Raw genomic sequence first — 56,179 nt, 5'->3', positions numbered from 1 at the left:
CGGGTAGTTCGCCGGGATCGGGAAGAACGTTTCCATTTCTTCCGATGCCATCGCGGCGAGGTTGCCGCCCCATTCGTTCGCGTCGAGCAGGATCTCGTTCGACAGGATGTCGAGCTTCTTCTGCACTTCGCCCTGGACGTTCTCGCTGCCGGCGGTGCCGAGCGCTTCGCCGAGCGCGCCCTTCGACACGTTGTAGCTGATCGCCTTGCACGCGCGTGCGACGACTTCGATCAGCAGGCGCAGGTCGGCGGGGAGGTTGTTGGTCTCACGTTGCTGTTCGATCAGGAACTTCGACAGCGTGGTGCGGCGGGCAATGGACATGACAGACTCCGAAAGGCCAAAGAATCCTTGAATGGCCGCAATTTTACCCGTCGCGCCTCCCGCGCCGCCGGCTTTTTTCGTCCGGTTACATCGCCGGGCGGGCGAGCCGCCCCGGTTTCCCGCGGCGCAGGCGGGCGCGGCGCGTATCGCCGCGGCGGCAAGTTGCGCGGTCGGACCCCGTCATTACGCTCGATTCCTGCCGCGCCCGTGCAATAAAAAAGCCGGCGCCGCGTCAGGCGGCACCGGCTTCATCGCATGAATGCGACGCGGGCGACGGCGTTACGCGAGCGCCTTCTCGACGATCTCGCGCACGTCGCGCGACTTCGCGCCGGCCGCGACCTGCTCGAGCGCGTCGCGCATCCGGTCGCGCAGCGCCGGCGTGAAGCGCCGCCACAGTTCGAGCGAGCGCGCGAGGCGTGCGGCGACCTGCGGGTTGATCGCGTCGAGCGCGAGCACCTGCTCGGCCCAGAACGCGTAGCCCGACCCGTCCGCCGCGTGGAATTGCGCGGGGTTGGCTGCACAGAAGCTGAAGATCAGCGAGCGTGCGCGGTTCGGGTTCTTCAGGTTGAACGCCGGATGCGCGAGCAGCCTGCGCACCTTCGCGAGCGTCGGCTGCGCGGCCGTACCGCGTTGCGCCGCCTGCATCGCGAACCACTTGTCGATCACGAGCGCTTCCTTCTCGAAACGACGGTAGAAGTCGGCGAGCGCCTGCTCGGCCGGCTCGTTCGCGCCCGCGGCGGCGGCAGAGAGCAGCGCGCCGAGCGCGGCCGCGCGATCGGTCATGTTGTTCGCCGCGTCGTATTGCGCGGTCGCGAGGCGCACGGCATCGGCCGGCTCGTCGAGTTCGGCGAGATATGCGAGCGCGAGGTTCTTCAGCGCACGGCGGCCCGAGGCCTCCGGCGTCGGTTCGTAGGCGCCGGGCGTCTGGTGCTGTTCGTACGCGGCGAGCCATTCGGCGCGCAGCGCGGTCGCGAGCTGGCGGCGCACGAACTGGCGCGCACGATGCACGGCGGCCGGATCGGCTTCGGCCATCTGGTCGGCGAGATAGGTTTCCGACGGCAGCGTCAGCGCGAGTTCGCGGAACGCGGGTGACAGGCTTTCATCGGTCAGCACGCGGCGGAACGCGGCGACGAAGTTCTCGCCGAGCGTGAGCGGTTCGTTCGCGGCGGCGCGCGAGGCGAGCGTCAGCAGCGCGCGCGTCGCGAGGCGCTGGCCGGCCTCCCAGCGGTTGAACGGATCGCTGTCGTGCGCGAGCAGGAACGCGAGATCGTCGTCGCTGTAGTCGTACTCGACGATCACCGGCGACGAGAAATTGCGCAGCAGCGACGGCAGCGGCGCTTCCGGCACGTCGACGAACGTGAAGGTCTGCTCGGTGTCGGTGAAGTCGAGCACGCGCGTCGTGCCCGATGCGGCGGCTTCGCCGTCGAGACGCAGCGGCAGGTCGCGGCCGTCGCGGCCGATCAGGCCGATCGCGAACGGAATCAGCAGCGGCCCCTGCTGCGTGTCGCGCGCGGCCGGCGACGCGTCGCCGTAGCCCTGCGCGAGCGTGACCGTATAGCGGCGCGCGGCCGCGTCGTACGCGGTGCGCACCGACACGCGCGGCGTGCCGGCCTGGCTGTACCAGCGCTCGAACTGCGCGAGGTCGCGCCCGTTCGCGTCGGCCATTGCGTGACGGAAGTCGTCGCAGGTCACGGCCTGCCCGTCGTGACGCTTGAAGTACAGGTCCATCCCCTTGCGGAAGCCGTCGCGGCCGAACAGCGTCTGGTACATCCGCACGACTTCCGAGCCTTTCTCGTAGACGGTCATCGTGTAGAAGTTGTTGATCTCGACATAGCTTTCCGGGCGCACCGGGTGCGCCATCGGGCCCGCATCCTCGGCGAACTGCAACTGGCGCAGCACGCGCACGTCCTCGATGCGCTTGACCGCGCGGGCCGCCGATTCGACGTCGTCGCCCGCGGCCATGTCGGCCGAGAACTCCTGGTCGCGGAACACCGTCAGGCCTTCCTTCAGGCTCAGCTGGAACCAGTCACGGCAGGTGACGCGGTTGCCGGTCCAGTTGTGGAAATATTCGTGGCCGACCACCGATTCGATGTTCGCGAAATCGGTGTCGGTCGCGGTCTCGGGGTTCGCCAGCACGTACTTCGTGTTGAAGATGTTGAGCCCCTTGTTCTCCATCGCGCCCATGTTGAAGTCGCCGACCGCGACGATCATGAAACGGTCGAGATCGAGCTCGAGGCCGAAGCGCTTTTCGTCCCAGCGGATCGAGTGGATCAGCGAATCCATCGCGTGGCGCGTCTTGTCGAGATCGGCCGGCTCGACCCAGACCTGCAACAGCTTTTCCTTGCCCGAGCCGGTCGTGATCGTCTCCTCGATCGCGACGAGCTTGCCGGCGACCAGCGCGAACAGGTAGCTCGGCTTGCGGAACGGGTCTTCCCACTTCGCGAAGTGGCGGCCGTCGGGCAGGTCGCCCGAGTCGACGAGATTGCCGTTCGACAGCAGCACCGGGTACGCGGCCTTGTCGGCACGCAGCGTGACGATGTACGAAGCCATCACGTCGGGGCGGTCGAGGAAATAGGTGATGCGGCGAAAGCCTTCGGCTTCGCACTGCGTGAAGAAGTTGCCGCTCGACACGTAGAGGCCCGACAGCGTCGTATTCTGGTCGGGTGCGCACGCGCTTTCGAGCGTCAGCTCGAACGTGTCGGGCACGTTCTCGACCGTCAGCCCGTGCTCGTGCGCGCGCACGGCGCCGTGCGGCGCGCCGTCCAGCCAGGCGCCGACGAATTCGAGCGCTTCGCCCATCAGCTCCAGGTGCGGCGCGGGCGCGGCGTCCGGATTGCGGCGCACGCGCATCGTATTCCTGACGATCGTGCGGGCCGGCGCGAGATCGAATTCGAGTGCGACGGAATCGATGAGGAAGGCCGGCGGCGTGTAGTCGGCGCGGCGGATCACGGTGGAAGAGGCGTTGTCGGACATGGTCGTCGAGATCGGTGGAGTGGGGGACGGGCCCGCAAGACGGGCCTGGCGAACCGGGCCATTGTACAAAGGCTTGCGGCTGCGTGCCGGGCGAACTTTTTACCGTTTTCGGCAGTCCGCGTATTATCGGCATCCCGTTACGGTTCGCGCGGTGCGACGAACGGGTGACGGATCGACGAGGATCAACATGAAACGCGAATGGATTTTTCGCGGTGCGGGCTGGGCGGCGGCGCTGTGCGTGGCGCTGCTGACGGGCTGCACCAGCTATGTGACGACCCAGGTCACGGCCTTCTCCGACTGGAGCGGCAGCGACGCGACACGCACCTATGCGTTCACGCGCACCGATGCGCAGAAGAACAGCATCGAGCAGTCGACCTACGAGCCGATCGTCGCGAACGAGTTGTCCGCCTATGCGTTCCGGCAGGTGCCGCCGTCGCAGGCACGCTATCTTGTCGGGCTGACCTATTCAGTCGGCAGCGATCTCGTGACGGTGCCGCAGCCCGTCTACTACGATCCCTGGTTCGTCGGGCCGGGGCCATACTGGCGGCGCGGGCCGTGGGGTCCGTGGGGCCCCTGGGGGCCGATGCCGGCCGGCTATGTCGCACAGACGTACCAGGTGTTCGACTACACGCTCGGCATCCGTATCACCGAGCGCGCGACGGGCAAGGAGGTGTACAACGTGTCCGCGCGCACGACCGGCGACAACGGCACGCTGCTGTACGCGATGCCGTTCCTCGCGCGCAGCGCGCTCGCCGATTTCCCGCTGTCGAACGGTGCGGTCCGCTCGGTCCGGCTGCCGGTCGACAAGCGCGGCGGGCCGGCGGCGCCGGCCGCCAACGAGCGCGCGGTGCCGGCTGCGCCGACTTCGGGCGCGGCCGTCGTGAAGTAACGCAGTCGCCATCACGGCGCGGCTGCCCGGCCGCGCCGGCCTTTCCCTTCCGTCAGACCCCGACGCCCAGCAGCGCCAGCGCGCCGAGCACGACGAACAGCACGGCCGCGATCCCGTGCACCAGCTTGGTCGGCAGGCGGTGCGCGAAGCGGTCGCCGAGCAGGATCGCAGGCACGTTCGCGAGCATCATCCCGAACGTCGTGCCGGCCACGACGCCGATGTAATCCTCGAAGCGCGCGGCCAGCGCGACGGTCGCGATCTGCGTCTTGTCGCCCATTTCCGCGAGGAAGAACGCGACGAGCGTCGCACCGAACACGCCGAGCCGCGAACGGGTGGCGTTCGCTTCGTCGGCGTCGAGCTTGTCGGGCACGAGGATCCACAGCCCCATCGCGATGAACGAGAACGCGAGCGCCCAGCGCATGATCGACGGCGTGACGAGCGCGCCGAGCCATTCGCCGAGTGCGCCGGCGAAACCGTGGTTCACGAGCGTCGCGACGAGCACGCCGAGAATGATCGGCACCGGCTTGCGATAGCGCGCGGCCAGGACGAGGGAAAGCAGTTGGGTCTTGTCGCCGATTTCAGCGAGGGCGACGGCGCCGGTGGAGATCAGGAAGGCTTGGGACACGAATGGGGTTCCACGGGCCGATGTTGTGCGTGCGAGCGACGATCCACCGCGCGCCGGGCCCTGATGCGGCGCACTGTGAACCATCGGTCTCGCCAGGCCAACGTGGCTGCGTCCGCCATGGCCGAACGGCCAAGTCTGTTGACGGACGCCTCCGTCACGATGCGCGCCGGGGGCGCGGGACATCGAGCGGAGCGGCTACTCCCCAATGAGCGGCGAATTCTAGCACGGCGCATTGCGTGCCGGAAAGCGGTCGGGCAGGGTGTCGGGGCCCGATCGGCGTGCGGCTGCCCGACGGGCGCGGCGGCGAATGTGCCGCGCCTGCCGGGGCTGCGTTCCGACGGAGCGTTGCCGTGACGGTCAAGCGGCGGCCGGGCGGCGGGCGGCGCCGCGTTCGTGCACGAGTTCGCCGGCTGCATAGGTGCGGTACACCGCGCGGTCGTCGCCGAGCAGTGCGAACGCGAACAGCAGTTCCTCGAGCGAATCGGCGCGCTTCGTGCGGCGCGCGAGCAGCGGCGTGGCCTGCGGGTCGAGCACGACGAAGTCGGCTTCGGTGCGCGGCCGGAGCGTGCCGACCGTGTCGGCGAGGTCGAGCGCCTGCGCGGCGCCGGCCGTCGCGAGCCAGAACATCCGCGTCGCGGTCAGGTGGTGGCCCGACAGCCGCGCGACCTTGTGCGCCTCGTTCATCGTCTGCAGCATCGAGAACGACGTGCCGCCGCCGACGTCGGTCGCGAGCGTGACCGGCACATCGTGTTCGCCGGCCTTGTCGAAGTCGAACAGCCCGCTGCCGAGGAAGAAGTTCGACGTCGGGCAGTGCGCGACGACGGTGCGCGTCTCGGCCATCCGGCGGCGGTCCTCGTCGTCGAGGTGGATGCAGTGGCCGTACACCGCGCGCGGACGCAGCAGCCCGTAGCGGTCGTAGATGTCGAGATAGCTGCGATGGCCGGGGAACAGCTCGGCCACCCATTTCACCTCGTCGACGTTTTCCGCGACGTGGCTCTGCACGAACACGTCCGGATGGCGGCGTGCGAGCTCGCCGCACGCCTCGAGCTGCGCCTCGGTCGACGTCGGCGCGAAGCGCGGCGTGAGCGCATACATCTGGCGGCCCTTGCCATGCCAGCGGTCGATCAGCTCGGCGCTGTCGTCGTAACCCGATTGCGCGGTGTCGCGCAGGAACTCGGGGCAGTTGCGGTCCATCAGCACCTTGCCCGCGATCATCCGCAGGTCGCGCGCGTCGCTCGCCGCGAACAGCGCATCGGCCGACTGCTTGTGCACCGTGCAGTAGACGAGCGCGCTCGTCGTGCCGCACGCGAGCAGTTCGTCGACGAAGAAATCGGCGACTTCGCGCGCATGCTCGGGATCGCCGAACTGGCGCTCGGTCGGGAACGTGTACTTGTCGAGCCACGGCAGCAGGCCCGGCGCCGGCGACGCGATCATGTCCGTCTGCGGGTAGTGGATGTGCGTGTCGATGAAGCCGGGCACGATCAGCTTGTCGCGCAGGTCGTGGACGACCGCGTCGCGCGCGAGCGTCGCCGCGAGTTGCACATACGGGCCGGCCGCGACGACCTTGCCGTCGGCGACGATCAGGAGGCCGTCGGTCTCGTAGTTCGCGGCCTGGCTCGATTGCGCCGGGTCGCCGTTGAAGGTCAGCAGCTGGGAATGGAAAGCGGTTTGCGTCATGACGAATGGTCCTGCATCAAGGTAAGGCGAACAGAAGAAAGCGATCGACGCCGCACGGGGGCGGGACGGTGCTTCGCGAGCGGCGGCGGCACGCGGCGTGCGGCACGGCCGGAGGCGATTGCGCGGGCGAAGGTGGCGGCCGAAGCCGCCAGCCAGTGGTCGCCGGCGGACCTCGCAGCCGCTGTGCTCGCGACCGATGCGGCGGCGAACGGAACGGCACGTCGCGACGGCAGGCACGAGCGGGCGACGACCGGCTGCGCCGTCGCCACGCGCGCACGCCCGCGACCGGCCCGGCGCGAGGCCGAGCCGCTGGTCGCGAGGCGGATGCCGTTGCCGTGTCTCATCTGTCTAGCGCTCCTCGATGCGGGCCGTCACGCGGCCTGCCAGTAAGCGTCGAGGCGCGCGTACAGTGCGTCGCGCTGCGCCGGTTCGATGAACGACGCCTCGAAGCCGTTGCGGATCACCGCATGGACTTCGGCATCCGTGAGTTGCAGCCCTTCGGCCGTCGCGAAGTAGTTTTCGTTGACGTAGCCGCCGAAATAGGCCGGATCGTCGGAGTTGATCGTCACCGCGACGCCGCGATCGAGCAGCGCCTTCAGCGTGTGCTTCGCCATGTCGTCGAACACGCACAGCTTCAGGTTCGACAGCGGGCAGACGGTCAGCGCGGTGCGCGTTTTCGCGAGGCGTTCGACGAGTGCCGAATCCTCGATGCTGCGCACGCCGTGGTCGATCCGGTCGACCTTCAGCACGTCGAGCGCTTCGTAGATGTAGGCGGGCGGGCCTTCCTCGCCCGCGTGCGCGACGAGCTTCAGCCCGAGTGCGCGCGCCTTCTCGAACACGCGCGCGAACTTGGTCGGCGGATGGCCGAGTTCGGACGAGTCGAGGCCCACGCCGATCAGCCGGTGACGATAGCGTTCGAACAGCGGCAACGCGGCTTCGAACGTCGCGAGCGCGTCTTCTTCGGACAGGTGGCGCAGGAAGCACAGGATCAGCTTGCTCGACAGCCCGCGCTGTTCGGCATCGGCGAGTGCGCGCTCGATGCCCGCGACGACCGTCTCGATCGGCACGCCGCGCTCGGTGTGCGTCTGCGGATCGAAGAACAGCTCGGTGTGGACGACGTTGTCGGCGAGCGCTCGTTCGCAGTACGCGGCCGTCATGTCGTAGAAATCCTGCTCGGTCAGCAACACGCTCGCGCCGGCGTAATAGATGTCGAGGAACGACTGCAGGTCGGTGAACGCGTATGCGGCGCGCAGCGCGTCGATCGAGTCGTACGCGAGCTTCACGCCGTTGCGCTGCGCGAGCGCGAAAATCAGTTCGGGCTCGAGCGAGCCTTCGATGTGGATGTGCAACTCCGCTTTCGGTGCGCGGGCAATCTTGTCCTTGAATGTCGGGGTCATGGCGTCGTTCTTGGTCGGTCAGTAGGTAGGGGAAGCCTGCGCGGACGCATTCGCCTCGACGGCCTGCAGCAATTGCGCAGCCACCGAGATCGCGATCACTTCGGGCGCCTTGTCAATGATGCCTTCGACACCGATCGGGCAGCGCATCCGCGCGACCTGGGCCGGGTCGATGCCGATCGCCGCGAGGCGATGATCGAACTGCGCGCGTTTCGCGTGCGAGCCGGTCATCCCGAAGTACGCATAGTCGCCGCGCCGCAGGATGCGCTCGGCCAGCACGAAATCGAGTGCGTGGTCGTGCGTCATCACGACGAAGTAGGATTGCGACGGCGCTGCGTCGACCGCATCGGCCGGGGCAGCGGCCGCATCGATCGAGAGGTTGCCGATGCCGGCGAGCGCGTCGGCCGGCGGGAACACCGCATCGGGCCCGTCGATCCAGCGCACCTGGCATGGCAGCGTCGCCAGCACCTTCACGAGCGCGGTGCCGATGTGCCCGGCACCGAACAGCACGACGGGGAACGCATACGGCGCGATCGTTTCGGTCATCAGCGACACGCCGCCGGTTTCCCACAGCAGGCAGTCGGCGCGCGCGGCTTCCGATTCGGGCTCGCTCAACAGCGGCGCGCCCGGCGAGGGGCCGAATGATACGCTACGCACGGTCGCGGCGCCGGCCGCGACGCGCTTCGCGAGTGACATGATCCAGCCGAGATCGCCGACGTCGAGCCGCTCGAACGCGAGCACCACGGCGCCGCCGCAGCACTGGCCGAGGCTCGGGCCGAGCGCAAGCCGCTCGAGCCGGCGTGCGTGCGGCACGTGCGCGCCGTCCTTCAGCAGATGCCGCGCGATCTCGATCGCCTTCCATTCCAGATGACCGCCGCCGATCGTATGGCGGGCCGTGTCGCGCGTGACGAGCATCTTGGTGCCGGCTTCGCGCGGCGCGGAGCCGTCGGTATGCGCGACCGTCACGAGCACGGCCGCTTCGCCGTGCGCGAGCAGTTGCTGCAGATCGCCGAGCCAGGCTTCCATCAGCACACCCCGTGCGGAACGACGCGGCACGACACGCGGCGCGGGCCGGCGGGCGTGGCGATGGCGACGACGGACGGGAGCAGGGCAGGCCGGCCGCACGGCTGATGCAGTGCGGCGGCAGCGCGCCGACGACGCGCGCGAACGGCGCCGCCGGACACGCGGACGCCATGAGCGTGACGGATGCGGATGGTTTGCGTTGTCATGATGAATCCAGTCGACATTGCGGATCGGGCGCGCGTTACGCAGGGAGCGGTGAGACCGCCTGGCCTCGCGCACGTAGATCGCCATCCAGTCCCGAAGATAGCACCGCCACGCGGCGCGAACATGGCCGGGCGGTGATCCGGGCTATCAGGCGGCGATCATGTCGATCATAGGCCCGCCGCGCGGGATCGGGGGACCGATGCATGCACATCGGGCCGAAACGCGTGCGTGGCGGGGCGTGGGCGCGACGCTCGCGCGACGCGTGTTCGCCCGGCGATCGGGGCGGCGGCGGAGTAGGTGTTTACACGCGGCCGGCCGGATTGGGGCGGCGAAAGCGCCGGATGGAGACCTCGGCGTGCGGCCCGATCGATCGAGCCGCACTTGCCGGTGGCCGGCAAGGCGGCCGGCCGGTCAGCCCGCGAGCTTGCGGCGATGTCGCCAGAGGCTCGCGGCGACCGCGACCAGGATCACGGCGAAGCCGATCAGCGCCCAGCCGGGCAGCAGGATGCCGAAGATCGGCGGGTAGACGGTCTCGCACAGCCCGGCGACCTTGAACATGCCGGGGAACCACTGCGCGGGCGGCAGGCTGTCGACGATGGGCTGCAGCGTGTCGAAGCCGCAGCTGAAGCCCGGATTCATCTGGATCGACAGGTGTCGCGCGGCCGTGCCGACGCCGCCGGCCGCCGCGATCGCGATCAGCAGCTCGAGTACCCAGACGCCGCGCCAGTTGCGGATCCCGGCCGCGAGGAACGCGAAGATCCCGATCGCGCAGAAGAAGTAGCGCTGGATGATGCACAGCGGGCACGGATCTTCGTTCTTCACGTACTGCAGGTACAGCGCGCCGGCCAGCAGGGCGATGCATGCCCATCCGAGCAGCATCAGCAGGCGGCGTTCACGGCGTAAAGCAAGCGTGTAGTCGTTCATGTCGGCGGGGTTCCTCGTCGGTCGGTCCGGAAAACAATCGCGCGATTTTAGCGCGAACGGTCTGGCACGAAACTGACAGCGCGCGTGCGGCACCCTGCCGCACTGCGCGCACTGCCCGCCGGCGATCGGCCGGCGCGGTCAGCGGATCGTGTTCAGCACGGCTTCGACCGCCTGGCCGATCGCGAGCAGTGCGTCGTCGCGATGCGGTGCCGCCGCGAGCATCAGGCCGACCGGCGCCGCGTCGCGCGGATGGCACGGCAGCGACAGGCCGCACGCGTCGAGGAAGTTGAACGCGCTCGGGTTGCGCAGGATCAGCGCATTGGTGCGCGTGAACGCGTCGTCGTCCGTTTCGAGGTCGGCGATGCGCGGCGGCACGACCGGCACCGTCGGCGCGACGAGCGCATCGAAGCGCGCCCAGACCGTGTGCGCGGCTTCGTCGAGCATCGCGGCGCGCGCGGCGAGCAGGTCGAGATAGTCGGCCGCGCTCGCGGGTTCGCCCTTCAGGATCCGCGTCAGCACGCGCGGGTCGTACTGGTCGCGATGCCGGGCGAGCAGCGGGCGGTGCCATGCATACGCCTCGATCGGCGAGAAGCCGAAGCGGTTGATCTCAGGCAGCCGGTCGAGCGCAGGGAAGCGCACTTCGGTGACGATCGCGCCGGCGGCTTCGAGATGCTTGAGCGCGGTGTCGAGCGCGGCCGCGACGTCGGCGTCGATGCCGTCCGTCACGTAGTTCGTCAGCACGCCGAGCCGCACGCCTTCGAGCGGCCGGGCGGCCGGCACGTGCGGCTCGAGGCCCGCGAGCATCCGGTCGACGAGCGCGCAGCACGCGACCGTCAGGCCGATCGGGCCGAACGAGTCGAGCGTCGTCGACAGCGGCACGCCGCCTTGCGTCGGGATCCGGCTCGCGGTCGGCTTGAAGCCCGTCAGCCCGCACAGCGCGGCCGGAATGCGGATCGAGCCGCCGGTATCGGTGCCGAGCGCGACGGCGGCCATCCCGTCGGCGACGGACGCGGCCGCCCCCGACGACGAACCGCCGGAAATCCGCGCGTCGCCCGGCACGTCGCGATGGTACGGCGAGCGCGGATTGCCGAAGTGCGGATTCAGTCCGAGCCCCGAGAATGCGAACTCGCTCATGTTGGTGCGGCCGACCAGCACCGCGCCCGCCCGCTTGAGCCGCGCGACGGCGACCGCATCGGTGCGCGCGGGCGGCGCGCCGTCGAGCACGCGCGACCCCGCGCGCGTCACCTGGCCCGCGACGTCGAACAGGTCCTTCACCGATACCGGGATGCCCGCGAGCGGCGACAGCACGGTGCCCGCGGCGCGCAGCCGGTCGTGCGCGTCGGCGGCCGCGCGCGCGTTGTCGGCGTCGACTTCGGTGAAGACGACGGCGCCCTGGCCCGACGGATCGGCGATTCGGTCGAGTGCGGTGTCGACGAGTGCGCGGCTCGTGGTGCGGCCGGCCGCGAGGTCGGCGGCGAGCTGGGCGAGCGGGGGGAACGGCGTGAAAGTGGTCATGGGCGGCTCAGGGGCGAAGATGTTGGAGAAGCGCGGAGCGGAACGAATCGATATGGCTTTCGACGGCCGCGCGCGCACCGGCGGCGTCGCGCGCGGACAGCCGCTCGAACAGCTCGCGATGCTCGTGCTGGACGTCGGCGAGGTGGTGCGGTTCGGACAGCGTGACGAACCAGAAGCGCAGCGAGCGCTCGTGCAGCGCGCGCAGGATTTCGGCGAGGACTGCGTTGCGTGCGGCCGCGGCGATCGCCTGGTGAAACGCGCGGTCGAGTTCCATCATCCCCTCGACGTCGTGGGTGTCGACGCAGGCCTGTCCGTCGTCGAGCAGCGCGGCCATGCGCGCGAGATCGTCCGGCGTCGCATGGCGCGCGGCGAGTTCCGCGCAGTGCGCTTCGTTAATGCGCCGCACGTCGATCACCGCGACGATGTCGTCGAGCGACAGCGGCTGCACCATCAAGCCCTTGCGCGGCATCACGGACAGCAGTCCTTCGAGCACGAGCCGATGCACGGCCTGATGCACCGGCGTGCGGCCGATCCCCGTGCGCGCGACGAGGTCGGCTTCGTTGAGCGCGGCACCGGGCTTCAGGCGCATCGTGATGATGTCGCGCTGGATCAGCGCGTAGGCGCGGTCGGCGAGGCTGGCCGCCGGCGCAGCGGGCCGGTCGCGGGTGACGTCGGTCAGGGTACTCATGCGAGGTGCGGCGCGGCGGCCGGACGGGGCACGATCATGGCGCGGGCGATCGGGAACGTGGACGATGCGTGGATATTATTGTGATATATCACTGGTGTCCAGAGCGGGCGGCGGGACACCGACGATGCTTGCATCGACTTGCAACAATGGCGACAGGATGTTGCAGGTTTGCCGCGCGATCGTGCACTGAAGCATAATGAATCCTCGTCTACCCATACGCGTGAGCGACGTACCAGACCATCGTCATGAGCGAAAACACGCCTTCCCCGGCCGGTCTGCCCGGCACCTCTTCCGCTTCTTCCGATTCCCTCCGTCCCGATCCGGCGAAAGCGCCCGATGCGCCGGCTGCGCAAGCCGCCGCCGCGCAGAACGTCGCCGCCGACGGCGCGTCGCCGGTCACGGCCGCGTCCGAGCCCGGTGCGCCCGGCGCGGCGGCTGCAGCCGCGGTCGATGGCGTCGCCGCGCCGCCGAAGCCCGGTGCGCCGCCGCCCGGTTTCGGCGCGCAGCCCGATTTCGATACGCCGCGGCCGCCGCCCGCAAGCGCGCAGAACGCACCGCCGGCCTACCTGAAGCAGAGCGACACGCCATGGTCGGTGTTCGGCCGGATCGTCGCGGCGCGGGCGCGCCGGCTGTTCGACCGCGCCGGCCAGCGCATCACGCAACGCACGCTGCGCATCGGCGTGTCGGCGCGGATCTTCCATCCGGAACCCGGCGCGAAAGGGCTGCGCGGCAAGACGCTGCAGTATCTCGAGGAATCGATCGCCCACTGGGTGATGTCGCGCGACGTGCTCGTGTTCATGATTCCGACCGTCGGCCACCAGGGCATGATCCATCCGAGCAACATCCGCCTGCGCGACTACGCGAAGCATCTCGACGGCCTGCTGCTGCAGGGCGGAGCCGATGTGTCTCCGCAAACCTACGCGGCCTCGGATGTGCGCCCCGAATGGCCGGGCGATCGCGTGCGCGACATGTACGAACTCGAGCTGCTGCATGAATTCGTCGAGTCCGGCAAACCCGTGCTCGGCGTGTGTCGCGGCTGCCAGTTGATCAACGTCGCGTTCGGCGGCTCGCTGTACCAGGACATCGCGACCGATGTGCCGACCGCGCATGCGCACGTGAGCGAGCACTATGACCAGCATCGTCACGCGATCCGCTTCCCGGATTCGTCGACGCTGGCGAGCATGTTCCCAGGGCGCAGCGAAGCGATCGTCAACTCGATCCATCACCAGGCGATTCGCGATCTCGGCCGCGACCTGAACATCGAGGCCGTATCGGCTGGCGACGGAATCATCGAGGGCATTCGCCACCGTCGCTCGCCGTTCGTCGTCGGCGTGCAATGGCACCCGGAGTTCCACCGCGCGGGCGGCTCGGAACTGCTCGACTGCACGCCGCTGCTCGATGCGTTCCTGCGCGCGGCGCGTGAAACGCGCCTGTAGCAAACCGCGTTTTTCCGCGTCGCACGAAGGCCGGCCGCATCCCGATAAATTCGAGATGCGGCCGTTTCGTTTTGGACGATAATCGCGACTCTCGATTCGTTCGCCGGAGTCTGACGTTGGTTTTCCGAAATTTCTCCCCTGCACGCTGTGCCACGTGGATCGTTGCGCTGGCGGCCTGTGCGCAAGCGAGCGCGGCCTGGTCTGCCGACGCGACCGCACCCGCCGCCGGTACGCGTCCGGCGGTGACGAGCCTGAGCGGCGGTGCCGCGTCGACGGACGCCGCCGCGCAAGGCAACGTCGCCGAACTGACGCAGATGCTGCACGACGGACGGATCGTCGAGATGCGCACCACGTACAACGGCAGCTACGGCGCGAGCCTGCTGTTCGATCCGCGCGAGATGACGTACTACGTCGCGCTGTTCCAGGACAAGAATCTGTGGCGCGTGATCCGCTCGCAGGAGAAGAGCCGCGCGGAGATGGTCTACGCGAACTTCGTCCAGCAGACCGTGCAGCTTGCCGATATCGAGCTCCGCCGTACCGAGCTGCAGGCGCAGAAGGCGTTTCTCGAACGCGTGATCGCGCTGCAGTCGAATCGTGCGCAGCAGCTGCAGGCGGACCTGAGCGTCGCGCGCAGCCAGCAAGCCGAAGTCGCGCAGCGCCAGAAGTCGGCGCAGGAGCAGACACAGGCGCTGCAGGTCGAGAAGCGCGCTGCGCAGTTGCAATTGCGCGATCTGCAGGAGCAGGTGCGGCGACTCGAGCAGCAGACCGAGACGGGGCTGCCCGCGCACAAGTAACGATTCGTCAGCAGGATGGCAGAGACGAGCGAAACCCGGCGAAGCGATCTTCGCCGGGTTTTTTATTGGGCGGTTGTCGTCGGGACATCGTCAGCGCGCGAACGCGCCGGGCGTGTCGGTCAATCGGCGGTGGGACAGTTGCGACGTCCAGTCGAAACCGGTGGCGCTCGCGTGCGTCGTGCGGGCGGGTTCGGCGCCGCGCAGCGCGTTTGCCATCGCGATCAGCGTGAGCGGATCGTCGAGCGTGCCCGTCGCGAGCGGCGGCGGGGCGCGCCGCTCGTGTGCCGCGACGGTGGCTGCGGTGTGCCGCAGCGGCGAATGGGCGGTGAGCCGCGTGACGGCCGGCGTTCGGGCCGGCGTCATTGCCGGCTGACGACTGCCGGCCCGATGCGGCGATGCCGCGGCGGTGCGTTGCGTGCCGGACGTCGCAGGCGGCGGAAGCGGCGCCGGACGACCGGCGACGCGGTGTGCGGCCGGCTGCGATCCGGCCGCTTTCGTGACAGGTGTCGCCGCCGTGCGCGGCGGCGCGGCGCGCGTCGATGGGCCGGGCTGAACGGTGGCGACGCGCACGGTGTCGGTGACCGTGGTCGCGCGATCGGGCACGGTGCTCGCCGCGTGAATCTCATGTGCGGACCTGGAACCCGTGGGCGGTTCATGCGCGGCGATCAGCCAGCCGATGATGCCGAGTGCGCCGATGCTCCAGCAGGTTGCGTACATCGCGCGGCGGTCCTGCGGGGGGGCGGCAGTACGCCGGAAGCGCCAGCCCGCGACGGCGGGCGGTCCGGCCGAAGCGGGTGCGGACGTCACCACAGGCAACGGCTGCCAGTGGCACACGCTGTGCGGCCGGTCGACGTCGATGCAGGACGTCGTCAGTGTCGCGAGGCAGTTCTTGCTGGGCCGCGCACCGGGCGCGCCGCGAAAATTCCATTCGCGGCCGAACGGCGGGACGTGGTCGAGCGGGGCGACGCGAGGGCGGGCGAGCGCGCCTTCGACGGGGACGAGGGGCGATGGGGTCATGAGGGCAGTGCGCCGTGCGACACGGGCAACCGTGCCGGCGCGGCGCGGAAGTGTCGTCGCAAATCGTGACATTGTGGTCAGCCGGCGAAGGCAGGTCGATCGGATCAATCTGATTCTTGTGCCCGATTCAGGACGACTCGTACTAGGCGGGTACCGCGACGGCAACGACAGCGGCGCTACAAGGCAAATGTCGGCTTCGCGTGGCATCATTCGCGGACCATGCCGGTGCACGCGTCGTCGTGCGATGCGCCGCCGGCGGGCAGCGATGCCTGCGCGCGCCGGCCAGGCGCGACGCGCATCGCCGGGTCCATGCGGCGCGCATGCGCGCCATCCGAGTTGAGCGAGAAAAACATGTCCACAGCGTCACACGCCATCGTGCAGGAATCGAAAGTCCGCACCGTGTTCCGGGTCGTCAGCGGCAACTTCCTGGAAATGTACGACTTCATGGTCTACGGGTATTACGCGGCGGCGATCGCGAAAACCTACTTCCCGAGCGGCAACGCGTTCGCGTCGCTGATGCTGTCGCTGTCGGTGTTCGGCGCGGGCTTCCTGATGCGGCCGGTCGGCGCAATCGTGCTCGGCGCGTACATCGATCATCACGGCCGCCGCAAGGGGCTGATCCTGACGCTCGGGCTGATGGCGATCGGCACGCTCGCGGTGGCCGCGATACCGGGCTACGCGACGATCGGCGTGCTCGCGCCGGTGCTGGTGCTGCTCGGCCGCCTGCTGCAGGGCTTCTCGGCCGGCGTCGAACTCGGCGGCGTGTCGGTCTACCTGTCGGAGATCGCGACGAAGGGGCACAAGGGGTTCTATACGTCGTGGCAGTCGGGCAGCCAGCAGGTGGCCGTCGTGTTTGCCGCGCTCGTCGGCGTGTTGCTGAACCGCGCGCTGCCAGCCGAGGAGATGAGCGCATGGGGCTGGCGCATCCCGTTCCTGATCGGTTGCCTGATCGTGCCGTTCCTGTTCCTGATTCGCCGTTCGCTGAAGGAAACCGACGAATTTCTCGCGAAGCGTCATCGCCCGACGATGGGCGAGATCATGCGTTCGATGCTCGACAACTGGGGTGTCGTGGTCGCCGGCATGGGGATGGTGATCATGACGACGGTGTCGTTCTACATGATCACTGCGTATACGCCGACGTTCGGCAAGGAAGTGCTGCACCTGTCGTCGCTCGACGCGCTGGTCGTGACAGTCTGCGTCGGCATCTCGAACCTCGTGTGGCTGCCGCTGTCCGGTGCGCTGTCCGACCGCATCGGCCGCCGCCCGGTGCTGATCGCGTTCACCGTGCTGACGCTGTTGACGGCTTACCCGGCCGTGCTGTGGCTCGTCGGCGATCCGTCGTTCCTGCGGCTGCTCGCGGTCGAGCTGTGGCTGTCGTTCCTCTACGCGTCGTACAACGGCGCGATGGTCGTCGCGCTGACCGAAGTGATGCCGGCGGACGTGCGGACGGCCGGCTTCTCGCTCGCGTACAGCCTGGCGACGACGATCGGCGGTTTCACGCCCGCGATCTCGACGCTGCTGATCCACCAGACGGGCAACAAGGCGGCACCGGGGCTGTGGCTGAGCGTCGCCGCGATCTGCGGGCTGATCGCCACGCTCGTGCTGTATCGCACGTCCGAGGCGCGCAACCAGTACAAGGCGGCCTGACGGGCGCCTGTCCGTCGCGCTGCATGGGCTGCGGATCGCATTGAAAAAGGGAGCGCACTGCGCTCCCTTTTTTCGTCTGCGTTCAGGCGTCGCGCAGCTTGCCGGCAACCTTGGCCGCCACGTCGAGCCATTCGCCTGGCGCGGGCTGGCGGGCGATCCGCGCCTGCGGATACCACGGGCAGTCGTCGCCGGTGAACCAGCGCCAGTCGGACGCGAACGGCAGCATGACCCATAGCGGCTTGCCGAGCGCACCCGCGAGGTGCGCGACGGCCGTGTCGATCGTGACGACGCCGTCGAGCCGCTCGATCAGCGCGGCCGTATCGGCAAAGTCGTTCAGCCGGCCGTCTAGACGATGCACGCGCGGATGCGCGTCGACGCGTGCGCGTTCGTCGTCGTCGAGGGCCGGCTGCAGCACGATCCAGTCGATGTCCGGCAGCGCGAGCAGCGGCGCGAGCGCGTCGAACGGCATCGAGCGGTTTTCCTGCGCCTGCCGGCGCCCCGACCATGCCAGCCCGAACTTGCGCTTCGACTGCCCGCCGAGCGAGCCGCGAAAGCGCCGGCGGGCGCTGTCGGGCGCGTCGAGGTAGCGCGAGCCGCCGACGATGTCGTCCGGTTGCAGCCCGAGCAGGAACGGCAGGCTCATCATCGTGCACGCGACATCCGCCGCGGGCGGCCTGGCAGCACCCTGTGCGACGAGCGTCACGCGCCAGCGCGATGCGGCCGGCGCCAGCAGCGCCACGAGTTCCGGCTGGACTTCGAGCACGACGTGCGCGCAGCGCGCGCGGGCAAGCGGCACGAAGCGGACGAACTGCAGCGTGTCGCCGAACCCCTGTTCCGCGCGGATCAGCAGCGTGCGCGCCGCAATCGGCTCGCCTTGCCAGCGCGGCAGTGTGCCGAGCGGCGTGGCGCCCGGCGTGTCGTGGCGCGCTTCGTACGCGGGCAGGCCGCGCGTGAAATCGCCGAGCGTCAGCAGCGTGACCGCGCGGTGCAGGCGTGCGAGCGTGAGATCGGGCGCGACGCGCAGCGCCTGGTCGAATGCGCGCAGCGCCATCTCGTGGGCGCGGAGCGCGTGGTGCGCGTTGCCGAGATTCAGCCACGCGAGGCCGAACGACGGATCGAGACCGACGGCGCGCTCGTAGTAGGGCAGCGCATCGCGGTGGCGCGCCTGCGCGCACAGCGCGTTGGCGAGCCCGAACAGCGCGAGCGGAAACGGCGGGTGCAGCGCGAGGGCGGCTTCGAACGCGGCTGCCGCTTCGGCATGCCGGCCGACCGCATCGAACGTGTTGCCGAGATTGAAATGCGCGGCGACGAAACGCGGTTGCGCGGCGATCGCGGCCTGGAAGTGCACGATCGCGTCGTCGGCACGGCCCATCGCGTTCAGCGCCATCGCGAGGTTGTTGTGCGCGCCCGCATGCCCGGGGCGCAGTTCGAGCGCACGACCGAAAGCGGCGAGCGCGTCGTCGTGGCGACCGAGCGCGTTCAGCGCGTTGCCGAGATTGTTGTGGATCGATGCGTCTTCGGGCGTGAGCCGCAGCGCGCGGCCGAACGCATCGATCGCATCGTCGTGACGCTGCAGTGCCGCATACGCGTTGCCGAGGTTGTAGTGCGCGAGCGGAAATTCGGGCGCGAGCGTCAGCGCGTTGCGAAAGCGGTCGATCGCTTCGTCGAGCCGGCCGAGCGCCTTCAGCGCGTTGCCGAGATTGAGCTGCAGCGCGGCATCGTCCGGACGCAGCGCGACCGCGCGGCCGACGAGATCGGCCGCTTCGGCGTGCTGGCCCTGCTGGTGCCGCAGCACGCCGAACAGGTGCAGCGCGTCGGCGTCGGCGGGGTTGGAGGCGAGCGCGTTGCGATAGCCGTGCTCGGCCTCGGCGAGGCGGCCCGCGCGGTGTGCGGCGTACGCCCGGTCGAATGCGGAATCCATGACGCTAAAACTGACGGAAAGCCGGCATTTTCCCACACCGCGCGATGGTGCCGCGAGTTTGCCGGTCGGCATATGGCCCCGTCACGCGGAGCGGCGTATCCTTGCAGGATCGCGTGTCATCGAGGTTCTCATGGCTGACACCTTGCCCGATATCCCGCCCGTGCTGATCGTCGGCGCGGGGCCGACCGGTCTTGCCGCGGCGATGAGCCTCGCGCGAGCCCGCGTGCCGGTGCGCATCATCGATCGCCTCGCGGCGCCCGCGCCGTATTCGCGCGCGATCGGCATCCAGGCGCGCACGCTCGAACTGCTGGAGCAGCATCGCGCGGTCGAGCCGTTTCTCGCGCTCGGTCATCGCGCGCACGCAGCCGCGCTGCATGCCGACGGCCGCGTGATCGCGCGGCTCGATTTCGATCCGCTGCAAACGCGCTATCCGTATCTGTTGTTTCTCGACCAGAGCGTCACCGAGCGTTTGATGGCCGAGCATCTGGCGCAGTTCGGCGTGACGGTCGAGCGCGGCGCGGTACTGACCGCGTGCGACGCGGGCGGCACGTCGCTCGACGTATCGATCCGCTGCGCGGACGGCCGCGACGAGTCGTTCGCGCCGTCGTACCTGATCGCGGCAGACGGCGCGCACAGCACGGTCAGGCATCTGCTCGGCCTGGGCTTTGCCGGGCAGGCGTTCGAGCAGACGTTCCTGCTTGCCGATTTCGCGGCGATACCCGACTGGCCGGACGAAGAGATCCACCTGTTTACGTCGCCCGAAGGCATGGCCGGCCTGTTTCCGATGGGCGGCGGCCGTTACCGGCTCGTGGCCGACCGTCCGCCCGGCAGCGACGCGTCGTCCGATGCGCCGCCGCCGACGCTCGCGGAGTGCGATGCGATCGTGCATCAACGTGCCGGCGTGTCGATCTCGCCGAGCGATCTGGCGTGGTCGTCCTATTTTCACCTGCACAGCCGGATGGTCGACCGGTTGCGTCACGGCCGCGTGTTCTTCGCGGGCGACGCCGCGCACGTCCACAGCCCGGCCGGCGCGCAGGGCATGAACACCGGCATCCAGGAAGCGTTCAATCTCGGCTGGAAGCTTGCGCGCGTGCTTGCCGCCGGCACACCCGAGCGGCTGCTCGACACGTATCACGCGGAACGTCATCCGATCGAGCGCGACGTGTTGCGGCAGACCGGTTTCGTCACGCAGATGGTCGAAGCCGAGCGCGGCGCGATGAAGCTGCTGCGCGATCATGTCGTGCCGCTATTGGCGTCGTTCGGGCCGATGCGCGACGCGGTGCGGCGCACGGTCAGCGAGCTTGGCGTGCAGTACCGGAAGAGTCCGCTCACGCTCGAGCGCGTGCTCGACGGCGGGCCGCGCGCAGGCGAGCGGGCGCCCGATGCGCTCGTGCATGTGCTCGACGGGCCGCTCGGACGGGCGCCGGGAACGGCGCGGCTCTACGATATTCACGATCCGGCGAGCTTCACGCTGCTGTTGCTGGAGGAGCCGGTGGATGCCGATACCGGCGAGGTGCCGCCGATGCCGGCCGATGCACAGGCGATCGTGCAGGGGCTCGAACGGATCATGCCGGAGGCGGTGCGCGTGTGGCGCGTCGCCGATGCCGCAGGCAACGGGGCCGCCGGGCTGGCGCAGGAATACGGCCGCTCGCGGCCGTCGTTCTACCTGTTGCGGCCCGACGGTTATGTCGCCGCGCGCGGGCGCACGCCAACCGACGCGAACGCGCTGCTACGCCACTGCGAAACCTGGTTCGCGGGCACGGCGCGCGCCGCGTAGCGGCGCGCTCAGGCGCTCGCGACGGCGGGCACGAGCGATGCGCGGTGCGCGGCGATCGCGTCGCGCACGACCGGTGCCGCGCGTTGCGCGCCTTCGCCCGACGGATCGTCGAGCGCGGCGAGCAACGCGCGGCGCATCCGCGGTTCCCAGAAGCGCCGGATATGATCGGCGATGCCGGCCAGCGCTTCGTCGCGATCGGGCATCGATTCGAAGAATGCGCCGATCTGGTTGGCCATGTCGATCAGGTGTTCGTGGTCCATCGCTGCCTCACTTGCCTGTCGTCACGGTGTCGGGCGTGGCCGCGCGGCGCTCGAGCAGGTCGATCTGCTCCGCGTTGAAGCGCGCGTACGCACGCTGCCAGTCGGACGGCTGCGCGACCGGCATCACCTGCACGGCCGTCACCTTGTATTCCGGGCAGTTCGTCGCCCAGTCGGAGCTGTCGGTCGTGATCACGTTCGCGCCCGATTCGGGGAAGTGGAACGTCGTGTACACGACACCCGGCTGCATGCGCTTCGTCACGAGCGCGCGCAGCACCGTGTGCCCGGCGCGCGATTCGATGCCGACCCAGTCGTCGCTCCGGATCCCGCGATCCTGCGCGTCGTGCGGATGGATCTCGAGGCGGTCCTCCTCGTGCCACCGGACGTTTTCGGTCCGGCGCGTCTGCGCGCCGACGTTGTATTGCGACAGGATGCGGCCCGTCGTCAGGATCAGCGGGTAGCGCTGCGTGACCTTTTCCGGCGTCGGAATGAACTTGGTGATCACGAATCGGCCCTTGCCGCGCACGAACGCGTCGATGTGCATGGTCGGCGTACCTTCCGGCGCGTGTTCGTTGCAGGGCCACTGGATGCTGCCGAGTGCGTCGAGCTTCTCGTACGACACGCCCGAGAAGGTCGGTGTGAGCCGCGCGATCTCGTCCATGATTTCCGACGGATGCGTGTAGTGCATGTCGTAGCCGAGCGCCTGCGACAGCAGCAGCGTCACTTCCCAGTCCGCGTAGCCCGCGAGCGGCGGCATCACCTTGCGCACGCGCGAGATGCGGCGCTCGGCGTTCGTGAACGTGCCGTCCTTCTCGAGGAACGTCGAGCCCGGCAGCAGCACGTGTGCGTACTTTGCGGTCTCGTTCAGGAAGATGTCCTGCACGACGATGCATTCCATCGCCGACAGCGCGGCCGCGACGTGCTGCGTGTTCGGGTCCGACTGGACGATGTCCTCGCCCTGGCAGTAGAGCCCCTTGAAGCTGCCGTCGAGCGCGGCATCGAACATGTTCGGGATGCGCAGCCCCGGCTCCGGCTGCAGCGTGGCCGACCACGCCTGTTCGAACTGCGTGCGCACGACCTCGTCGCTGATGTGCCGGTAGCCGGGCAGTTCGTGCGGGAACGAGCCCATGTCGCACGAACCCTGCACGTTGTTCTGGCCGCGCAGCGGATTGACGCCGACGCCTTCGCGGCCGATGTTGCCGGTCGCCATCGCGAGGTTCGCGATGCCCATTACCGTCGTCGAGCCCTGCGCGTGTTCGGTGACGCCCAGCCCGTAATAGATCGCGGCATTGCCGCCCGTCGCGTAGAGGCGCGCGGCTTCGCGCACGCGCTCGGCCGGCACGCCCGTCACGTCGGCGGTGGCTTCCGGTGAATTTTCGTCGCGCGACACGAATTCGCGCCATTGCTCGAACGCGCGCGTGTCGCAGCGCTCGGCGACGAATGCATCGGCAACGAGCCCTTCGGTGACGATCACGTGCGCGAGCGCGTTGACGATCGCGACGTTGGTGCCGGGGCGCAGCTGCAGGTGATGCGTGGCCTTCACGTGCGGGCCGTCGACGACGTCGATGCGGCGCGGGTCGATCACGATCAGCTTCGCGCCTTCGCGCACGCGGCGCTTCATCCGCGAGCCGAACACCGGGTGGCCGTCGGTCGGGTTCGCGCCCATCACGACGATCACGTCGGCCTGGCCGACCGATGCGAACGTCTGCGTGCCGGCCGATTCGCCGAGCGTCGTCTTCAGGCCATAGCCGGTCGGCGAATGGCATACGCGTGCGCAGGTATCGACGTTGTTGTTGCCGAACGCGGCGCGAACGAGCTTCTGCACGAGATAGGTTTCCTCGTTCGTGCAGCGCGACGACGTGATGCCGCCGATCGAATCGCGGCCGTACTTCTGCTGCAGCTTGCGGAATTGCGTCGCCGCGTACGTGAGTGCTTCGTCCCAGCTCACCTCGCGCCACGGATCGGTGATCTTCTCGCGGATCATCGGCTTCGTGATGCGGTCCTTGTGCGTCGCGTAGCCCCATGCGAAACGTCCCTTCACGCACGCGTGGCCTTCGTTCGCGAGGCCGTTCTTGTGCGGCGTCATGCGCACGACCTGCGTGCCCTTCATCTCGGCCTTGAACGAGCAGCCGACGCCGCAGTACGCGCAGGTCGTGACGACCGAGTGTTCGGCCTGCCCGAGCTGCACGACGGTCTTTTCCTGCAGCGTGGCCGTCGGGCATGCGGCGACGCACGCGCCGCACGACACGCATTCCGACGCCATGAACGATTCGCTTTCGCCCGCGGCGACGCGCGATTCGAAACCGCGCGCGGCGATCGTCAGCGCGAACGTGCCCTGTGTTTCCTCGCATGCGCGCACGCAGCGGTTGCAGACGATGCACTTCGACGGGTCGTACGTGAAGTACGGGTTCGATTCGTCCTTGCGGTCTTTCAGGTGATTCGCGCCGTCGAAGCCGTAGCGCACTTCACGCAGCCCGACCACGCCCGCCATGTCCTGCAGCTCGCAGTCGCCGTTGGCGGGGCAGGTGAGGCAGTCGAGCGGATGGTCGGAGATGTACAGCTCCATCACGTTGCGGCGCAGCGACTGCAGCCGGTCCGACTGCGTGCGCACTTTCATGCCGGCTTCGGCCGGCGTCGTGCACGACGCCGGATAACCGCGCCGGCCTTCGATCTCGACGAGGCACAGCCGGCACGAGCCGAACGGTTCGAGCGAATCGGTTGCGCAGAGCTTCGGGACGTTGACGCCGGCCTCGATCGCCGCGCGCATCACCGACGTGCCGGCCGGGACCGTCACCGGCTGGCCGTCGATTTCGAGCGTGACGTCGGTATCGGCATGCCGGTGCGGCGTGCCGTAATCGGTATCGTCGAACGGGTCGCGCTCGCGCGCCTGCGCGGCGCTCTTGCACGCGCATTGGCCCGAGCCGCAGCCGCCTTGGCGGACGTTGTTCGTGTCGAGGGACATGCAGGGCTCCTTCTGGGTCAGGCCGCAGCCTTGACCGGACCCGACGCGGCATCCTGGCCGGCAGCGAGCCCGAAATCTTCGGGGAAATGGTCGAGTGCGGACAGCACCGGGTACGGCGTCATCCCGCCCATCGCGCACAGCGAGCCGGCCAGCATCGTGTCGCACAGGTCGCGCAGCAGCGTGACCTGGCGCTCCGACGTGTCGCCGTCGCGGATCCGTGCGATCGTCTCGACGCCGCGCGTCGAACCGATCCGGCACGGCGTGCATTTGCCGCACGATTCGATCGCGCAGAACTTCATCGCGTATTCGGCCAGCTCGGCGAGGTTCGACGTGTCGTCGTGCAGCACGATGCCGCCGTGGCCCACGACCGCGCCGATCGCCGTATACGCTTCGTAGTCGAGCGGCACGTCCCACTGATGGTCGGGCAGGTAGGTGCCGAGCGGGCCGCCGACCTGCGCGGCGCGCGCCGGCCGGCCGCTGGCCGTGCCGCCGCCGAAGTCGAACAGCAGTTCGCGCAGCGTGACGCCGAATGCGAGCTCGACGAGGCCGCCCTGGCGGATGTTGCCCGCGAGCTGGAACGGTAGCGTGCCGCGCGAGCGACCCATCCCGTAGTCGCGATAGAACGCCGCGCCGCGCGCGAAGATCACGGGCGCCGTCGCGAGCGTGATCACGTTGTTGATGACGGTCGGCTGGCCGAACAGGCCGGCGAGCGCGGGCAGCGGCGGCTTCGCGCGCACGACGCCGCGTTTGCCCTCGAGCGATTCGAGCAGCGCCGTTTCCTCGCCGCACACGTACGAGCCCGCGCCTTTCGCGACGTGCAGCTCGAACGCGTGCGCGGAGCCGAGTACGCGGTCGCCGAGCCAGCCGGCTTCGCGGGCGCGGCCGATCGCGGCTTCGAGCGTGGCAATCGCGTGCGGGTATTCGCTGCGCACGTAGATGTAGCCGATCGTCGCGCCCGTCGCGATGCCCGCGATGATCATCCCTTCGATCAGGCAGTACGGATCGCATTCCATGAGCAGGCGGTCGGAGAACGTGCCCGAATCGCCTTCGTCCGCGTTGCAGACGACGTACTTCTGCGCGGCGCGCGCGTTGCGCACGGTGCGCCACTTGATGCCGGCCGGGAACGCCGCGCCGCCGCGGCCGCGCAGCCCCGATTCGAGCAGCGTCTCGCACGCGGCATCGCCATCGAGCGCGAGCGCGTTCTTCAGGCCCGCGAGGCCTTCGTGTTGCAGGTAGTCGTCGATCGACAGCGGATCGGTCAGGCCGATGCGTGCGAACGTGAGGCGCTGCTGGCGCGCGAGATAGGGCAGCGCATCGACGAGGCCGACCGCGCTCGGGTGCGTGCCGCCGTCCAGCCAGTTGGCGTCGAACAGCGACGGCACGTCGGCGGCCGACAGGTTCGCGTAGCCGACGCGGCCCGCGGCCGTGCCGACCTCGACGAGCGGCTCCAGCCACAGCAGCCCGCGCGAGCCGTTGCGGACCAGTTCGATCGCGACGCCGCGCCGTTCGGCTTCCGCGACGATCGCAGCCGCGAGCGCGTCGGCGCCGAGCGCCAGCGCGGACGAATCGCGCGGAACGTAGATGCGGGTCGTCATGCGGCCTCCGGCGTGCGGGCGACAGCGTCGGCGAGCAGCGCGTCGAATTTCTCCGGCGTGACCTTCGCGTGCAGCACGCCGTTGACCGTCAGCGACGGCGACTGCGCACACAGGCCGAGGCAGTACACCGATTCGAGCGCGACGGCGTCCGGCGCGTGCGCAGCCGCGGCCTCGCCGTGCGCCGCGTCGAACCGGCAGCCCGTGCGTGCTTCCGCGTGTGCGGCGAGCGTTTCGCAGCCCATGCTGCGGCATGCTTCGGCGCGGCACATCTGGATCGTCACGCGCGCGGGCGGCGCGGTGCGGAAGTGATGGTAGTAGGTCAGTACGCCGTGGACTTCCGCGCGCGACAGGTTGAGTGCCTTGGCGAGCGGCGCGACGCAGCCCGGCGGCACGTAGCCGGCGTCGTCCTGGATCGCGTGCAGGATCGCGACGAGCGACTGGCCGGCGCGCGCATGACGCTCGACCAGCGCGTCGGGCGCAGGGGAATTCGGGGACATCGGTTATGCTCCTCCAAAGTCTCATATGCGCTCGAAATTCATATAGTGCGCACCGCGACTTCGTTCTGATTGATTTTGACCAACGATAAGCGGAAGATTTCGCGGTCGCAATAGGAAATCGGAGTGCATAATTGATTCGGATCGAATGCGACGCGTATCTGACCGTACGCGACACGGAAGGCCGGTCGGCCAGCCTGTCGGACGTCGCGCCGTTGCTGGAACTCGTGGCCGACACGGGCAGCATTGCGCAGGCGGCGCAGGCCAAGGGGCTGTCGTATCGGCACGCGTGGGGCATGCTTCGCGCGCTGGAGGCGTGCATTGGCGGTGAGCTGATCGAAACGGCGCGCGGCAAGGGGTCGACGTTGTCGGCGCTCGGGCAGGCGGTCGTCGATGCGCAGCGTCTCGCGCGCAGCCGGCTCGACGGGAATTTGCGCATGCTGGCGGCCGAAGTGGCGAGCGACCTGAACCGGCGGCTCGCGCAGCGCGACGGCGCCGTGCGCATTCACGCGTCGCACGGCTACGCGGTCGCGACGCTCGTGTCCGCGCTCGTCGATGCGCACGCTGCCGTCGACATCAAGTATCGCGAGAGCGTCGAGGCCGTCCAGGCGCTCGCGCGCGGCGAATGCGAACTGGCCGGCTTCCATCTGCCGCGCGGCGCGTTTCGCGCGCAGTGCGCGCAGATCTACCAGCCGTGGCTCGACGACACGCGCCACGTGCTGATCCACTTGACGCGCCGCCAGCAGGGGCTGTTCGTGCCGCGCGGCAACCCGAAGCAGGTCCGCGGGCTCGCGGATCTCGCGCGCAACGACATCCGCTTCGTCAACCGGCAGCCGGGGTCGGGCACGCGCATGCTGCTGGACCTCGCGCTGCGCGCGATCGGCATCGATCCCGAGCGCATCGACGGCTACGCATCGGCCGAGCTTACGCATTCGGCGATCGCGGCGTTCGTCGCGAGCGGGATGGCCGATCTCGGCTTCGGCGTCGAGCCGGCCGCCCATCATTTCGGGCTCGACTTCATTCCCGTCGTCGACGAGGACTATTACTTCGCGTGCGAGCGTGCGCGGCTCGACGCGCGACCGCTCGCCGACGTGCTGGCGCTGCTGCGCGACGCACGTTTCGTCGAGCGCGTCGCCCATCTGGACGGCTACGATCCGGCCGCGTGCGGCACGCTGACGAGCGTCGCGACCGGGCTGGCCGGCGACGACGGCACGCACGCGCAGCACGGCAACCCGCGGTAACGAGGACGCGATCGAGCCGCGCTGCAGCAGCAGGGGATTTACGCTACGCTTGCCGCTTGATCAACGTTCCAACAAGCACGCCGTTCAGGCGTCATTCCGCCATGAAATTTTCCGTTCCCCTCGCCGCGGCAGCGTTGACCGCGGGGCTGCTGGTCGTCGCTTCGCCGTTTGCGCTCGCGCAGAATTCCCCGGGTGTGCCCGGCGGCATCCTGAGTGAACAGTTTCGGTTGAACGAGCATCCGCAGATGCCTTTCGCGGCGTCGGCGCCGTCGCAGAAATACCAGGGCAGCAAGAAGTCGGCGTTGCGCCGCAAGGGCGATCTCGGCGACCCGAACGGCTGCAACCTGAAGTGCCCGATGGACACCCAGTAATACGTCGACTGGCGCGTTCGTGCCCGGGGCGGAGCGCCGTACTTTCGCGCGACGGCCCGATCGAGCGATCGACGGGCGCATGAGTGACGTCTCCGGATCAGATCGAATTCGAGCCCTGCGAAGCATTGCCGCTTCGCGGGGCTCATGCTTTTCGGCAGGCCTTCATGCAATGAGTTGCCGGGCGAAGCCACCGCCTGCGCGACTCGCCGTCCCCACAATTAATATAGGGTTAACCCGTAATTCAGGAAGGATGTCTTCCAGAAACCCGCCTTATTCTTAAGCATCCGCCTACATAAACTTCGATTTGTCAGCGATGAACAAGGTGTTCACCGCGAACACAGACAAATCTGGAGGTAGGTCATCATGAAGTCGCTCGTTCAAGCCGTTGTCGTCGCCGCCGCTCTCGTTGCCCCGGTCGTGTCGTTCGCCCAGCCGGGCTCGACGATCACCCGCGCGCAGGTCCGTGCCGAGCTGGTGCAGCTCCAGCAGGCCGGTTACAACTCCGCTCGCGGCGAAGATCCGCACTACCCGGAAGCGATCCAGGCTGCCACGGCCCGTGTTGCGGAGCAGCAGCGTGCGCTGGCGCAAGCGCAGGGCGCCGACGCCAGCGGCTACGGTGCGCAGGCCCAGGGCGCATCGGCGTCGGGTTCGCGCGCGATGGGCGTGCGTCCGGCCAGTGCTGAAGAAATGAAGTCGCTGTATCGCGGCAGCTAAGTCGCGTAGTCGCGTATGCCCGGTGTACGCGAGCGCCGAGTGCGACGACGCGTCGTGCCCGAGGCCGCGATAGCCGGGCTGGCCGCCAGGCGCAGCCAACGACTGCGCGGGTGCGGCTGACCATCCGTTACCTCCTGCCGCCGGAGCACCGGCGGCATTCCGCCCGGCCGCCCGTCCGTGGCTGGGCGCTTTTTCGGCAGGAGAGCGGTGCATGCGTGTCGCGGCAACAAAAAACCCCGCAGACTTGCGTCATGCGGGGTTCGTGCGACGAGCGCGGAATTTGGTGGAGGCGGCGGGAATCGAACCCGCGTCCAGAAGCGCTCCACGACTAGTTCTACATGTTTAGTCCAGTCTTTTGATTTAACCGCAGCGACGCGGACGAACACGCTGCACTACGGCGATTCGCTAGGTTTTCGACCCTGGCGTCGCGACGCCGACAGGGCTTAACTGACGTAAATGACCTCTGGCGGTATTGCTACCGGTCTTGCGACACTAGCCCGTCAGTGAACTAGGCAGAGGACGGCGGCCGTTAGGCTGCCAGTGCGAACGTATCGTCGTTTGCAGTTACGATTTTCCCATTGATTAACGAGGTGACGGGTCCTCGACATGCCCTAGCCGCTTCACAACCCCTGTCGAAACCAGGTCGCCCCCGCGGTAAGATCAATCATTATAGCCCAACATCGCGCAACAGTTCGCGCAGTTCCTGCGTCGTATCGACGAGATGCTGCGCTTGCCAGTCGGCCGGTGCGACGCCGTCGCCGCAATAGCCGTACGCGGCCGCGACCGTCGCCATGCCGGCGGCGCTGCCGGCCTGAATGTCGCGCAGGTCGTCGCCGACGTAGACGATGCGCGCGGGCGCGATCGTCAACTGGTCGGCTGCGTGCAGCAGCGGGGCCGGGTGCGGCTTCGGGTGCGGCGTTGTGTCGCCCCCGACGATGCAGGCCGCGCGCGGTGCGAGGCCGAGCAGGTCGACGAGCGGCGCCGTGAGCCGCATCGCCTTGTTCGTGACGATACCCCAGCGCACACCGCGCGCATCGAGTTCGTCGAGCACGTCGCCGATGCCCGGGAACAGCGTTGTATGCACGCAAAGATCCGTCGCGTAGTTGGCCAGGAACTCGTCGCGCATCGCTTCGTAGCCGGGCGTGTGCGGATCGATGCCGAACGCGCCGCCGAGCAGGCCGCGCGCGCCGGCCGAAGCCAGCGGCCGCAACACGTCGAGCGACGTTTCGGGCAGGCCGCGCTCGCGCTGCATCTTGTTGACGGCCGCCGCGAGATCGGGCGCCGTATCGGCAAGCGTGCCGTCGAGGTCGAACAACACGGCATCGCAGTGCAGCAGGCGCGGTTCGTCTGCCGCCCGCGCGGTGAAAAGGGGAGTCGTCATGCCGGTCGAAAGGTCACGCGGCGCGGCGGCACGCGATGAGGTAGTTGATGTCGGTGTCGTTCGACAGCGCGAAGCGCTTGCCGATCGGGTGATACGTGATGCCCTTGATCTCCACGATGTGCAGATCCGTCGCGCGCACGAAGCCGGCCAGTTCCGACGGGCGGATGAAGCGCGCGTAGTCGTGCGTGCCCTTCGGCAGCATCTGTGCGATGTACTCCGCGCCGATCACCGCGAACAGGTAGGACTTCAGGTTGCGGTTCAGCGTCGAGAAGAACACCCAGCCGCCCGGCTTCACGAGCGTCGCGCATGCGGCGACGACATCGCCGGGCGACGGCACGTGCTCGAGCATTTCCATGCAGGTGACGACGTCGTAGGTGCCCGGTTCGCGCGCGGCGATCGCTTCGGCGGCGATGGCCTCGTAGTCGACCGTGATGCCGCTTTCGAGGCTGTGCAGGTCGGCGACGCCGAGCGCTTCGGTCGACAGGTCGATGCCCTTCACCTGGGCGCCGAGCCCGGCCATCGATTCGGACAGGATGCCGCCGCCGCAGCCGATGTCGAGTGCGCGCTTGCCGGCCAGGTGCGCGTGCGCGTCGATCCAGCCGAGCCGGACCGGGTTCAGGTCGTGCAGCGGCTTGAATTCGGCATTCGGATCCCACCACCGGTGGGCGAGGTCGCTGAATTTCTGGAGTTCGTGCGGATCGGCGTTGGTCATGTCGGCAAACGGGCTACGGGGGGAGGGCGGTGCTGCGGTTCGTCAGACCCGAGTATATAAGAAGCGGACGAGCGGCGAAGCGGCGAGCGCCCGGTCGGGCGTCAAAGAAAAAGCCCCGCCGGAGCGGGGCTTTGAAGCAGTCGAAAACCGCGGCTTAGTTTGCCGGAACGGTCGTCTTCTGGACTTCTTGCGTACCAACCACTTCGACTTCCACGCGGCGGTCCGGTGCGAGGCAGGCGATGAGTTGCTTGCGGTTCTTCTGGTTGCAGCCCGTCGTAACCGGGTTGCGCTTGCCCTTGCCTTCCGTGTAGATCTTGTTGGCCGGCACACCCTTGCTGACCAGGTACGACTTCACGGCTTGCGCACGGCGCAGCGACAGACGGTCGTTGTACTTGTCCGAACCGATGCGGTCCGTGTAGCCCGTTGCGACGACCACTTCCGTGTTCATGCCCTGGATCTTCGACGACAGTTCGTCCAGCTTTTGCTTGCCCAGCGGCTTGAGCGTTGCCTTGTCGAAGTCGAACAGTGCGTCAGCTTGATACGTGATCTTCTGGCTCGTGATGGCCGGAGCGACCGGAGCGACCGGCGGTTGCGGTGCCTGGGCGACCAGTGCGCCATCGCACTTCGCGTTGGCGGTGGCCGGCGTCCAGAACGCATCGCGCCAGCAGAGCTCGTTCGTGCCGTTCATCCACACCCATTCGCCCGTGCCGTTCACCCAGTTGTCATTGACGGCTTGGCGCGACGCCGGCACCGACTGTGCCGAAGCGGATGCAGCCATAACTGCGGTAGCTGCAATGAACGCGAGCTTTGAAAGTTTATTCATATTTCTCCTCTCGAAATTGAGATTACCGCAGGTTTACTGCGAGCCTGTTGACGGTGACAAGTCATACATTGCTCGAAGTATAACATTGGTGCGGCACAAAAAACGCGGCGCCGCTCCTGTGTAGACTTCGAGCAGCGTCTAACTTTCAGTGCGTTGGCATTTTGCCATATCGTTCCCTTCCTACGAAAAAAAATCCTCCCCACCCTAAGATCGCTCCAACTTTGTGGTGCATGCGCAACACCGGCCTGCCGTAACTTTTAGAGATTGTCAAGAGTGTGTCGGTGAAATTGCGCGAGTGTGCGCGGTTGTTTACTTGCGCGCGTGAAACAAGCGGGGCGGGATGGCGTGCGACGTGGGGTCGCAGGCGATTTCGGTCGAATCGCCGTCGCCGCGATTTTTGCTATTTATATATAGAGGGGGTGGCGAATTGGCGGCTGATGGGCGCATGTTAGAATCTCGCGTTGCGTTGCGCATGCAGCGCCCACGCGAAAGGCGTTCGCCGTCTTCGCTCCGAAACGATACGGATACATGGATCAATTCGCCAAAGAGACCCTGCCCACCTCCCTAGAGGAGGAAATGCGCCGTTCGTATCTCGATTACGCGATGAGCGTGATCGTCGGACGTGCCCTCCCGGATGTCCGCGACGGCCTGAAGCCCGTGCACCGGCGCGTATTGTTCGCGATGCACGAACTGAACAACGACTGGAACCGCGCGTACAAGAAGTCGGCGCGTATCGTCGGCGACGTGATCGGTAAATACCACCCTCACGGCGATACCGCGGTCTACGACACGATCGTGCGGATGGCGCAGGACTTCTCGCTGCGCTACATGCTGATCGACGGGCAGGGCAACTTCGGCTCGATCGACGGCGACAACGCCGCGGCGATGCGTTACACCGAAATTCGCATGGCGAAGATCGGTCACGAGCTGCTCGCCGACATCGACAAGGAAACGGTCGATTTCGAGCCGAACTACGACGGCAACGAAACGCAGCCGTCGGTCCTGCCGTCGCGCATCCCGAACCTGCTGATCAACGGCTCGTCGGGCATCGCGGTCGGCATGGCGACCAACATCCCGCCGCACAACCTGAACGAAGTCGTCGACGCGTGCCAGCACCTGCTGGGCAACCCGGAAGCGACGATCGACGAGCTGATCGAGATCATCCCGGCGCCGGACTTCCCGACGGCCGGCATCATCTACGGCGTCGCCGGCGTGCGCGACGGCTACCGCACCGGGCGCGGCCGCGTCGTGATGCGCGCGGCCACGCACTTCGAGGAGATCGACCGCGGCCAGCGGATGGCGATCATCGTCGACGAGCTGCCGTACCAGGTGAACAAGCGCTCGCTGCTCGAGCGGATCGCCGAGCTCGTCAACGAGAAGAAGCTCGAGGGCATCTCCGACATCCGCGACGAGTCCGACAAGAGCGGCATGCGCGTCGTGATCGAGCTCAAGCGCGGCGAAGTGCCGGAAGTGGTGCTGAACAACCTGTACAAGGCGACGCAGCTCCAGGACACGTTCGGCATGAACATGGTCGCGCTCGTCGACGGCCAGCCGAAGCTGCTGAACCTGAAGGAAATCCTGCAGTGCTTCCTGTCGCACCGGCGGGAAGTGCTGACGCGCCGCACGATCTACGAACTGCGCAAGGCCCGCGAACGCGGCCACGTGCTCGAAGGTCTCGCGGTTGCGCTCGCGAACATCGACGAATTCATCGCGATCATCAAGGCCGCGCCGACGCCGCCGATCGCGAAGCAGGAACTGATGGCGAAGCCGTGGGATTCGTCGCTCGTGCGCGAGATGCTGACGCGCGCCGAGAGCGAGAACGCGGCGGCCGGCGGCCGTTCGGCGTACCGTCCGGAAGGCCTGAACCCGGCGTTCGGGATGCAGACCGACGGGCTGTACCGCCTGTCCGACACGCAGGCGCAGGAAATCCTGCAGATGCGCCTGCAGCGCCTGACCGGCCTCGAGCAGGACAAGATCATCGGCGAGTACCGCGAAGTGATGGCGCAGATCGCCGACCTGCTGGACATCCTTGCGCGCCCCGAGCGGATCACGACGATGATCGGCGAGGAGCTGACCTCGGTGAAGGCCGAATTCGGCGACGCGCGCCGCTCGAAGATCGAGCTGAACGCGACCGAGCTGAACACCGAGGATCTGATCACGCCGCAGGACATGGTCGTCACGATGTCGCACGCGGGCTACGTGAAGTCGCAGCCGCTGTCCGAGTACCGCGCGCAGAAGCGCGGCGGCCGCGGCAAGCAGGCGACGCAGATGAAGGAAGACGACTGGATCGAGACGCTGTTCATCGCGAACACGCACGACTACATCCTGTGCTTCTCGAACCGCGGCCGCGTGTACTGGGTCAAGGTCTATGAAGTGCCGCAGGGTTCGCGCAACTCGCGCGGCCGCCCGATCGTCAACATGTTCCCGCTGCAGGAAGGCGAGAAGATCAACGTCGTGCTGCCGGTCAAGGAATTCTCGGCCGACAAGTTCATCTTCATGGCGACGTCGCTCGGCACCGTGAAGAAGACGCCGCTCGAAGCGTTCAGCCGCCCGATGAAGAAGGGCATCATCGCGGTCGGCCTCGACGAAGGCGACTACCTGATCGGTGCGTCGATCACCGACGGCGCGCACGACGTGATGCTGTTCTCCGACGCCGGCAAGGCCGTGCGTTTCGACGAGAACGACGTGCGTCCGATGGGGCGCGAGGCGCGTGGCGTGCGCGGCATGCAGCTCGAGGACGGGCAGCAGGTCATCGCGATGCTGGTTGCCGGCAGCGAGGAGCAGACCGTGCTCACCGCAACCGAAAATGGCTACGGCAAGCGCACGCCGATCACCGAGTACACGCGCCATGGCCGCGGTACGAAGGGTATGATCGCGATCCAGACGTCCGAGCGCAACGGCAAGGTCGTGGCTGCAACGCTCGTCGATGCCGAGGATCAGATCATGCTGATCACGACGGCCGGCGTGTTGATTCGCACCCGCGTATCCGAGGTTCGCGAGATGGGGCGCGCCACGCAAGGTGTTACACTCATCAGTCTCGATGAGGGTACGAAGCTCTCTGGCCTGCAGCAGATCGCCGAGGCCGAAGAGGGAGAGGGCGAGGCCGACGAGGCGTCGGACGGCGAAGCCTGAAGAACGGATGAGACTCTGGCCGCCGCGGGCGAAAAGCGCCGCGGCCGGCGAGCAACCATTCATATTTCCAAAAGGGAGTGATGATGCAAAAGCAATTCAAGCAACTGGTTCTGCTGGCTGCACTGGTGCCGACGTTCGCGATGGCGCAGGCGCTGTCGAATTCCGCACCGGCTGCTCCGGCGGCAGCTGCGCCGATCGACGCCGACAAGAAGGCAGCGATCAAGGATCTGCTCGACGCGATCGACGCGCCGAAGCTCGTGTCGGCAATCGGCAACAGCGCCGAAATGCAGGCCAAGCAACTCGTGCCGGCAATCCTGTCGGACGCGCTGTCGGAAAACAAGACGCTGAACGACAAGCAGAAGCAGGCTGCCGTTCCGACGCTGCAGAAGAACGCGGTGCCGAAGCTGGTTGACGGCGCAGGCAAGGTGTTCGGTACGCAACAGTTCCAGAGCGACGCGATGTCGGCTCAGTACGACGCCTACGCGAAGTACTACAGCACGTCGGAGATCAAGGATCTGACGACGTTCTACAAGAGCCCGACGGGCCGCAAGTTCATCCAGGTCCAGGATCAGGTCGGTCGCGACGTGGTCAACGGCCTGATGCAGAAGTACATGCCGCAAGCGATCCAGGCAACGCGCACGCAGGCTGACAAGGAAGTCGCAGCAGTCAAGCCGGGCAAGTAAAGCTGTCCGGGCGCGCCACCGGCCGTTCGGCCGGGTTTGGCGGGAGCCTGACGACAGTGCGATAATGGCCGTTTGCGCGCGAGCGCAAGCGGCCATTTCTTTTCTGGCGCGTTCTGCCGGCGGCGAGCCGGTCGCGTCCCTCCGAGGTTTTCACGATGCGCGTCTTTAATTTCTCCGCCGGTCCTGCGGCGATGCCCGAGGAAGTGCTGCGGCAAGCCGCCGACGAAATGCTCGACTGGCACGGCAGCGGCATGAGCGTGATGGAGATGAGCCATCGCGGCAAGGAGTTCATGTCGATCCACGAGGCCGCGCTGACCGACCTGCGCGACCTGCTCGGCGTGCCGGCCAGCCACCGGATCCTGTTCCTGCAGGGCGGCGGCATCGCGGAAAACGCGATCGTGCCGATGAACCTGCTCGGCTCGCGCAAGACGGCCGACTTCGTCGTGACGGGCTCGTGGTCGCAGAAATCGTTCAACGAGGCGAAGAAGTTCTGCACGCCGCACCTCGCCGCGACAGGCAAGACGGAAGGCGGCTTCACGCGTGCGCCCGCGCGCGCCGAATGGCAGCTGTCGGATGATCCGGCCTACGTGCATCTGTGCACCAACGAGACGATCGACGGCGTCGAGACATTCGAGATTCCCGATCTCGGCGACATCCCGCTGGTCGCGGATGTCTCGTCGCACATCCTGTCGCGCCCGATGGACGTCGCGAAGTACGGCGTGCTGTTCGGCGGCGCGCAGAAGAACATCGGGATGGCCGGCGTGACGGTCGTGATCGTGCGCGAGGACCTGCTCGATCGCGCGCTGTCGATCTGCCCGTCCGCGTTCGAATGGAAGACCATCGCCGCGAACAACTCGCTGTACAACACGCCGCCCACCTACGCGATCTACATCGCGGGCCTCGTGTTCCAGTGGTTGAAGCGGCAGGGTGGCCTCGAAGCGATCGAGGCCCGCAATACCGAAAAAGCGAAGCTGCTCTACGACACGATCGATGCGAGCAGTTTCTATCTGAACAAGGTCGAGCCGGCAGCGCGTTCGCGGATGAACGTGCCGTTTTTCCTGGCCGACGAAACGCGCAATGAAGACTTCCTCGCCGGCGCAAAGGCGCGCGGGCTGCTGCAGCTGAAGGGCCACAAGTCCGTCGGCGGCATGCGGGCGTCGATCTACAACGCGGTGCCGCTCGAGGGCGTGAAAGCGCTCGTCGAGTACATGAAGGACTTCGAGCAGCGCGGCGCCTGACGGCGGCGCTGTTCAAACAGCACGGCAAAACGCATGGACGACGAACTGAATTCCCGCCTGAAACCGCTGCGCGATCGCATCGATGCGATCGACGCGCAGCTGATCGCGCTTTTGAACCAGCGCGCCGCAGTGGCGCTGGAAGTGGGCGAGGTCAAGAAGCATTTCAACGCGCCGGTGTTCCGGCCGGAGCGCGAGCTGCAGGTGATCGCGCGGCTGCAGGACATGAGCGCGGGGCCGCTCGCGAGCGAGCACATCAGCGCCATCTGGCGCGAGATCATGGCCGCGAGCCGCGCGCTCGAACAGACGATCCACGTCGCGTTCCTCGGGCCGGTCGGCACGTACAGCGAACAGGCGATGCTCGAGTATTTCGGGCAGTCGATCGAAGGGCTGCCGTGCCCGTCGATCGACGAGGTGTTCCGCTCGGTCGAGGCCGGCGCGTCGGCGTTCGGCATCGCGCCGGTCGAGAATTCGACCGAAGGCGCGGTGTCGCGCACGCTCGACCTGCTGCTGCAAACCCAGCTGCTGATCAGCGGCGAGCTTGCGCTGCCGATCCATCACAACCTGCTGACGCAAAGCGGCACGCTCGACGGCGTGAAGCGCGTCTGCGCCCATGCGCAGGCGCTCGCGCAATGCCAGCAGTGGCTTGCGGCGAATGCGCCGCAGCTCGAGCGGCAGGCGGTGGCAAGCAATGCCGAGGCCGCGCGTCTCGCGGCGGCCGATCCGACCGTCGCGGCAATCGCGGGCGATCGCGCGGCGGCGCACTACGGCCTGCAGATCGCGTTCTCGCTGATCCAGGACGATCCGCACAACCGCACGCGCTTCGTGATCGTCGGCAAGCAGCCGGCCGGCCAAAGCGGTCACGACCAGACGTCGCTGATCGTGTCGGTGAAGAACGAGCCGGGCGCCGTGTTCAAGCTGCTCGAACCGCTCGCGCGGCACGGCGTGTCGATGACGCGTTTCGAGTCGCGTCCGGCGCGTGTCGGCACGTGGGAGTACTACTTCTACATCGACATCGAAGGGCACCGCGACGATACGGCGGTGGCGGCCGCGCTCGCGGAACTCGGCCAGAAGGCCGCGTTCCTGAAGATACTCGGTTCGTATCCGCGCGCACGCTGACGCGCGGCGGCCCGTCGCCTGCTCGAGCAGGCGCGGCGGCCAGGCGGGCAGGGCAGGCCGGTCGGCGCTGCCGAAGGCGGGTTCGGGCGGTATCCGGTGCAGATTGCGCCGGGTGCGGGCCCGTTACCCGGAATCTGGATTTCCGCGTGCGAGGCGACGCTTCGCGCGCGTAACTTGGCTCTTGTCGTGTCAGGCTTTGCATTCAACAAACTGGTCATCTTCGGTGTCGGCCTGATCGGCGGCTCGCTGGCTCGCGCGCTGCGCGAGCGCGCGCCGGGCGGCGCGGGCGAGATCGTCGGCGTGGGCCGCTCGCACAGCTCGGTCGAGCGCGCGCTGTCGCTCGGCGTGATCGATCGCACGGCGGCGCTCGACGACGACGCGCAGTTGCGCGACGCGCTCGCCGGTGCCGATCTCGTGCTGCTGGCCGCGCCCGTCGCGCAGACGGGCCCGTTGCTCGCGCGCATCGCGCCGTGGCTCGACGACACGACGATCGTCACCGACGCAGGCAGCACCAAGTCCGACGTCGTCGCGGCCGCGCGCGCAGCGCTCGGCGCGCGGATCGCGCAGTTCGTGCCGGGGCATCCGATTGCCGGCCGCGAGTCGAGCGGCGTCGAGGCAGCGTTGCCGGACCTGTACGTCGGTCGCAACGTCGTGCTGTGCCCGCTGCCCGAGAATGCGCCCGAAGCGGTCGCGCGGATCGACGCGATGTGGCGTGCAACCGGCGCCGACGTGCGCACGATGAACACCGAACAGCACGATCGTGTATTCGCGTCGATCAGCCATCTGCCGCACGTGCTGTCGTTCGCGCTCGTCGAGCAGATTCTCGGCGAGGCCGACGCGGAGCTGAAATTCTCGTACGCGGCGGGCGGCTTCCGCGATTTCACGCGCATCGCGGCGTCGAGCCCGGAAATGTGGCGCGACGTATGCGTCGCGAACCGCGCGGCGCTGCTCGACGAACTCGACGGCTACACGCGCGTGCTCGCGCGGCTGCGTGAGGCGATCGACGCCGGCGACGGCGCGGCGCTCGAAGCCGTGTTCACGCGCTCGCGCGCCGCACGCAAGGCATGGCAGGAGCGCGGCGGTGCGCCCGCTGCCGAGCCGGTCAAGAAATAACAGGACGATTCCCATGGACTATCTCGATCTCGGCCCGTACTCCAGCGCATCGGGCACCGTGCGCCTGCCCGGTTCCAAAAGCATTTCGAACCGCGTGCTGCTGCTCGCCGCGCTGGCCGAAGGCGAAACGACGATCACCAACCTGCTCGACTCCGACGACACGCGCGTGATGCTCGATGCACTCGGCAAGCTCGGCGTGAAGCTCGCGCGCGACGGCGACACCTGTGTCGTGACGGGCACGCGCGGCGCGTTCACCGCGAAGACGGCCGACCTGTTCCTCGGCAACGCGGGCACGGCCGTGCGGCCGCTGACCGCCGCGCTTGCGGTGAACGGCGGCGATTATCGCGTGCACGGCGTGCCGCGCATGCACGAGCGGCCGATCGGCGATCTCGTCGACGGCCTGCGCCAGATCGGCGCGCAGATCGACTACGAGCTGAACGAAGGCTTTCCGCCGCTGCGCATCAAGCCCGCGACGATCTCGGTCGATGCACCGATCCGCGTGCGCGGCGACGTGTCGAGCCAGTTCCTCACGGCGCTCCTGATGACGCTGCCGCTCTTGAAGGCGAAGGACGGCCGGATCGTCGTCGAGGTCGACGGCGAGCTGATCTCGAAGCCATACATCGACATCACGATCCGGCTGATGGAGCGCTTCGGCGTGACCGTCGAGCGCGACGGCTGGCAGCGCTTCGTCGTGCCGGCAGGCGTTCGCTACCGCTCGCCGGGGCGGATCATGGTCGAGGGCGACGCGTCGTCCGCATCGTACTTCCTCGCGGCCGGTGCGCTCGGCGGCGGCCCGCTGCGGGTCGAGGGCGTGGGGCGCGCGAGCATCCAGGGCGACGTCGGCTTCGCGAACGCGCTGATGCAGATGGGCGCGAACGTGACGATGGGCGACGACTGGATCGACGTGCGCGGCATCGGCCACGACCACGGCAAGCTCGAGCCGATCGACATGGATTTCAACCTGATTCCCGATGCGGCGATGACCATCGCGGTCGCGGCGCTGTTCGCGAACGGCACGAGCACGCTGCGCAACATCGCGAGCTGGCGCGTGAAGGAGACCGACCGCATCGCCGCGATGGCGACCGAGCTGCGCAAGGTCGGCGCGATCGTCGAGGAAGGCCCCGACTATCTCGTCGTCACGCCGCCGGAAAAGCTCACGCCGAACGCGGCGATCGATACGTACGACGATCACCGGATGGCGATGTGCTTCTCGCTCGTCAGCCTGGGCGGCGTGCCCGTGCGGATCAACGATCCGAAGTGCGTCGGCAAGACGTTCCCCGACTATTTCGACCGCTTCGCCGCGCTCGCCAAAGCCTGACCCGACTGTTCCGATGAAATCGACCCGACCCTTTCACCCAACTCCCGTCATCACGATCGACGGCCCGACTGCCTCCGGCAAGGGCACCGTCGCGGCGCTCGTCGCCGCGAACCTTGGCTTCCACCTGCTCGACAGCGGCGCGCTGTACCGGCTGGCCGCACTCGCGAGCGTGCGCTACGGCATCGCGGCGGAAGACATCGACGCGCTGGTGAAGCTGATCGACGATCTTCACATCACGTTCCGTGAGGGCTGTGCGCAGCTGGACGGCGTCGACGTGTCGAACGACATCCGCGCCGAAGCGGTCGGCAACCGCGCGTCGGCCATTGCCGTGCACGGGCCCGTGCGCACCGCGCTCGTCGCGCGCCAGCGCGCGTTCCGCAAGACGCCGGGCCTCGTCGCAGACGGGCGCGACATGGGCACGGTGATCTTCCCGGACGCCGTGCTGAAGGTGTTCCTGACGGCCAGCGCCGAGGCGCGCGCGGCCAGGCGGCATAAGCAATTGATGCAAAAAGGTTTTTCTGCTAATATAGATGACTTGCTCCGGGATCTTCGTGAACGTGACGCGCGCGACAGCAATCGCGCAGCCGCGCCGCTGAAGCCTGCAGCAGATGCCAAGCTGCTCGATACGTCGGCACTGTCGGTCGATGAAGCCGTCGATCAAGTGCTGCAGTGGTACCGGGCGCTCGGCCAGCCCGCCTGAGAAGGCGGGCAGCGGTAGGTGCTCGGCGTTGCAAGCGCGGAGCGTGTTTCGAACCCTTAACCCCGTGTGGTAGTCGATCTGGCCCTTTCAGCCTGCCATTCCGGCCGGCGTGGCACAGCGATCCATGCACAATCAGATTTTTATGTCCGACCTGCAAACCTCCACCCCGAATACCGAATCCTTTGCGGCTCTGTTCGAAGAGTCGCTGACCCGCCAAGACATGCGCGCCGGCGAAGTGATTTCCGCCGAAGTCGTGCGCGTCGACCACAACTTCGTGGTCGTCAATGCAGGCCTGAAGTCCGAGGCTTACATTCCGATCGAGGAATTCCTGAACGATCAGGGCGAGGTTGAGGTGCAGTCGGGCGATTTCGTGTCCGTCGCGATCGACGCACTCGAAAACGGCTACGGCGACACGATCCTGTCGCGCGACAAGGCGAAGCGCCTTGCATCGTGGCTGTCGCTGGAAAAGGCCCTCGACAACAACGAACTCGTCACCGGCACCATCACCGGCAAGGTGAAGGGCGGCATGACCGTGATGGTCAACGGCATCCGCGCGTTCCTGCCGGGTTCGCTGGTCGACACGCGTCCGGTCAAGGACACGACCCCGTACGAAGGCAAGACGCTCGAGTTCCGCGTGATCAAGCTCGATCGCAAGCGTAACAACGTCGTGCTGTCGCGTCGTGCAGTGATCGAAGCAACGCAAGGCGAAGAGCGCGCGAAGCTGCTCGAGACGCTGAAGGAAGGCGCGATCGTCAACGGCGTGGTCAAGAACATCACCGACTACGGCGCGTTCGTCGACCTCGGCGGCATCGACGGCCTGCTGCACATCACCGACATCGCATGGCGTCGTGTGCGTCACCCGAGCGAAGTCCTGTCGGTTGGCCAGGAAGTCACCGCGAAGATCCTCAAGTTCGACCAAGAGAAGAACCGCGTCTCGCTGGGCATCAAGCAACTGGGCGACGATCCGTGGGAAGGCATCTCGCGCCGTTACCCGTCGGGCACGCGCCTGTTCGGCAAGGTCACGAACATCACCGACTACGGCGCATTCGTCGAAGTGGAATCGGGCATCGAAGGCCTCGTCCACGTGTCGGAAATGGACTGGACCAACAAGAACGTTGCACCGTCGAAGGTTGTCCAGCTGGGCGACGAAGTCGAAGTCATGGTCCTCGAGATCGACGAAGACCGCCGTCGTATCAGCCTCGGCATGAAGCAGTGCAAGCCGAATCCGTGGGATGACTTCAGCCGCAACTTCAAGAAGGGCGACAAGATCACGGGCGCAATCAAGTCGATCACCGACTTCGGCGTGTTCATCGGTCTGCCGGGCGGCATCGACGGTCTGGTCCACCTGTCGGACCTGTCGTGGAGCGAAGCCGGCGAAGAAGCCGTTCGCAAGTACAAGAAGGGCGACGAAGTCGAAGCGATCGTGCTCGGTATCGACGTCGAGAAGGAGCGTATTTCGCTCGGCATCAAGCAGCTCGAAGGCGACCCGTTCAGCAACTACGTTGCAATGAACGACAAGGGCTCGATCGTCGACGGCGTCGTGAAGACGGTCGATGCGAAGGGTGCGGTCGTCACGCTGACGGGCGACATTGAAGGCTACCTGCGTGCGTCGGAAATCTCGCAGGATCGCGTCGAAGATGCACGCAACGTGCTGAAGGAAGGCGACAAGGTCAACGCGATGGTGATCAACATCGATCGCAAGTCGCGCGGCATCAACCTGTCGATCAAGGCGAAGGATTCGGCTGAACAACAGGAAGCGATCCGCGGCCTGCAGTCGGACACGAGCGCCGCTGCGACCGGTACGACCAACCTCGGCGCGCTGCTGAAGGCGAAGCTCGACGGCCAGAACCAGTAAGCCTCACGAGGTCTGCTGAAGTATGACCAAATCCGAGTTGGTCGCGCAGCTGGCATCGCGATTTCCGCAACTTGTCCTCAAGGATGCGGATTTCGCGGTGAAGACGATGCTCGATGCGATGTCTGATGCCCTGGCGAAAGGGCATCGCATCGAAATTCGGGGTTTCGGCAGCTTCGGCCTCAACCGTCGCCCGGCGCGCGTCGGACGCAACCCGAAGTCAGGGGAGAAAGTGCAGGTGCCCGAGAAGTTCGTGCCGCATTTCAAGCCTGGTAAGGAATTGCGTGAACGCGTCGACGGCCGCGCCGGTGAACCGCTGAAGGCTGACGATCCGGACGACGAGCGTTGAGCGTCGTTCGGACTGCCCGGAACCCGTCCGGCGAAGGCTGAAAAGAAAAGCGCCCCTTGGGGCGCTTTTTTCATTTCCGGCGGCGGCGGCGCAACGGCTGGCGCAGGATGTGCGCAGCCGCGGAAACGCTTCCTTTACAATACGGGTCGATTCGGTGCGACGAAGGGGAGTCGCGCGCCGCAGCAAACCTCAACAAAGAGAGGGCTTCATGAAGTTTATCGTCTGGCTGATCCGGGTATTGGTGTTCGTCCTGCTGCTGGTGCTCGCGCTGGCCAATACGCAAACCGCGACGCTGAATTTCGTTGCCGGCTACGCATGGCAAGCGCCGCTGATCCTGATCGGCCTGGCGTTCTTCGCCGTGGGGCTGCTGGCGGGCCTGCTGTCCGCGCTGCCTTCGATCTTCCGCCTGCGTCTCGAGAACGGGCGCCTGAAGCGCGATCTGCGTGCGGTGCGCGAAACGCCCGCCGTCATCGACCAGCCGCCGATGCCGCCCGTCATTTAACACGGACGCCGCGCGATCATCGCGCGGTTTTCGTCTCTGCTTCGATATTTCGCATGGATCTGGATTTCTGGTGGTTGCTCGCGATTCCGGTCGCGTTCGCGCTCGGTTGGGCGGCGTCACGCTATGACCTGAAGAATCTCCTGTCGGAGAGTGCCAACCTGCCGCGCTCGTATTTCCGCGGCCTGAATTTTCTGTTGAACGAACAACCCGACAAGGCGATCGACGCGTTCATCGAGGTCGCCAAGCTCGATCCCGAGACGGTCGAGCTGCACTTCGCGCTCGGCAACCTGTTCCGCCGCCGCGGCGAGACCGACCGCGCGATCCGCGTGCACCAGAACCTGCTGAGCCGCACGGACCTGCCGGTCAACGAGCGTGACCACGCGTTGTACGAGCTCGGCCAGGATTTCCTGAAGGCCGGCCTGCTCGATCGCGCCGAGGAGGCGTTCCACAAGCTCGCCGACGGCGACTACGCGCTTGGTGCGCAGCGGGCGCTGCTGACGATCTACGAGATCGAGAAGGACTGGAACAAGTCGATCGATACCGCGAAGCGCATCGAATCGATGAGCGACAAGCCGCTCGGTGTCGAGATCGCGCAGTTCCACTGCGAACTCGCGCAGGAAGCGCTGCAGCGCAAGAACGCGGCTGCGGCAGCCGAACAGTTGCGCCTGGCATTGACCGTGAACCCGCAGAACGTGCGTGCGACGGTGCTGTCCGGCGACGCAGCGGAGGCGGCGGGCGACCACGCAGCCGCGATCGAGCACTGGAAGCGCGTCGAAGCGCAGAATCCGGCGTACCTGCCGCTCGTCGCCGACAAGCTGATGAAGGCGTATGTCGCGCTCGGCAAGAACGCCGAAGGCGCCGAGCTGCTGATGGGGTATGTCGACCGCTATCCGTCGAACGACCTGCTCGACATCGCGTATCAGCACATCGCCGGGTTGCGCGGCCAGGAGGCGGCGCACACGCTCGCGCGCATGCAGATGGAGAAGTCGCCGAACCTGTCCGGGATGCTGCACCTGCTCGATGCGCAGATCGCCGCGGCCGACGAACCGCGCCGTAAGGAACTTGAAATGATGCGTGCGCTGATCAAGCAGCGCACCAAAAACCTGCCACGGTATACGTGCCAGAATTGCGGTTTCCGGGCACGGCTCTTTTACTGGCAGTGCCCCGGATGCAGCGGCTGGGAAACCTATGCGCCGCGCCGCGTCGAACCTGCGATGCCGGGCTGATCCCGGTACGCGGAGCCAACGCGCTGCGGTCGCCGCCGGGCTCGTCCCGGCGGCCAAGTTAGTCTATTACCGGGAAGTACCGGAACATCTATGAAAATCACCATCATCGGCACCGGCTATGTCGGTCTCGTCACGGGCGCCTGCCTCGCGGAGATCGGCCACGACGTCTTCTGCCTCGACGTCGATCCGCGCAAGATCGACATCCTGAACAACGGCGGGATGCCGATTCACGAACCGGGGCTGCTGGACATCATCGCGCGCAACCGCGCGGCGGGGCGCCTGCGCTTCTCGACCGACATCGAGGCGAGCGTCGCGCACGGCGAGATCCAGTTCATTGCGGTCGGTACGCCGCCCGACGAGGACGGCTCGGCCGACCTGCAGTACGTGCTCGAGGCCGCACGCAACATCGGCCGCTACATGACGGGCTTCAAGGTGATCGTCGACAAGTCGACGGTGCCGGTCGGGACTGCGCGGCGCGTATGCGGCGTGGTCGACGAGGCGCTTGCCGCACGCGGGCTCGCGGGCAGCGTCGCGCATCGCTTCTCGGTCGTGTCGAACCCGGAATTCCTGAAGGAAGGCGCCGCGGTCGAGGACTTCATGCGCCCGGACCGGATCATCATCGGCGTCGACGACGACGAGACCGGCACGATCGCGCGCGAGAAGATGAAAAAGCTCTACGCGCCGTTCAACCGCAACCACGAGCGCACGATCTACATGGACGTGCGTTCGGCCGAATTCGCGAAGTACGCGGCGAACGCGATGCTCGCGACGCGCATCTCGTTCATGAACGAGATGTCGAATCTCGCCGACAAGGTCGGCGCCGACATCGAGGCCGTGCGCCGCGGGATCGGTTCCGATCCGCGCATCGGCTATCACTTCCTGTACGCCGGCGTCGGCTACGGCGGCTCGTGCTTCCCGAAGGACGTCCAGGCGCTGATCCGCACCGCCGGCGAGAACGGCCAGCCGCTGCGCATCCTGGAGGCCGTCGAGGCCGCCAACCATGCGCAGAAGGACGTGTTGATCGGCAAGATCGAGCAGCGCTTCGGCGCCGACCTGACGGGCCGCGAGTTCGCGGTCTGGGGCCTGGCGTTCAAGCCGAACACCGACGACATGCGCGAGGCGCCGAGCCGCCGCCTGATCGCTGCGCTGCTCGAACGCGGCGCGACCGTGCGCGCGTACGATCCGGTCGCGGTCGACGAAGCACGGCGCGTGTTCGAGCTGGATTTCGGCAACGATGCCGACGCGCTGGCGCGGCTGCATCTCGTCGAGACGCAGGACGTCGCCGTGACGGGCGCGGACGCACTCGTGATCGTGACCGAGTGGAAGGAATTCCGGAGCCCCGATTTCACGCGCCTGAAGGCTGAACTGAAGGCGCCGGTGATCTTCGACGGGCGCAACCTGTACGAGCCGGACGCGATGGCCGAACTGGGCATCGACTACTACGCGATCGGCCGGCCGTATGTCGATCCCCAGTCGTCTTCCCGTGGCTGACCACACGATGAATACTCTTCGCGAAATCGTTCCGGTGCCGCGCGCGCAGCTCGCGCGCTCGCGCGTGCTCGTCGTCGGCGACGTGATGCTCGACCGTTACTGGTTCGGCAACGTCGATCGCATTTCGCCTGAAGCGCCGGTGCCGGTCGTGCACGTGCAGCGTCAGGAGGAGCGGCTCGGCGGCGCGGCCAACGTCGCGCGCAATGCCGTGACGCTCGGCGGCCAGGCCGGGTTGCTGTGTGTCGTCGGGTGCGACGAGCCCGGCGAGCGCATCGTCGAGCTGCTCGCCAGCAGCGGCGTGACGCCGCATCTCGAGCGCGACCCGGCGCTGCCGACCACGATCAAGCTGCGCGTGCTCGCGCGCCAGCAGCAACTGCTGCGCGTCGACTTCGAGGCGATGCCGACGCACGAGGTGCTGCTCGCGGGGCTCGCACGCTTCGACGCACTGCTGCCGCAGCACGACGTCGTGCTGATGTCGGATTACGCGAAAGGCGGCCTGACGCACGTCACGACGATGATCGAGAAGGCGCGTGCGGCCGGCAAGTCGGTGCTCGTCGACCCGAAGGGCGACGACTGGGCGCGCTATCGCGGCGCGTCGCTGATCACGCCGAACCGCGCGGAATTGCGCGAAGTGGTCGGCCAGTGGAAGTCGGAAGACGATCTGCGCGCGCGCGTCGCGAACCTGCGTGCGGAGCTCGGCATCGACGCGCTGCTGCTCACGCGCTCGGAAGAGGGGATGACGCTCTTTTCCGCCAGCGGCGAACTGCATGCGCCGGCGCTCGCACGCGAAGTGTTCGACGTGTCGGGCGCGGGCGATACCGTGATCGCGACGGTCGCGACGATGCTCGGCGCCGGCGTGCCGCTCGTCGACGCGGTCGTGCTCGCGAATCGCGCGGCAGGCATCGTGGTCGGCAAGCTCGGCACGGCCACGGTGGACTACGACGAACTGTTTCACTGAGCGCATTCGGCGGCGCGACGAGCGCGTCGCACGAGTGGCTCGCACTTTTCAGGCAGGACGATCATGACCCTCATCGTCACCGGCGCGGCCGGTTTTATCGGCGCGAACATCGTCAAGGCGCTCAACGAGCGCGGCGAGTCGCGCATCATCGCGGTCGACAACCTGACGCGCGCGGACAAGTTCCGGAATCTCGTCGATTGCGAGATCGACGACTATCTCGACAAGACGGAATTCGTCGAACGCTTCGCACGCGGCGACTTCGGCAAGGTGCGCGCGGTGTTCCACGAAGGCGCCTGTTCGGACACGATGGAAACCGACGGCCGCTACATGATGGACAACAACTTCCGCTACAGCCGCGCGGTGCTCGATACCTGCCTCGCGCAGGGCACGCAGTTCCTGTATGCATCGTCGGCCGCAATCTACGGCGGCTCGACGCGTTTCGTCGAGGAGCGTGACGTCGAGGCGCCGCTGAACGTGTACGGCTACTCGAAGTTCCTGTTCGACCAGGTGATCCGTCGCGTGCTGCCGACCGCGAAGAGCCAGATCGCCGGCTTCCGCTATTTCAACGTATACGGCCCGCGCGAGACGCACAAGGGGCGCATGGCGTCGGTCGCGTTCCACAACTTCAACCAGTTCCGCGCGGAAGGCAAGGTCAAGCTGTTCGGCGAGTACAACGGCTATGCGCCCGGCGAGCAGACGCGCGACTTCGTGTCGGTCGAGGACGTGACGAAGGTGAACCTGTTCTTCTTCGATCATCCGGAGAAGTCGGGCATCTTCAACCTCGGCACGGGCCGGGCGCAGCCGTTCAACGATATCGCGTCGACGGTCGTGAATACGCTGCGCGCGCTCGACAACCAGCCGCCGCTGACGCTCGCGCAGCAGGTCGAGCAGGGGCTGATCGAATACGTGCCGTTCCCCGATGCATTGCGCGGCAAGTACCAGTGCTTCACGCAGGCCGACCAGACGAAGCTGCGCGCAGCCGGCTACGACGCACCGTTCCTGACCGTGCAGGAAGGCGTCGACCGCTACGTCCGTTGGCTATCCGGCCAGGTTTAAACGCAAGCGTTGCGCCGCTAGACTGGGTCTCACGGTCGGCAGCCGCCGGCCGTTTTTCTTCGGAGATCCAGCACATGATCAGGAAATGGTTTGCCGCAGCGGTCATGCTCGGCGCAGTCGCGTCGGCCTGGGCGGCCGTCGATGTCAACACCGCGAGCGAGGACGCGCTCGTCGGCATCAAGGGCATCGGTCCGGCACGGGCGAAGGCGATCCTCGATGAACGCGGCACGCGCGGTCCGTTCAGGAATGCGGAAGATCTCGCCGCGCGCGTGAAAGGCATGGGCGGGCATACCGTCGAGCGGCTTCAGCAGGAAGGGCTGACGATTGGCGCGGCGGGCGCAGCCGGCCCGGCTGCGGTGCTGCCTGCCGCGGGCAAGCCGGCGGCAGCCAAGCCTGCCGCTGCGCCTGCCCGCACCGCACAGAAGTAACGCGTCGCGCGCGACCGACAACGAGCTCCTTCAGTCGCCGTCGTCATGACGGCTTCCCGCGGCATGCCGCGGGTTTTTTGCGTGGCGGCGGCGCGTGCGATGCAGGCGGCGATCACGTTTCGCGCGGCATGTGTATTCCATCGTCGTCATGGGATTGCCGGCGCGAGTGGCGGTGCTGGTTTACAATCGATCGATTGATCGGCCTCGTACTGACGGTATATCCATGGCTTACAAAACTATCGAAGACACGATCGGCAATACGCCGCTCGTGCAACTGGTCCGCTTGCCGGACGACGAAATTCGCGCGCGCAACAACGTGGTGCTTGCGAAGCTCGAAGGCAACAACCCGGCCGGTTCCGTGAAGGATCGCCCGGCGCTGTCGATGATCAGCAAGGCCGAGGCGCGCGGTCGCATCAAGCCCGGCGATACGCTGATCGAGGCGACGAGCGGCAATACGGGCATCGCACTCGCGATGGCAGCAGCGATCCGCGGCTACAAGATGGTGCTGATCATGCCGGAGGACCTGTCGGTCGAGCGCCGCCAGAGCATGGCCGCCTACGGCGCGGAAATCATCCTGACGCCGGTGAAGGGCGGGATGGAGCTGGCGCGCGACCTCGCGGACGAGATGCAGCGCGAAGGCAAGGGCGTGATCCTCGACCAGTTCGCGAACCCTGATAATCCCGTTGCGCACTACGAAGCGACGGGGCCGGAGATCTGGCGCGATACCGAAGGGCGCATCACGCACTTCGTGTCGGCCATGGGCACGACGGGCACGATCATGGGCACGTCGCGCTATCTGAAGGAACAGAATCCGGCGATCGAGATCATCGGTGCGCAGCCGGAAGACGGCTCGCGCATTCCGGGCATCCGCAAGTGGCCGGAAGCGTACATGCCGACGATCTTCGATCGCAGCCGCGTCGACCGTGTCGAGAGCGTGAGCCAGGCTGCGTCGGAAACGATGACGCGCCGGCTGGCGGCAGTCGAAGGCATCTTCGCGGGCATTTCGTCGGGCGGCGCGTGCGAAGTCGCGATGCGCATCGCGCGTCAGGTCGAGAACGCGACGATCGTGTTCATCGTCTGCGATCGCGGCGACCGCTATCTGTCCACGGGCGTGTTCCCCGCCTGAACACGGGTTGGCGTGCGCAGCGCGCCAGCAATAAAAAAGCGCCGCTTGTGCGGCGCTTTTTCTTTGGGCGGGCAGATCCTACTGCGATTGCGCGTCGTCGGTGGCGGCCGGCTTCAGCGCGCCGCTCGCCTCCATCTGCGCCTTCACGGCTTCGCCGAGCTGGTACACGGTGAGCGCGTAGAAGAAGCTGCGGTTGTAGCGCGTCAGCACATAGAAATTCTTCAGGCCGAGCATGTATTCGGTCGCGCGCCCCGGCGACGGCAGGTCGACCACGGTCACCGGCGTGCCGGCTTCAGTCGTGATGTTGACCGTCGGCTCGTTCAGCGTCATGCCCGCGCGCATCAGTTGCGACAGCGCCCAGTGCGGTTCGGGCTGGCCGTCGGCGGCAGCCTGTGCGATGCCCAGGCTGCCCGTATCGGGCGTGATCTGCCAGACCACCGGCCGGTCGGTTTCCCAGCCGTGCTGCTTCAGGTAGTTCGCGACGCTGCCGATCGCATCGACAGGACTGCTGCGCAGATCGACGTGGCCCGTACCGTCGAAGTCGACCGCATATTCGCGGATGCTGCTCGGCAGGAACTGCGGGATCCCGATCGCGCCCGTATACGAGCCGAGCACGGTGGTCGGGTCGAGCTGGTTGTCGCGGGTCCAGACCAGGAAGTCCTCGAGGTTCTTGCGGAACGTGGCCTGGCGGCTGTCGCGATTCGGCGTGTCCGGATAGTCGAACGTGAGCGTCGTCAGCGCGTCGAGCACGCGGAAGTTGCCCATGTAGCGGCCATAGATCGTCTCGACGCCGATGATGCCGACGATCACCTCGGGCGGCACGCCGAACTGTTCGGACGCGCGCTGCAGCGTTGCCTGGTTCGCCTTCCAGAACTTCACGCCCGCGTTGATGCGGATCGGCTCGATGAAGCGCGAGCGATAGACGCGCCAGTTCTTGACCGTCGGCGACGCGGCCGGCTTCACGAGCTTGACGGCCGTTGCCGAGTAGCTGATGCGCGAGAACAGCGCATGCAGGCTGGCGGCGTCGAAGCCGTTGCGGCTCACCATGTCGTCGATGAAGGCGTCGACCTTCGCGTTGTTCGCATAACGTTGCGGAACAATTTCCTCTTCGAAGGTCTGGCCTTGCGGCGCCGGCTGCGGCGGTTCGGCCTGAGCGACGAGCTTGCCGGCGGGCTTCGCCGGCTGCGTCTGCGCGCCGGCAGGCGCGGTGCCGAGGGCCGCAACGACAGCGGCGGCGACGAGCGGCACGCGAACACGGAACAGCGCGGAGAGGAGGGCGGCAGGCTTGCTGGAATTCATGTCGAAGCGGGCGGACAGGGCGATGGTGTTCGGCGCAGTATACCCGACGGATCCCGCGCGCCGGGGCGTGGCGGGCCACCGTTGTGGTAAGTTAGCGGCGAATTCGCGGCAGACGACGGACATCATTGATGGAGACCTGCGGCGCACCGTGCGCCGCCGATGACAGCTTATGGCAACCGCTTTCTATACGCACCCCGACTGCATGCTGCACGAGATGGGGGAATGGCATCCGGAATGCCCGGCCCGCCTGTCGGCGATCCAGGATCAGCTGATTGCGAGCCGCATCGATGACCTGATCGTGCACGAAACCGCGCCGTTCGCGAGCGAGGTCGCGCTGGGCCGTGTGCATACGCAGGCGCACATCGACTACATCCGGAGCATGACGCCGGTCGACGGCTACGTCGAGATCGATCCCGATACGCTGATGAATCGCGACACGTGGCGCGCGGCACTGCGCGCGGCCGGCGCCGCGATCGCGGCGACCGACGCGGTGATCGAGGGCCGCTATGCGAATGCGTTCTGCGGCGTGCGTCCGCCCGGTCACCATGCGGAGCCCGCACGTGCGATGGGCTTCTGCTTCTTCAACAACGTCGCGATCGCCGCGCGGCATGCGCTCGACGTGCACGGTCTCGAGCGTGTCGCGATCATCGATTTCGACGTGCACCACGGCAACGGCACCGAGGCCGCGTTCGCGAACGACGAGCGCGTGCTGATGTGCAGCTTCTTCCAGCATCCGCTGTACCCGTTCTCGGGCGTCGATCACCAGGCGCCGAACATGGTCAACCTGCCGATGCCCGCGCGCAGCAACGGGATGGCGATTCGCGAAGCCGTCGACATGTTCTGGCTGCCGCGCCTCGACGCATTCAAGCCGCAGATGCTGTTCGTGTCGGCCGGCTTCGATGCGCATCGCGAGGACGACATCGGCAACCTCGGGCTCGTCGAGGCCGACTTCGAATGGCTGACCGCGCAGATCGTCGACGTGGCGCGCCGGCATGCGCAGGGCCGCATCGTGAGCTGTCTCGAGGGCGGCTACAACCTGTCCGCGCTCGGGCGCAGCGTCGTCGCGCACCTGCGTGTGCTGGCCGGGATCTGATTCCCGGCCGGCAGGCCGTGCCGGGCGCGCTCAGCGTGCCGGCACGCGCGCGTGAATCCACGCGATCAGCGCGTCGATCACGCGATCGCGGTCGAGATCGTTCATCGTTTCGTGGAAACCGCCTTCGTATAGCGTCAGCGTCCGATCGGGCGAGCCGACGCGCGCGCCGAACGCGCGACTGCCGTCGGGTTCGGTCAGCTTGTCCTCGGTGCCGTGATAGACGAGCACCGGCACGCGCAGCGCGCCGCGGCCGGTTTCGATGCGCGCCATCGCGTCGAGAATCTCCGCACCGGTGCGCGCGGGCACCGCGCCGTGATGCACGAGCGGATCGGCGCGATTGGCCGCGACGATGGCCGGGTCGCGCGACAGCAGCGCCGCATCGATCCTGATCGCGGGGAAGGTCGGCCATATGCGGCTGATGATGCGGCTGACCGCGAGCATCCAGCGCGGCACGTCGCGCCCCGGCGCGAGCGCCGGGCTCGACAGCACGAGGCCCGTCAGCGCATGGCCGCGGGCCGGCGCGCGCTCGATCGCGTAGAGCGCCGCGACCGCGCCGCCCATGCTGTGCCCCATCAGGAACAGCGGCGAATTGCCGCGCGCGGCTTCGGCGACCAGCGCATCCGCATCGTTCAGGTATCCATCGAAACGCTCGACCCAGACGCGCTTGCCGGGCGACTGGCCATGTCCGCGCAGGTCGATCGCGAGCACGTCGATGCCGGCGGCTTTCAGCCGGCCGGCGAGCGCGGCATAGCGGCCCGCGTGTTCGGCGAGGCCGTGTACGAGCGCGATCGTCGCACGGGGCGGCGCCGTGCTGTCGCCGGCAGGCCAGCGGTACGACGCCAGTTCGAGCCCGTCCGCGGTACGCAGCCGGCCCATCTTCGGTGCGGGCGGCGGCGAAGGCGCGGCGCCGGCGGTGGCGGGCGCGGCGGCCGGCGTGGTGGTGGCGGTCATCTGGCGTGTCCCCTGTTTGTTGGCATACGTGTTCCGGATCATAGTCGCGGCCTGCGCGCGGCGGCCCAGCGGGGCTCCTCTAATTTCGTGTAGTTATGAAAAGATCGAAATCGATTATTAAGGGGAATGAGGGGTTTGCGGTAAAATCGCCGGCTATTCCAGATGCATCGGCGGCCGACTGGCGGGCCAACTCGCCGGCCGGCCGCCGTTCTGTTTACATGATCGAATTACGCAATCTTTCGCAGCGTTTCCCCGGCCCCGGCGGCTGGGTCGACGCGCTGCACAACGTCAACCTGACGATCCCGCAGGGCGAGGTGTTCGGCATCATCGGCCGAAGCGGCGCCGGCAAGAGCACGCTCGTGCGCACCATCAACCTGCTCACGCGGCCGACCGAAGGCAACGTCGTCGTCGGCGGGCGCGATCTCACGCTGTTGCCGGCGGGCGCACTGCGCGAGGCGCGCCGCGAGATCGGCATGATCTTCCAGCACTTCAACCTGCTGTCGTCGCGCACGGTGTTCGACAACGTCGCGCTGCCGCTCGAGCTGGCCGGCGCGAGCCGTGCCGAGATCGAGGCTGCCGTGCTGCCGCTGCTCGACCTTGTCGGGCTGTCCGCGCAGAAGGATCGCTATCCGTCGCAGATCAGCGGCGGGCAGAAGCAGCGCGTCGGCATTGCGCGCGCGCTCGCGAGCCAGCCGAAGGTGCTGCTGTCGGACGAAGCGACGTCCGCGCTCGATCCCGAAACCACGCGTTCGATCCTCGATCTGCTGAAGCGCATCAATCGCGAGCTCGGCCTCACGATCGTGCTGATCACGCACCAGATGGAAGTGATCAAGCAGGTCTGCGATCGCGTCGCGGTGCTCGATGCCGGGCGCGTGGTCGAGGAAGGCCGCGTGATCGACGTGTTCCTGCAGCCGCATCACGAAGTGACGCGCGCGCTGATCGGCGACGTGATCGCACAGGAACTGCCGCCCGCGCTGAAGGCGCGCGTGGCCGAACGGCTGAAGACGGGGCGCGGGCATCTGCTGCGGCTCGCGTTCACCGGCTCGGGTGTCGACCAGCCGATCCTGTCGGAGACGATCCGCCGGTACGAACTCGATTTCAACATCCTGCACGGCCAGATCGACGAGATCCAGGGGCAGGCATTCGGTTCGCTCGCGGTGCTCGCGGGCGGCGAGCCGGGCAAGGTCGGACAGGCGCTCGCGTTCCTGCGCGAGCAAGGTGTGGTGGTAGAGGAGCTTTCGTATGTTGAGTGAGATGTTCGATATGTTCGTGCAGTCGTTCTGGGAGACGCTGATCATGGTCGGCATCTCCGGGGCGGTTGGCGCGCTCGTCGGCCTGCCGCTCGGCGTGCTGCTGTACCTGACCGACCGCCAGGGCGTGCTGCAGAACCTCGCGGTGAATCGCGTGCTCGGCGGCATCGTGAATGCCGTCCGCTCGACGCCGTTCATCATCCTGCTGGTCGCGGTGATTCCGTTCACGCGTCTCGTCACCGGTTCGTCGATCGGCACGGCCGCGGCGGTCGTGCCGCTGACGCTCGCGGCCGCGCCGTTCATCGCGCGTCTCGTCGAGACGGCATTGCGCGAAGTCGACCGCGGGCTGATCGAGGCCGCGCAATCGATGGGTGCGACCACGTCGCAGATCGTGTTCAAGGTGCTGCTGCCCGAGTCGCTGCCGGGCGTCGTCGCGGGCCTGACGATCACGTTCGTGTCGCTGGTCGGCTATTCGGCGATGGCGGGCGCGATCGGCGGCGGCGGGCTCGGCGATCTCGGGATCCGCTACGGTTACCAGCGCTATCTGCCGGAAGTGATGTGGACGGTCGTCGCGATCCTGATCGTGTTCGTGCAGATCGTGCAATCGTTCGGCGACTGGCTCGTGCGCCGGCTGAGCCACAAATAAGTCGAAACTGATCCGTTAGGGGAGACACGATGCAACGACGCTTCATGCTGAAATTCGTGGCGGCACTCGGTGCGGCTACGCTGTTCGCGGGCGCGCACGCGCAGGCCGAAACCATCAAGGTGGGCGTGACGGGCGGCCCGCACGCGCAGATCATGGAAGTGGTGAAGAGGGTCGCGGCGAAGGATGGTCTCGAGATCCGCATCGTCGAATTCTCCGATTACGTGCAGCCGAACGCCGCGCTCGCATCGGGCGACCTCGACGCGAACAGCTACCAGCACGATCCGTATCTGCAGGCGCAGGTGAAGGATCGCGGCTACAAGCTGCTCAAGGTCGCGGATACCGTGACGTTCCCGATGGGCATCTATTCGAAGCGCGTGAAGTCGCTGGCCGAACTGAAGCCGGGCGCACGCGTCGCGGTGCCGAACGATCCGACCAACGGCGGTCGCGCGTTGCTGTTGCTGCAGAAACAGGGCCTGCTGAAGTTGCGCGCGGATGTGGGGCTGAAGGCGACGCCGCTCGATATCGTCGACAATCCGCGCAAGCTGAAGATCGTCGAACTCGATGCGGCGCAGATCCCGCGCTCGCTCGGCGACGTCGACGCGGCCGCGATCAACACCAACTATGCGATGGAAGCGGGGTTGAAACCGAAGCAGGACGCGATCGCGATCGAGGGCCCGAACGGCCCGTACGCGAACATCCTCGCGATTCGCGAGGCGGACCGCAACAAGCCGTGGGTCGCGAAGCTGATCGCGGCCTATCATTCGGCCGACGTGAAGCAGTTCATCGAAGGCAAGTTCGGCGGTGCGGTCATCGCCGCCTGGTAACAGGCGGAGGACGGGCGCCCGGCGGGATTAGAGTCGATGATCGAAAACCCGGGCTTTGCGTCCGGGTTTTTTCTCTTTTAAAATAGAACGATCGTTCGCTATCATTGGCGCGTCGCCAAGAAGCGGTATCCTCGACAGCCACGATGGTTGGGTCCGCTTGGCCGCGCAGTCATGAGGCCTCGCTATAAAATGGCCTCTGGTCGTATTCGTAACTTTGGAGCGTGTGCATGAAAATCCTGGTGCCAGTGAAAAGAGTGGTCGATTACAACGTGAAGGTTCGCGTGAAGTCGGACAACACGGGTGTCGACATCGCGAACGTGAAGATGTCGATGAACCCGTTCGACGAGATCGCCGTTGAAGAAGCCGTGCGCCTGAAGGAAGCGGGCGTCGCGACCGAAGTGATCGCGGTGTCGGTGGGCGTGACGCAAGCGCAGGAAACGCTGCGCACGGCGC

The 56,179-nt window shown here is 67.3% G+C and carries 51 protein-coding genes, 1 other RNA gene and 1 riboswitch (1 of these 53 cut by a window edge); of the genes, 29 read left to right on the top strand and 23 right to left on the bottom strand.

Annotation, left to right across the window (positions count from 1 at the left end; all coding sequences use genetic code 11):
- Together DIE03_RS07390 and pepN are read right to left on the bottom strand one after the other, a co-directional pair.
- Positions 1-321: the beginning of a class 1 fructose-bisphosphatase gene (locus DIE03_RS07390; protein ID WP_050011574.1), read on the bottom strand. The gene continues 693 nt to the left of window position 1, outside the view; only the first 321 of its 1,014 coding nucleotides appear in the window; its start codon is at positions 319-321; the stop codon falls past the left edge of the window.
- A 279-nt stretch (positions 322-600) separates the two neighbouring features.
- Positions 601-3,294, bottom strand: a complete 2,694-nt coding sequence (pepN, locus tag DIE03_RS07385) for an aminopeptidase N (protein WP_124448950.1) — start codon at positions 3,292-3,294, stop codon at positions 601-603.
- Positions 3,295-3,481: 187 nt separating this feature from the next.
- On the opposite strand from pepN, the gene DIE03_RS07380 reads away from it, so the two are divergent.
- A complete protein-coding gene (locus DIE03_RS07380) occupies positions 3,482-4,183 on the top strand; it encodes a DUF4136 domain-containing protein (RefSeq protein WP_124448948.1) in 702 nt (233 codons plus the stop codon).
- Positions 4,184-4,235: 52 nt separating this feature from the next.
- On the opposite strand, the gene DIE03_RS07375 is transcribed toward DIE03_RS07380, so the two are convergent.
- From DIE03_RS07375 to DIE03_RS07330, 8 genes are all read right to left on the bottom strand, one after another.
- Complete coding sequence (locus DIE03_RS07375; RefSeq protein ID WP_124448946.1) at positions 4,236-4,808, bottom strand: TMEM165/GDT1 family protein; 573 nt, start codon at positions 4,806-4,808, stop codon at positions 4,236-4,238.
- A 78-nt stretch (positions 4,809-4,886) separates the two neighbouring features.
- A riboswitch (yybP-ykoY riboswitch) is annotated at positions 4,887-5,024 on the bottom strand.
- 141 nt (positions 5,025-5,165) lie between these two features.
- On the bottom strand, positions 5,166-6,485 hold the full coding sequence (guaD, locus tag DIE03_RS07365) for a guanine deaminase (RefSeq protein ID WP_124448944.1): 1,320 nt from the start codon (positions 6,483-6,485) through the stop codon (positions 5,166-5,168).
- The gene (locus DIE03_RS07360; protein ID WP_124448942.1) at positions 6,482-6,829 is read right to left on the bottom strand and encodes a hypothetical protein; all 348 of its coding nucleotides are present in this window, start codon (positions 6,827-6,829) and stop codon (positions 6,482-6,484) included. The genes guaD and DIE03_RS07360 overlap by 4 nt, the downstream gene beginning before the upstream one ends.
- A 27-nt stretch (positions 6,830-6,856) precedes the next feature.
- Complete coding sequence (locus DIE03_RS07355; RefSeq protein WP_124448940.1) at positions 6,857-7,882, bottom strand: adenosine deaminase; 1,026 nt, start codon at positions 7,880-7,882, stop codon at positions 6,857-6,859.
- Positions 7,883-7,900: 18 nt separating this feature from the next.
- Positions 7,901-8,905 (bottom strand): xanthine dehydrogenase accessory protein XdhC, encoded by a 1,005-nt coding sequence (xdhC, locus tag DIE03_RS07350; RefSeq protein WP_124448938.1) that lies wholly within the window; start codon positions 8,903-8,905, stop codon positions 7,901-7,903.
- Between the two features lie 612 nt (positions 8,906-9,517).
- Positions 9,518-10,030, bottom strand: coding sequence for a disulfide bond formation protein B (locus DIE03_RS07340; RefSeq protein WP_124448936.1), 513 nt, complete (start codon positions 10,028-10,030; stop codon positions 9,518-9,520).
- 138 nt (positions 10,031-10,168) lie between these two features.
- Positions 10,169-11,545: an amidase gene (locus tag DIE03_RS07335; protein ID WP_124448934.1), complete on the bottom strand. Its 1,377-nt coding sequence runs from the start codon at positions 11,543-11,545 to the stop codon at positions 10,169-10,171.
- Between the two features lie 7 nt (positions 11,546-11,552).
- Positions 11,553-12,233 carry a GntR family transcriptional regulator gene (locus tag DIE03_RS07330; protein WP_124448932.1) on the bottom strand — a complete coding sequence of 227 codons (681 nt, stop codon included), beginning with the start codon at positions 12,231-12,233 and terminating at the stop codon, positions 11,553-11,555.
- A gap of 245 nt (positions 12,234-12,478) precedes the next feature.
- On the opposite strand from DIE03_RS07330, the gene DIE03_RS07320 reads away from it, so the two are divergent.
- The gene (locus tag DIE03_RS07320) at positions 12,479-13,669 is read left to right on the top strand and encodes a gamma-glutamyl-gamma-aminobutyrate hydrolase family protein (RefSeq protein ID WP_124448930.1); all 1,191 of its coding nucleotides are present in this window, start codon (positions 12,479-12,481) and stop codon (positions 13,667-13,669) included.
- Between the two features lie 116 nt (positions 13,670-13,785).
- Entirely contained in the window at positions 13,786-14,463 is a 678-nt protein-coding gene (locus tag DIE03_RS07315; RefSeq protein ID WP_124448929.1) for a DUF2968 domain-containing protein, read from the top strand.
- Between the two features lie 90 nt (positions 14,464-14,553).
- Here the strand turns inward: DIE03_RS07315 and DIE03_RS07310 are convergent, their stop codons facing one another.
- Together DIE03_RS07310 and DIE03_RS38170 are read right to left on the bottom strand one after the other, a co-directional pair.
- Positions 14,554-15,480 (bottom strand): hypothetical protein, encoded by a 927-nt coding sequence (locus DIE03_RS07310; protein ID WP_185658123.1) that lies wholly within the window; start codon positions 15,478-15,480, stop codon positions 14,554-14,556.
- A gap of 206 nt (positions 15,481-15,686) precedes the next feature.
- Positions 15,687-15,833 carry a hypothetical protein gene (locus DIE03_RS38170; RefSeq protein ID WP_185658122.1) on the bottom strand — a complete coding sequence of 49 codons (147 nt, stop codon included), beginning with the start codon at positions 15,831-15,833 and terminating at the stop codon, positions 15,687-15,689.
- Here DIE03_RS38170 and DIE03_RS07305 point away from each other — a divergent pair.
- Entirely contained in the window at positions 15,832-17,127 is a 1,296-nt protein-coding gene (locus tag DIE03_RS07305) for an MFS transporter (protein WP_124448925.1), read from the top strand. The genes DIE03_RS38170 and DIE03_RS07305 overlap by 2 nt on opposite strands.
- An 82-nt stretch (positions 17,128-17,209) precedes the next feature.
- Here the strand turns inward: DIE03_RS07305 and DIE03_RS07300 are convergent, their stop codons facing one another.
- Positions 17,210-19,048 carry a tetratricopeptide repeat protein gene (locus tag DIE03_RS07300; RefSeq protein WP_409364414.1) on the bottom strand — a complete coding sequence of 613 codons (1,839 nt, stop codon included), beginning with the start codon at positions 19,046-19,048 and terminating at the stop codon, positions 17,210-17,212.
- A gap of 130 nt (positions 19,049-19,178) precedes the next feature.
- Between DIE03_RS07300 and DIE03_RS07295 the strand changes: the two genes are divergently transcribed.
- Positions 19,179-20,825, top strand: a complete 1,647-nt coding sequence (locus tag DIE03_RS07295) for an FAD-dependent monooxygenase (RefSeq protein ID WP_124448921.1) — start codon at positions 19,179-19,181, stop codon at positions 20,823-20,825.
- 8 nt (positions 20,826-20,833) lie between these two features.
- Here DIE03_RS07295 and DIE03_RS07290 read toward each other — a convergent pair whose 3' ends face one another.
- Genes DIE03_RS07290 through DIE03_RS07275 form a run of 4 tightly spaced genes read right to left on the bottom strand, consistent with a single transcriptional unit; the run spans position 20,834 to position 26,136 of the window.
- Positions 20,834-21,085, bottom strand: a complete 252-nt coding sequence (locus DIE03_RS07290) for a formate dehydrogenase subunit delta (RefSeq protein WP_124448919.1) — start codon at positions 21,083-21,085, stop codon at positions 20,834-20,836.
- 7 nt (positions 21,086-21,092) lie between these two features.
- On the bottom strand, positions 21,093-24,044 hold the full coding sequence (gene fdhF / locus DIE03_RS07285; protein ID WP_124448917.1) for a formate dehydrogenase subunit alpha: 2,952 nt from the start codon (positions 24,042-24,044) through the stop codon (positions 21,093-21,095).
- A 17-nt stretch (positions 24,045-24,061) separates the two neighbouring features.
- Positions 24,062-25,639, bottom strand: coding sequence for an NADH-quinone oxidoreductase subunit NuoF (locus tag DIE03_RS07280; RefSeq protein ID WP_124449497.1), 1,578 nt, complete (start codon positions 25,637-25,639; stop codon positions 24,062-24,064).
- A complete protein-coding gene (locus DIE03_RS07275; RefSeq protein ID WP_124449495.1) occupies positions 25,636-26,136 on the bottom strand; it encodes an NAD(P)H-dependent oxidoreductase subunit E in 501 nt (166 codons plus the stop codon). The genes DIE03_RS07280 and DIE03_RS07275 overlap by 4 nt, the downstream gene beginning before the upstream one ends.
- 131 nt (positions 26,137-26,267) lie before the next feature.
- Between DIE03_RS07275 and DIE03_RS07270 the strand changes: the two genes are divergently transcribed.
- The 3 genes from DIE03_RS07270 to DIE03_RS07260 all read left to right on the top strand — a co-directional run bounded on the left by DIE03_RS07270 (position 26,268) and on the right by DIE03_RS07260 (position 28,459).
- Positions 26,268-27,374 (top strand): substrate-binding domain-containing protein, encoded by a 1,107-nt coding sequence (locus DIE03_RS07270; protein ID WP_124448915.1) that lies wholly within the window; start codon positions 26,268-26,270, stop codon positions 27,372-27,374.
- Positions 27,375-27,475: 101 nt separating this feature from the next.
- Positions 27,476-27,745, top strand: coding sequence for a hypothetical protein (locus tag DIE03_RS07265; protein WP_124449493.1), 270 nt, complete (start codon positions 27,476-27,478; stop codon positions 27,743-27,745).
- Between the two features lie 363 nt (positions 27,746-28,108).
- Positions 28,109-28,459 carry a DUF4148 domain-containing protein gene (locus DIE03_RS07260; RefSeq protein WP_124448913.1) on the top strand — a complete coding sequence of 117 codons (351 nt, stop codon included), beginning with the start codon at positions 28,109-28,111 and terminating at the stop codon, positions 28,457-28,459.
- A 281-nt stretch (positions 28,460-28,740) separates the two neighbouring features.
- Here the strand turns inward: DIE03_RS07260 and ssrA are convergent.
- The 4 genes from ssrA to ompA all read right to left on the bottom strand — a co-directional run bounded on the left by ssrA (position 28,741) and on the right by ompA (position 31,375).
- Positions 28,741-29,110, bottom strand: a transfer-messenger RNA (tmRNA) gene (gene ssrA / locus DIE03_RS07255).
- 16 nt (positions 29,111-29,126) lie between these two features.
- Complete coding sequence (gph, locus tag DIE03_RS07250) at positions 29,127-29,840, bottom strand: phosphoglycolate phosphatase (RefSeq protein ID WP_124448911.1); 714 nt, start codon at positions 29,838-29,840, stop codon at positions 29,127-29,129.
- Positions 29,841-29,853: 13 nt separating this feature from the next.
- Positions 29,854-30,552 (bottom strand): bifunctional 2-polyprenyl-6-hydroxyphenol methylase/3-demethylubiquinol 3-O-methyltransferase UbiG, encoded by a 699-nt coding sequence (gene ubiG, locus DIE03_RS07245; protein WP_124448909.1) that lies wholly within the window; start codon positions 30,550-30,552, stop codon positions 29,854-29,856.
- Between the two features lie 154 nt (positions 30,553-30,706).
- Positions 30,707-31,375, bottom strand: a complete 669-nt coding sequence (gene ompA / locus DIE03_RS07240) for an outer membrane protein OmpA (RefSeq protein ID WP_050011546.1) — start codon at positions 31,373-31,375, stop codon at positions 30,707-30,709.
- Between the two features lie 528 nt (positions 31,376-31,903).
- Here ompA and gyrA point away from each other — a divergent pair.
- The 16 genes from gyrA (at position 31,904) to cysM (ending at position 49,663) form a co-directional block, all read left to right on the top strand.
- Positions 31,904-34,507 (top strand): DNA gyrase subunit A, encoded by a 2,604-nt coding sequence (gene gyrA, locus DIE03_RS07235; RefSeq protein ID WP_124448907.1) that lies wholly within the window; start codon positions 31,904-31,906, stop codon positions 34,505-34,507.
- An 83-nt stretch (positions 34,508-34,590) separates the two neighbouring features.
- Positions 34,591-35,190 (top strand): DUF2059 domain-containing protein, encoded by a 600-nt coding sequence (locus DIE03_RS07230; protein ID WP_006486966.1) that lies wholly within the window; start codon positions 34,591-34,593, stop codon positions 35,188-35,190.
- A 155-nt stretch (positions 35,191-35,345) separates the two neighbouring features.
- Positions 35,346-36,428, top strand: a complete 1,083-nt coding sequence (gene serC / locus DIE03_RS07225) for a 3-phosphoserine/phosphohydroxythreonine transaminase (protein ID WP_124448905.1) — start codon at positions 35,346-35,348, stop codon at positions 36,426-36,428.
- A 33-nt stretch (positions 36,429-36,461) separates the two neighbouring features.
- Positions 36,462-37,544, top strand: a complete 1,083-nt coding sequence (gene pheA, locus DIE03_RS07220) for a prephenate dehydratase (protein ID WP_124448903.1) — start codon at positions 36,462-36,464, stop codon at positions 37,542-37,544.
- A 186-nt stretch (positions 37,545-37,730) separates the two neighbouring features.
- On the top strand, positions 37,731-38,657 hold the full coding sequence (locus DIE03_RS07215; protein ID WP_124448901.1) for a prephenate dehydrogenase/arogenate dehydrogenase family protein: 927 nt from the start codon (positions 37,731-37,733) through the stop codon (positions 38,655-38,657).
- A gap of 13 nt (positions 38,658-38,670) precedes the next feature.
- The gene (aroA, locus tag DIE03_RS07210; protein WP_124448899.1) at positions 38,671-39,975 is read left to right on the top strand and encodes a 3-phosphoshikimate 1-carboxyvinyltransferase; all 1,305 of its coding nucleotides are present in this window, start codon (positions 38,671-38,673) and stop codon (positions 39,973-39,975) included.
- 13 nt (positions 39,976-39,988) lie between these two features.
- Entirely contained in the window at positions 39,989-40,675 is a 687-nt protein-coding gene (gene cmk, locus DIE03_RS07205; RefSeq protein ID WP_124448897.1) for a (d)CMP kinase, read from the top strand.
- A 142-nt stretch (positions 40,676-40,817) separates the two neighbouring features.
- A complete protein-coding gene (rpsA, locus tag DIE03_RS07200; protein ID WP_027788061.1) occupies positions 40,818-42,530 on the top strand; it encodes a 30S ribosomal protein S1 in 1,713 nt (570 codons plus the stop codon).
- Between the two features lie 22 nt (positions 42,531-42,552).
- Positions 42,553-42,876, top strand: coding sequence for an integration host factor subunit beta (locus tag DIE03_RS07195; RefSeq protein WP_006486894.1), 324 nt, complete (start codon positions 42,553-42,555; stop codon positions 42,874-42,876).
- A gap of 208 nt (positions 42,877-43,084) precedes the next feature.
- Complete coding sequence (locus DIE03_RS07190) at positions 43,085-43,378, top strand: lipopolysaccharide assembly protein LapA domain-containing protein (protein ID WP_124448895.1); 294 nt, start codon at positions 43,085-43,087, stop codon at positions 43,376-43,378.
- A gap of 53 nt (positions 43,379-43,431) precedes the next feature.
- Complete coding sequence (gene lapB, locus DIE03_RS07185; RefSeq protein WP_124448893.1) at positions 43,432-44,604, top strand: lipopolysaccharide assembly protein LapB; 1,173 nt, start codon at positions 43,432-43,434, stop codon at positions 44,602-44,604.
- A gap of 90 nt (positions 44,605-44,694) precedes the next feature.
- The gene (locus DIE03_RS07180; protein WP_124448891.1) at positions 44,695-46,095 is read left to right on the top strand and encodes a UDP-glucose/GDP-mannose dehydrogenase family protein; all 1,401 of its coding nucleotides are present in this window, start codon (positions 44,695-44,697) and stop codon (positions 46,093-46,095) included.
- 7 nt (positions 46,096-46,102) lie between these two features.
- Positions 46,103-47,053, top strand: a complete 951-nt coding sequence (rfaE1, locus tag DIE03_RS07175; protein WP_124448889.1) for a D-glycero-beta-D-manno-heptose-7-phosphate kinase — start codon at positions 46,103-46,105, stop codon at positions 47,051-47,053.
- A 63-nt stretch (positions 47,054-47,116) separates the two neighbouring features.
- The gene (rfaD, locus tag DIE03_RS07170) at positions 47,117-48,109 is read left to right on the top strand and encodes an ADP-glyceromanno-heptose 6-epimerase (protein WP_124448887.1); all 993 of its coding nucleotides are present in this window, start codon (positions 47,117-47,119) and stop codon (positions 48,107-48,109) included.
- A 74-nt stretch (positions 48,110-48,183) separates the two neighbouring features.
- Positions 48,184-48,537, top strand: coding sequence for a helix-hairpin-helix domain-containing protein (locus tag DIE03_RS07165; RefSeq protein ID WP_124448885.1), 354 nt, complete (start codon positions 48,184-48,186; stop codon positions 48,535-48,537).
- Positions 48,538-48,760: 223 nt separating this feature from the next.
- Positions 48,761-49,663, top strand: coding sequence for a cysteine synthase CysM (gene cysM, locus DIE03_RS07160; RefSeq protein WP_124448883.1), 903 nt, complete (start codon positions 48,761-48,763; stop codon positions 49,661-49,663).
- Positions 49,664-49,741: 78 nt separating this feature from the next.
- Here cysM and mltB read toward each other — a convergent pair whose 3' ends face one another.
- Positions 49,742-51,088, bottom strand: a complete 1,347-nt coding sequence (mltB, locus tag DIE03_RS07155) for a lytic murein transglycosylase B (RefSeq protein WP_124448881.1) — start codon at positions 51,086-51,088, stop codon at positions 49,742-49,744.
- Positions 51,089-51,131: 43 nt separating this feature from the next.
- Here mltB and DIE03_RS07150 point away from each other — a divergent pair, with 43 nt between their 5' ends.
- Positions 51,132-52,055, top strand: a complete 924-nt coding sequence (locus DIE03_RS07150) for a histone deacetylase family protein (RefSeq protein ID WP_011351344.1) — start codon at positions 51,132-51,134, stop codon at positions 52,053-52,055.
- A 30-nt stretch (positions 52,056-52,085) separates the two neighbouring features.
- On the opposite strand, the gene DIE03_RS07145 is transcribed toward DIE03_RS07150, so the two are convergent.
- Positions 52,086-53,006 carry an alpha/beta hydrolase gene (locus tag DIE03_RS07145; RefSeq protein ID WP_124448879.1) on the bottom strand — a complete coding sequence of 307 codons (921 nt, stop codon included), beginning with the start codon at positions 53,004-53,006 and terminating at the stop codon, positions 52,086-52,088.
- A gap of 218 nt (positions 53,007-53,224) precedes the next feature.
- Between DIE03_RS07145 and DIE03_RS07140 the strand changes: the two genes are divergently transcribed.
- From DIE03_RS07140 to DIE03_RS07125, 4 genes are all read left to right on the top strand, one after another.
- Entirely contained in the window at positions 53,225-54,259 is a 1,035-nt protein-coding gene (locus DIE03_RS07140) for a methionine ABC transporter ATP-binding protein (protein WP_124448877.1), read from the top strand.
- Positions 54,249-54,902 (top strand): methionine ABC transporter permease, encoded by a 654-nt coding sequence (locus DIE03_RS07135; RefSeq protein ID WP_006486982.1) that lies wholly within the window; start codon positions 54,249-54,251, stop codon positions 54,900-54,902. Before DIE03_RS07140 ends, DIE03_RS07135 begins: the two co-directional genes overlap by 11 nt.
- A gap of 29 nt (positions 54,903-54,931) precedes the next feature.
- Complete coding sequence (locus DIE03_RS07130; protein WP_124448875.1) at positions 54,932-55,726, top strand: MetQ/NlpA family ABC transporter substrate-binding protein; 795 nt, start codon at positions 54,932-54,934, stop codon at positions 55,724-55,726.
- Positions 55,727-55,953: 227 nt separating this feature from the next.
- A partial coding sequence (locus DIE03_RS07125) for an electron transfer flavoprotein subunit beta/FixA family protein (RefSeq protein ID WP_409364413.1) occupies positions 55,954-56,179 on the top strand: 226 nt, incomplete at its 3' end.

The sequence above is a fragment of the Burkholderia sp. Bp8992 genome, from assembly GCF_003853705.1.
In the GTDB taxonomy this organism is placed as follows: Bacteria; Pseudomonadota; Gammaproteobacteria; order Burkholderiales; family Burkholderiaceae; genus Burkholderia.
This window is presented reverse-complemented; position numbering and strand designations above follow the sequence as displayed.

What these genes read in the sequence shown, in the direction of transcription:
- pepN (WP_124448950.1), bottom strand. Translation starts at nt 3,294, where the DNA reads ATGTCCGACAACGCCTCTTCCACCGTGATCCGCCGCGCCGACTACACG.
- DIE03_RS07380 (WP_124448948.1), top strand. Translation starts at nt 3,482, where the DNA reads ATGAAACGCGAATGGATTTTTCGCGGTGCGGGCTGGGCGGCGGCGCTG.
- guaD (WP_124448944.1), bottom strand. Translation starts at nt 6,485, where the DNA reads ATGACGCAAACCGCTTTCCATTCCCAGCTGCTGACCTTCAACGGCGAC.
- DIE03_RS07360 (WP_124448942.1), bottom strand. Translation starts at nt 6,829, where the DNA reads ATGAGACACGGCAACGGCATCCGCCTCGCGACCAGCGGCTCGGCCTCG.
- DIE03_RS07355 (WP_124448940.1), bottom strand. Translation starts at nt 7,882, where the DNA reads ATGACCCCGACATTCAAGGACAAGATTGCCCGCGCACCGAAAGCGGAG.
- xdhC (WP_124448938.1), bottom strand. Translation starts at nt 8,905, where the DNA reads ATGGAAGCCTGGCTCGGCGATCTGCAGCAACTGCTCGCGCACGGCGAA.
- DIE03_RS07340 (WP_124448936.1), bottom strand. Translation starts at nt 10,030, where the DNA reads ATGAACGACTACACGCTTGCTTTACGCCGTGAACGCCGCCTGCTGATG.
- DIE03_RS07335 (WP_124448934.1), bottom strand. Translation starts at nt 11,545, where the DNA reads ATGACCACTTTCACGCCGTTCCCCCCGCTCGCCCAGCTCGCCGCCGAC.
- DIE03_RS07330 (WP_124448932.1), bottom strand. Translation starts at nt 12,233, where the DNA reads ATGAGTACCCTGACCGACGTCACCCGCGACCGGCCCGCTGCGCCGGCG.
- DIE03_RS07320 (WP_124448930.1), top strand. Translation starts at nt 12,479, where the DNA reads ATGAGCGAAAACACGCCTTCCCCGGCCGGTCTGCCCGGCACCTCTTCC.
- DIE03_RS07310 (WP_185658123.1), bottom strand. Translation starts at nt 15,480, where the DNA reads ATGACCCCATCGCCCCTCGTCCCCGTCGAAGGCGCGCTCGCCCGCCCT.
- DIE03_RS07305 (WP_124448925.1), top strand. Translation starts at nt 15,832, where the DNA reads ATGTCCACAGCGTCACACGCCATCGTGCAGGAATCGAAAGTCCGCACC.
- DIE03_RS38170 (WP_185658122.1), bottom strand. Translation starts at nt 15,833, where the DNA reads ATGTTTTTCTCGCTCAACTCGGATGGCGCGCATGCGCGCCGCATGGAC.
- DIE03_RS07300 (WP_409364414.1), bottom strand. Translation starts at nt 19,048, where the DNA reads ATGGATTCCGCATTCGACCGGGCGTACGCCGCACACCGCGCGGGCCGC.
- DIE03_RS07295 (WP_124448921.1), top strand. Translation starts at nt 19,179, where the DNA reads ATGGCTGACACCTTGCCCGATATCCCGCCCGTGCTGATCGTCGGCGCG.
- DIE03_RS07290 (WP_124448919.1), bottom strand. Translation starts at nt 21,085, where the DNA reads ATGGACCACGAACACCTGATCGACATGGCCAACCAGATCGGCGCATTC.
- fdhF (WP_124448917.1), bottom strand. Translation starts at nt 24,044, where the DNA reads ATGTCCCTCGACACGAACAACGTCCGCCAAGGCGGCTGCGGCTCGGGC.
- DIE03_RS07280 (WP_124449497.1), bottom strand. Translation starts at nt 25,639, where the DNA reads ATGACGACCCGCATCTACGTTCCGCGCGATTCGTCCGCGCTGGCGCTC.
- DIE03_RS07275 (WP_124449495.1), bottom strand. Translation starts at nt 26,136, where the DNA reads ATGTCCCCGAATTCCCCTGCGCCCGACGCGCTGGTCGAGCGTCATGCG.
- DIE03_RS07265 (WP_124449493.1), top strand. Translation starts at nt 27,476, where the DNA reads ATGAAATTTTCCGTTCCCCTCGCCGCGGCAGCGTTGACCGCGGGGCTG.
- DIE03_RS07260 (WP_124448913.1), top strand. Translation starts at nt 28,109, where the DNA reads ATGAAGTCGCTCGTTCAAGCCGTTGTCGTCGCCGCCGCTCTCGTTGCC.
- gph (WP_124448911.1), bottom strand. Translation starts at nt 29,840, where the DNA reads ATGACGACTCCCCTTTTCACCGCGCGGGCGGCAGACGAACCGCGCCTG.
- ubiG (WP_124448909.1), bottom strand. Translation starts at nt 30,552, where the DNA reads ATGACCAACGCCGATCCGCACGAACTCCAGAAATTCAGCGACCTCGCC.
- ompA (WP_050011546.1), bottom strand. Translation starts at nt 31,375, where the DNA reads ATGAATAAACTTTCAAAGCTCGCGTTCATTGCAGCTACCGCAGTTATG.
- gyrA (WP_124448907.1), top strand. Translation starts at nt 31,904, where the DNA reads ATGGATCAATTCGCCAAAGAGACCCTGCCCACCTCCCTAGAGGAGGAA.
- DIE03_RS07230 (WP_006486966.1), top strand. Translation starts at nt 34,591, where the DNA reads ATGCAAAAGCAATTCAAGCAACTGGTTCTGCTGGCTGCACTGGTGCCG.
- serC (WP_124448905.1), top strand. Translation starts at nt 35,346, where the DNA reads ATGCGCGTCTTTAATTTCTCCGCCGGTCCTGCGGCGATGCCCGAGGAA.
- pheA (WP_124448903.1), top strand. Translation starts at nt 36,462, where the DNA reads ATGGACGACGAACTGAATTCCCGCCTGAAACCGCTGCGCGATCGCATC.
- aroA (WP_124448899.1), top strand. Translation starts at nt 38,671, where the DNA reads ATGGACTATCTCGATCTCGGCCCGTACTCCAGCGCATCGGGCACCGTG.
- cmk (WP_124448897.1), top strand. Translation starts at nt 39,989, where the DNA reads ATGAAATCGACCCGACCCTTTCACCCAACTCCCGTCATCACGATCGAC.
- rpsA (WP_027788061.1), top strand. Translation starts at nt 40,818, where the DNA reads ATGTCCGACCTGCAAACCTCCACCCCGAATACCGAATCCTTTGCGGCT.
- DIE03_RS07195 (WP_006486894.1), top strand. Translation starts at nt 42,553, where the DNA reads ATGACCAAATCCGAGTTGGTCGCGCAGCTGGCATCGCGATTTCCGCAA.
- DIE03_RS07190 (WP_124448895.1), top strand. Translation starts at nt 43,085, where the DNA reads ATGAAGTTTATCGTCTGGCTGATCCGGGTATTGGTGTTCGTCCTGCTG.
- lapB (WP_124448893.1), top strand. Translation starts at nt 43,432, where the DNA reads ATGGATCTGGATTTCTGGTGGTTGCTCGCGATTCCGGTCGCGTTCGCG.
- DIE03_RS07180 (WP_124448891.1), top strand. Translation starts at nt 44,695, where the DNA reads ATGAAAATCACCATCATCGGCACCGGCTATGTCGGTCTCGTCACGGGC.
- rfaE1 (WP_124448889.1), top strand. Translation starts at nt 46,103, where the DNA reads ATGAATACTCTTCGCGAAATCGTTCCGGTGCCGCGCGCGCAGCTCGCG.
- rfaD (WP_124448887.1), top strand. Translation starts at nt 47,117, where the DNA reads ATGACCCTCATCGTCACCGGCGCGGCCGGTTTTATCGGCGCGAACATC.
- DIE03_RS07165 (WP_124448885.1), top strand. Translation starts at nt 48,184, where the DNA reads ATGATCAGGAAATGGTTTGCCGCAGCGGTCATGCTCGGCGCAGTCGCG.
- cysM (WP_124448883.1), top strand. Translation starts at nt 48,761, where the DNA reads ATGGCTTACAAAACTATCGAAGACACGATCGGCAATACGCCGCTCGTG.
- mltB (WP_124448881.1), bottom strand. Translation starts at nt 51,088, where the DNA reads ATGATGTCCGTCGTCTGCCGCGAATTCGCCGCTAACTTACCACAACGG.
- DIE03_RS07150 (WP_011351344.1), top strand. Translation starts at nt 51,132, where the DNA reads ATGGCAACCGCTTTCTATACGCACCCCGACTGCATGCTGCACGAGATG.
- DIE03_RS07145 (WP_124448879.1), bottom strand. Translation starts at nt 53,006, where the DNA reads ATGACCGCCACCACCACGCCGGCCGCCGCGCCCGCCACCGCCGGCGCC.
- DIE03_RS07140 (WP_124448877.1), top strand. Translation starts at nt 53,225, where the DNA reads ATGATCGAATTACGCAATCTTTCGCAGCGTTTCCCCGGCCCCGGCGGC.
- DIE03_RS07135 (WP_006486982.1), top strand. Translation starts at nt 54,249, where the DNA reads ATGTTGAGTGAGATGTTCGATATGTTCGTGCAGTCGTTCTGGGAGACG.
- DIE03_RS07130 (WP_124448875.1), top strand. Translation starts at nt 54,932, where the DNA reads ATGCAACGACGCTTCATGCTGAAATTCGTGGCGGCACTCGGTGCGGCT.